Source organism: Allorhizobium pseudoryzae, assembly GCF_011046245.1.
Classification (GTDB): domain Bacteria; phylum Pseudomonadota; class Alphaproteobacteria; order Rhizobiales; family Rhizobiaceae; genus Neorhizobium; species Neorhizobium pseudoryzae.
Window position 1 is genome coordinate 922152 of record NZ_CP049244.1, and the last position, 57111, is coordinate 979262.

Annotated in this window: 54 protein-coding genes (2 of these 54 running past the window's edge); 27 read left to right on the forward strand and 27 right to left on the reverse strand. The window is 62.4% G+C overall.

Annotated features, from left to right (window positions below; genetic code table 11):
* Nucleotides 1–325 carry the start of a LysR substrate-binding domain-containing protein gene (locus G6N78_RS23130; protein ID WP_165224480.1) on the reverse strand. It extends 560 nt beyond the left edge of the window, so only the first 325 of its 885 coding nucleotides appear in the window; its start codon is at nucleotides 323–325; its stop codon lies beyond the left edge, outside the window.
* A 202-nt stretch (nucleotides 326–527) separates the two neighbouring features.
* Between G6N78_RS23130 and G6N78_RS23135 the strand changes: the two genes are divergently transcribed.
* From G6N78_RS23135 to G6N78_RS23175, 9 genes are all read left to right on the forward strand, one after another.
* The gene (locus tag G6N78_RS23135; protein ID WP_165224482.1) at nucleotides 528–1238 is read left to right on the forward strand and encodes an isochorismatase family protein; all 711 of its coding nucleotides are present in this window, start codon (nucleotides 528–530) and stop codon (nucleotides 1236–1238) included.
* 104 nt (nucleotides 1239–1342) lie between these two features.
* Nucleotides 1343–2881, forward strand: a complete 1539-nt coding sequence (locus G6N78_RS23140) for an ABC transporter substrate-binding protein (protein ID WP_165224484.1) — start codon at nucleotides 1343–1345, stop codon at nucleotides 2879–2881.
* Nucleotides 2882–2898: 17 nt separating this feature from the next.
* Nucleotides 2899–3846 carry an ABC transporter permease gene (locus G6N78_RS23145; protein WP_165224486.1) on the forward strand — a complete coding sequence of 316 codons (948 nt, stop codon included), beginning with the start codon at nucleotides 2899–2901 and terminating at the stop codon, nucleotides 3844–3846.
* 15 nt (nucleotides 3847–3861) lie between these two features.
* Entirely contained in the window at nucleotides 3862–4749 is an 888-nt protein-coding gene (locus G6N78_RS23150; RefSeq protein WP_165224488.1) for an ABC transporter permease, read from the forward strand.
* Nucleotides 4750–4779: 30 nt separating this feature from the next.
* The gene (locus G6N78_RS23155; protein WP_165224490.1) at nucleotides 4780–6759 is read left to right on the forward strand and encodes an ABC transporter ATP-binding protein; all 1980 of its coding nucleotides are present in this window, start codon (nucleotides 4780–4782) and stop codon (nucleotides 6757–6759) included.
* Entirely contained in the window at nucleotides 6749–7999 is a 1251-nt protein-coding gene (locus G6N78_RS23160) for an MFS transporter (protein WP_165224493.1), read from the forward strand. The genes G6N78_RS23155 and G6N78_RS23160 overlap by 11 nt, the downstream gene beginning before the upstream one ends.
* 1 nt (nucleotide 8000) lies before the next feature.
* Nucleotides 8001–8762, forward strand: a complete 762-nt coding sequence (locus G6N78_RS23165) for a cysteine hydrolase family protein (protein WP_165224496.1) — start codon at nucleotides 8001–8003, stop codon at nucleotides 8760–8762.
* Between the two features lie 66 nt (nucleotides 8763–8828).
* On the forward strand, nucleotides 8829–9551 hold the full coding sequence (locus G6N78_RS23170; RefSeq protein ID WP_165224499.1) for an isochorismatase family protein: 723 nt from the start codon (nucleotides 8829–8831) through the stop codon (nucleotides 9549–9551).
* 56 nt (nucleotides 9552–9607) lie between these two features.
* Entirely contained in the window at nucleotides 9608–10870 is a 1263-nt protein-coding gene (locus G6N78_RS23175) for an MFS transporter (RefSeq protein WP_165224502.1), read from the forward strand.
* 27 nt (nucleotides 10871–10897) lie between these two features.
* Here the strand turns inward: G6N78_RS23175 and G6N78_RS23180 are convergent, their stop codons facing one another.
* A complete protein-coding gene (locus tag G6N78_RS23180; RefSeq protein WP_370691538.1) occupies nucleotides 10898–12727 on the reverse strand; it encodes an ABC transporter ATP-binding protein in 1830 nt (609 codons plus the stop codon).
* 49 nt (nucleotides 12728–12776) lie between these two features.
* Complete coding sequence (locus G6N78_RS23185) at nucleotides 12777–13973, reverse strand: aminotransferase class V-fold PLP-dependent enzyme (RefSeq protein ID WP_165224508.1); 1197 nt, start codon at nucleotides 13971–13973, stop codon at nucleotides 12777–12779.
* A 96-nt stretch (nucleotides 13974–14069) separates the two neighbouring features.
* On the opposite strand from G6N78_RS23185, the gene G6N78_RS23190 reads away from it, so the two are divergent.
* Complete coding sequence (locus G6N78_RS23190) at nucleotides 14070–14900, forward strand: IclR family transcriptional regulator (RefSeq protein ID WP_165224511.1); 831 nt, start codon at nucleotides 14070–14072, stop codon at nucleotides 14898–14900.
* An 8-nt stretch (nucleotides 14901–14908) separates the two neighbouring features.
* On the opposite strand, the gene G6N78_RS23195 is transcribed toward G6N78_RS23190, so the two are convergent.
* The 5 genes from G6N78_RS23195 to G6N78_RS23215 all read right to left on the reverse strand — a co-directional run bounded on the left by G6N78_RS23195 (nucleotide 14909) and on the right by G6N78_RS23215 (nucleotide 20064).
* Nucleotides 14909–15391 (reverse strand): RidA family protein, encoded by a 483-nt coding sequence (locus tag G6N78_RS23195; protein ID WP_165225435.1) that lies wholly within the window; start codon nucleotides 15389–15391, stop codon nucleotides 14909–14911.
* A 43-nt stretch (nucleotides 15392–15434) separates the two neighbouring features.
* Nucleotides 15435–16643, reverse strand: a complete 1209-nt coding sequence (locus G6N78_RS23200; RefSeq protein ID WP_165224514.1) for an amidohydrolase/deacetylase family metallohydrolase — start codon at nucleotides 16641–16643, stop codon at nucleotides 15435–15437.
* Between the two features lies 1 nt (nucleotide 16644).
* Nucleotides 16645–17520 carry an ABC transporter permease gene (locus G6N78_RS23205; RefSeq protein WP_165224518.1) on the reverse strand — a complete coding sequence of 292 codons (876 nt, stop codon included), beginning with the start codon at nucleotides 17518–17520 and terminating at the stop codon, nucleotides 16645–16647.
* Entirely contained in the window at nucleotides 17520–18461 is a 942-nt protein-coding gene (locus G6N78_RS23210) for an ABC transporter permease (RefSeq protein ID WP_165224521.1), read from the reverse strand. Before G6N78_RS23210 ends, G6N78_RS23205 begins: the two co-directional genes overlap by 1 nt.
* 76 nt (nucleotides 18462–18537) lie before the next feature.
* Nucleotides 18538–20064, reverse strand: a complete 1527-nt coding sequence (locus tag G6N78_RS23215) for an ABC transporter substrate-binding protein (protein ID WP_165225438.1) — start codon at nucleotides 20062–20064, stop codon at nucleotides 18538–18540.
* A gap of 249 nt (nucleotides 20065–20313) precedes the next feature.
* Between G6N78_RS23215 and G6N78_RS23220 the strand changes: the two genes are divergently transcribed.
* From G6N78_RS23220 to G6N78_RS23245, 6 genes are all read left to right on the forward strand, one after another.
* A complete protein-coding gene (locus G6N78_RS23220) occupies nucleotides 20314–21072 on the forward strand; it encodes a FadR/GntR family transcriptional regulator (protein WP_165224524.1) in 759 nt (252 codons plus the stop codon).
* Nucleotides 21073–21131: 59 nt separating this feature from the next.
* A complete protein-coding gene (locus G6N78_RS23225; protein ID WP_165225441.1) occupies nucleotides 21132–21464 on the forward strand; it encodes a cupin domain-containing protein in 333 nt (110 codons plus the stop codon).
* 140 nt (nucleotides 21465–21604) lie between these two features.
* A complete protein-coding gene (locus G6N78_RS23230) occupies nucleotides 21605–22627 on the forward strand; it encodes an ABC transporter permease (protein ID WP_165224526.1) in 1023 nt (340 codons plus the stop codon).
* Nucleotides 22627–23511, forward strand: a complete 885-nt coding sequence (locus G6N78_RS23235) for an ABC transporter permease (RefSeq protein WP_165224529.1) — start codon at nucleotides 22627–22629, stop codon at nucleotides 23509–23511. Before G6N78_RS23230 ends, G6N78_RS23235 begins: the two co-directional genes overlap by 1 nt.
* Nucleotides 23512–23515: 4 nt before the next feature.
* Nucleotides 23516–24355 carry an ABC transporter ATP-binding protein gene (locus tag G6N78_RS23240; protein ID WP_165224531.1) on the forward strand — a complete coding sequence of 280 codons (840 nt, stop codon included), beginning with the start codon at nucleotides 23516–23518 and terminating at the stop codon, nucleotides 24353–24355.
* A complete protein-coding gene (locus tag G6N78_RS23245; RefSeq protein ID WP_165224534.1) occupies nucleotides 24355–25116 on the forward strand; it encodes an ABC transporter ATP-binding protein in 762 nt (253 codons plus the stop codon). Before G6N78_RS23240 ends, G6N78_RS23245 begins: the two co-directional genes overlap by 1 nt.
* Nucleotides 25117–25140: 24 nt before the next feature.
* Here the strand turns inward: G6N78_RS23245 and G6N78_RS23250 are convergent, their stop codons facing one another.
* The 4 genes from G6N78_RS23250 to G6N78_RS23265 all read right to left on the reverse strand — a co-directional run bounded on the left by G6N78_RS23250 (nucleotide 25141) and on the right by G6N78_RS23265 (nucleotide 29292).
* The gene (locus tag G6N78_RS23250; RefSeq protein ID WP_165224536.1) at nucleotides 25141–25671 is read right to left on the reverse strand and encodes a carboxymuconolactone decarboxylase family protein; all 531 of its coding nucleotides are present in this window, start codon (nucleotides 25669–25671) and stop codon (nucleotides 25141–25143) included.
* Nucleotides 25672–25828: 157 nt separating this feature from the next.
* The gene (locus tag G6N78_RS23255) at nucleotides 25829–27427 is read right to left on the reverse strand and encodes an ABC transporter substrate-binding protein (RefSeq protein ID WP_165224539.1); all 1599 of its coding nucleotides are present in this window, start codon (nucleotides 27425–27427) and stop codon (nucleotides 25829–25831) included.
* Nucleotides 27428–27507: 80 nt separating this feature from the next.
* Nucleotides 27508–28137, reverse strand: a complete 630-nt coding sequence (locus tag G6N78_RS23260) for an SGNH/GDSL hydrolase family protein (RefSeq protein WP_165224541.1) — start codon at nucleotides 28135–28137, stop codon at nucleotides 27508–27510.
* A 6-nt stretch (nucleotides 28138–28143) separates the two neighbouring features.
* Entirely contained in the window at nucleotides 28144–29292 is a 1149-nt protein-coding gene (locus G6N78_RS23265) for a mandelate racemase family protein (RefSeq protein WP_165224545.1), read from the reverse strand.
* Nucleotides 29293–29641: 349 nt separating this feature from the next.
* On the opposite strand from G6N78_RS23265, the gene G6N78_RS23270 reads away from it, so the two are divergent.
* Complete coding sequence (locus tag G6N78_RS23270; RefSeq protein ID WP_165224547.1) at nucleotides 29642–30364, forward strand: GntR family transcriptional regulator; 723 nt, start codon at nucleotides 29642–29644, stop codon at nucleotides 30362–30364.
* Between the two features lie 18 nt (nucleotides 30365–30382).
* On the opposite strand, the gene G6N78_RS23275 is transcribed toward G6N78_RS23270, so the two are convergent.
* A complete protein-coding gene (locus G6N78_RS23275) occupies nucleotides 30383–31729 on the reverse strand; it encodes an amidohydrolase family protein (protein WP_234906024.1) in 1347 nt (448 codons plus the stop codon).
* A gap of 185 nt (nucleotides 31730–31914) precedes the next feature.
* Between G6N78_RS23275 and G6N78_RS23280 the strand changes: the two genes are divergently transcribed.
* The 9 genes from G6N78_RS23280 (at nucleotide 31915) to hydA (ending at nucleotide 40957) form a co-directional block, all read left to right on the forward strand.
* A complete protein-coding gene (locus G6N78_RS23280) occupies nucleotides 31915–32961 on the forward strand; it encodes an extracellular solute-binding protein (protein WP_165224549.1) in 1047 nt (348 codons plus the stop codon).
* Nucleotides 32962–33023: 62 nt separating this feature from the next.
* Nucleotides 33024–34103 carry an ABC transporter ATP-binding protein gene (locus tag G6N78_RS23285; protein ID WP_165224551.1) on the forward strand — a complete coding sequence of 360 codons (1080 nt, stop codon included), beginning with the start codon at nucleotides 33024–33026 and terminating at the stop codon, nucleotides 34101–34103.
* Nucleotides 34100–34969 (forward strand): ABC transporter permease, encoded by an 870-nt coding sequence (locus G6N78_RS23290; protein ID WP_165224553.1) that lies wholly within the window; start codon nucleotides 34100–34102, stop codon nucleotides 34967–34969. The genes G6N78_RS23285 and G6N78_RS23290 overlap by 4 nt, the downstream gene beginning before the upstream one ends.
* Nucleotides 34966–35763 (forward strand): ABC transporter permease, encoded by a 798-nt coding sequence (locus G6N78_RS23295; protein WP_165224555.1) that lies wholly within the window; start codon nucleotides 34966–34968, stop codon nucleotides 35761–35763. Before G6N78_RS23290 ends, G6N78_RS23295 begins: the two co-directional genes overlap by 4 nt.
* A complete protein-coding gene (locus G6N78_RS23300; protein WP_165224557.1) occupies nucleotides 35763–36695 on the forward strand; it encodes a polysaccharide deacetylase family protein in 933 nt (310 codons plus the stop codon). Before G6N78_RS23295 ends, G6N78_RS23300 begins: the two co-directional genes overlap by 1 nt.
* Nucleotides 36682–38034 carry an amidase gene (locus G6N78_RS23305; protein WP_165224559.1) on the forward strand — a complete coding sequence of 451 codons (1353 nt, stop codon included), beginning with the start codon at nucleotides 36682–36684 and terminating at the stop codon, nucleotides 38032–38034. The genes G6N78_RS23300 and G6N78_RS23305 overlap by 14 nt, the downstream gene beginning before the upstream one ends.
* 16 nt (nucleotides 38035–38050) lie before the next feature.
* Nucleotides 38051–38842, forward strand: coding sequence for an aspartate/glutamate racemase family protein (locus G6N78_RS23310; protein WP_165224561.1), 792 nt, complete (start codon nucleotides 38051–38053; stop codon nucleotides 38840–38842).
* A gap of 19 nt (nucleotides 38843–38861) precedes the next feature.
* Nucleotides 38862–39548, forward strand: a complete 687-nt coding sequence (locus G6N78_RS23315; RefSeq protein ID WP_165224563.1) for an aspartate/glutamate racemase family protein — start codon at nucleotides 38862–38864, stop codon at nucleotides 39546–39548.
* The gene (gene hydA, locus G6N78_RS23320; RefSeq protein WP_165224566.1) at nucleotides 39545–40957 is read left to right on the forward strand and encodes a dihydropyrimidinase; all 1413 of its coding nucleotides are present in this window, start codon (nucleotides 39545–39547) and stop codon (nucleotides 40955–40957) included. The genes G6N78_RS23315 and hydA overlap by 4 nt, the downstream gene beginning before the upstream one ends.
* A 137-nt stretch (nucleotides 40958–41094) precedes the next feature.
* On the opposite strand, the gene G6N78_RS23325 is transcribed toward hydA, so the two are convergent.
* The 6 genes from G6N78_RS23325 to dctP are packed head-to-tail and all read right to left on the reverse strand — an operon-like array spanning nucleotide 41095 to nucleotide 46673.
* Nucleotides 41095–41820 carry a ribonuclease activity regulator RraA gene (locus G6N78_RS23325; protein WP_165224569.1) on the reverse strand — a complete coding sequence of 242 codons (726 nt, stop codon included), beginning with the start codon at nucleotides 41818–41820 and terminating at the stop codon, nucleotides 41095–41097.
* Between the two features lie 19 nt (nucleotides 41821–41839).
* Nucleotides 41840–43576 carry an L-arabinonate dehydratase gene (gene araD / locus G6N78_RS23330; RefSeq protein ID WP_165224571.1) on the reverse strand — a complete coding sequence of 579 codons (1737 nt, stop codon included), beginning with the start codon at nucleotides 43574–43576 and terminating at the stop codon, nucleotides 41840–41842.
* A 3-nt stretch (nucleotides 43577–43579) separates the two neighbouring features.
* The gene (locus G6N78_RS23335; protein ID WP_165224575.1) at nucleotides 43580–43753 is read right to left on the reverse strand and encodes a hypothetical protein; all 174 of its coding nucleotides are present in this window, start codon (nucleotides 43751–43753) and stop codon (nucleotides 43580–43582) included.
* A gap of 11 nt (nucleotides 43754–43764) precedes the next feature.
* Nucleotides 43765–45081 (reverse strand): TRAP transporter large permease, encoded by a 1317-nt coding sequence (locus G6N78_RS23340; protein ID WP_165224578.1) that lies wholly within the window; start codon nucleotides 45079–45081, stop codon nucleotides 43765–43767.
* Nucleotides 45071–45592, reverse strand: coding sequence for a TRAP transporter small permease subunit (locus tag G6N78_RS23345; protein ID WP_165224581.1), 522 nt, complete (start codon nucleotides 45590–45592; stop codon nucleotides 45071–45073). Before G6N78_RS23345 ends, G6N78_RS23340 begins: the two co-directional genes overlap by 11 nt.
* 58 nt (nucleotides 45593–45650) lie before the next feature.
* A complete protein-coding gene (gene dctP, locus G6N78_RS23350; protein ID WP_234906025.1) occupies nucleotides 45651–46673 on the reverse strand; it encodes a TRAP transporter substrate-binding protein DctP in 1023 nt (340 codons plus the stop codon).
* Nucleotides 46674–46790: 117 nt separating this feature from the next.
* On the opposite strand from dctP, the gene G6N78_RS23355 reads away from it, so the two are divergent.
* Nucleotides 46791–47504, forward strand: a complete 714-nt coding sequence (locus tag G6N78_RS23355; protein ID WP_165224587.1) for a GntR family transcriptional regulator — start codon at nucleotides 46791–46793, stop codon at nucleotides 47502–47504.
* A gap of 113 nt (nucleotides 47505–47617) precedes the next feature.
* Here the strand turns inward: G6N78_RS23355 and yghX are convergent, their stop codons facing one another.
* The 8 genes from yghX to G6N78_RS23395 all read right to left on the reverse strand — a co-directional run.
* Nucleotides 47618–48505 (reverse strand): YghX family hydrolase, encoded by an 888-nt coding sequence (yghX, locus tag G6N78_RS23360; RefSeq protein WP_165225448.1) that lies wholly within the window; start codon nucleotides 48503–48505, stop codon nucleotides 47618–47620.
* Nucleotides 48506–48661: 156 nt separating this feature from the next.
* Complete coding sequence (locus tag G6N78_RS23365) at nucleotides 48662–49840, reverse strand: hybrid sensor histidine kinase/response regulator (RefSeq protein ID WP_165224590.1); 1179 nt, start codon at nucleotides 49838–49840, stop codon at nucleotides 48662–48664.
* The gene (locus G6N78_RS23370) at nucleotides 49837–50409 is read right to left on the reverse strand and encodes a chemotaxis protein CheB (protein WP_165224593.1); all 573 of its coding nucleotides are present in this window, start codon (nucleotides 50407–50409) and stop codon (nucleotides 49837–49839) included. Before G6N78_RS23370 ends, G6N78_RS23365 begins: the two co-directional genes overlap by 4 nt.
* Nucleotides 50406–51239, reverse strand: coding sequence for a CheR family methyltransferase (locus tag G6N78_RS23375; protein ID WP_165224596.1), 834 nt, complete (start codon nucleotides 51237–51239; stop codon nucleotides 50406–50408). The genes G6N78_RS23370 and G6N78_RS23375 overlap by 4 nt, the downstream gene beginning before the upstream one ends.
* Nucleotides 51236–54670, reverse strand: coding sequence for a response regulator (locus G6N78_RS23380; RefSeq protein ID WP_165224599.1), 3435 nt, complete (start codon nucleotides 54668–54670; stop codon nucleotides 51236–51238). Before G6N78_RS23380 ends, G6N78_RS23375 begins: the two co-directional genes overlap by 4 nt.
* Nucleotides 54671–54965: 295 nt before the next feature.
* Nucleotides 54966–55607, reverse strand: a complete 642-nt coding sequence (locus G6N78_RS23385) for a ThuA domain-containing protein (protein WP_165224602.1) — start codon at nucleotides 55605–55607, stop codon at nucleotides 54966–54968.
* A gap of 26 nt (nucleotides 55608–55633) precedes the next feature.
* The gene (locus G6N78_RS23390) at nucleotides 55634–56734 is read right to left on the reverse strand and encodes a Gfo/Idh/MocA family protein (RefSeq protein WP_165224604.1); all 1101 of its coding nucleotides are present in this window, start codon (nucleotides 56732–56734) and stop codon (nucleotides 55634–55636) included.
* Nucleotides 56735–56772: 38 nt separating this feature from the next.
* Nucleotides 56773–57111, reverse strand: partial view of an ROK family transcriptional regulator gene (locus G6N78_RS23395; RefSeq protein ID WP_165224606.1) — the final stretch only. The gene runs 873 nt beyond the window's last position; 339 of the gene's 1212 nt are visible here — the last part of the coding sequence; the start codon falls outside the window, past its right edge; its stop codon occupies nucleotides 56773–56775.

Sequence of the window (57111 nt, forward strand, 5' to 3'; positions counted from 1 at the left end):
GCATCAGCCAGTTGAGCGCGAAAGACCGCGACAGCCGAAGCACCACGGAATTGCGGCCGGTCATGGCGCGCAGCGCCGTATGGCCCTCCTCCAGCGCGGCAATCGGCCCGCGCACCAGTTCCAGATAGACCCGGCCGAAATCCGTTAGCGTCACCTGCCGGCCCACCCGCTGGAAGAGCGGCGTGCCCACCAACTGCTCCAACTGGCGGATCTGCTGGCTGACGGCCGACTGCGTCACGTTCAAATTCTCGGCCGCCTGCGAAAAGCTGCCCAGGCGGGCCGCCTCGGAGAAGGAGCGCAAAAGATGAAGCTGGGGCAGATGCATGATCCATTAGTAAGCCTAATGCAAACCACTGTGAATAGTCGTTTGACCATCCGATGCTAAAATTATTAGCATAATAGTTAAGTGATGCAAATTTAGGCAAAAAGCTGTGCGTTGCAGCATTTTGGAGCAGCCTTCCCGGCAAAGTGCTCTCACCCACGCATTACGACTGTGCCTCGATGACAACCAAAAAAGGAGTTGGATCATGGAATACGGATGGGAGCCCTATCTTTCGGAGCGCGACAAGAAGCATTCGGAGCTTTGGGGAAAGAAGGAACTGAACGGCTTCGGCGAGAAACCGGCGCTGCTTCTGATTGACATCTATTATTCTGTCCTCGGCCTGAAGCGCGAGGACATCTTCGAATCCATGAAGACCTGGCGCGGATCGACCGGTCTCGAAGGCTGGGAAGCCGTCGACAAGACCGCCGAGCTTCTGGCGGTGGCACGGGCATCCGGCATTCCCGTCATTCACGTCAAGGGCCTGCATTCGGGTGTGAATTCCTGGGGCCGACGCAACCGCCCGAAGCCGACCATGCCGCAGGAGATGATCGAGAAGGGTCAGCAGATCGTCGATGAAGTGAAGCCGATTGCCGGAGAACTGGTAATCGAGAAGGCAGCACCCTCGGCCTTCCAGGGCACGCCGCTCGCGTTTCAGCTGCAAAGCCTCGGCATCGATACGCTGATCGTCTGCGGTGAAACCACGTCGGGCTGCGTCCGGGCCTCCGTCGTCGATGGCGCGACCGCCCGCTTCCGCATGGGCGTCGTCAAGGAATGCGTCTTCGACCGCACCGAAGCCTCCCACTACATCAACCTCTACGACATGCATCACAAGTATGCCGATGTGGTCAACCTCGACATGGCGAAACAGTATCTCGCCGGCTTCGCCGACAAGACGCCGATGCTGAAGGCCAGCTGATACTTGCGCCCCGTGCCTGCGCGTTGTGGCGCGCAGGCCGTCCCACTTCACCGTTCGTCGCGGCCTTTTCTCGACCCACTGCCGCGCGCTGCAGGGAGACTGAGATGACATTCGTGATTCCTTCCAAGCTGTTTGGCGTCCTTCTGAGCGGCGCCGTCGCGTGGACGACGCTGGCCTGCGCCCCGGCGCTTCATGCGGCAGAAGACAAGACCCTGGTGGTGCGTTTCTATGATGACCCAGCAGGCTTCGATCCGGCCAATATCTTCCGCATCGAGAACGAGAACATCGCCTTCAACATCTTCAGCGGCCTGACGACCTACGACAGCAAGACCGGAAAGATCATCCCGGATCTGGCCGAATCCTGGGAAACCAAGGACAACCTCACCTGGACCTTCCGCCTGCGCAAGGGCGTTCAGTGGCAGAAGGGATATGGCGAATTCACCGCGGCCGACGTGATCTACAGCTACAAGCGCGTTCTCGATCCTCAGACAGCATCGCCTTACGCTTCGGAACTGGCCGGCATCGACACGATGGAGGCACCCGACCCCTATACCCTGATCATCCGCCTCAAAGCGCCCAATGGCGGCTTCCTGCACACCGTGGCGAATTACCATCAGGGCCAGATCGTCAAGAAGGAGGCCGTCGAAGCGGCCGGGAACCAGGTGCGCTGGAAGCCGGTGGGCACCGGCCCCTATGCCCTCGAGTCGATCGACGTCAATTCGCGGATCGTGCTGAAGCGGCACGAGGGCTACTACAAGGGCCCGGCACCGATCGCCACGCTCGACTTCCATATCATCAAGGATGATGCCACCGCCGCGATTGCGCTGCGCAATGGCGAGATCGACGTGCTGATGCGCCAGAGCAAGGAGGAGCAGCTTCAGATCCTGAAGGAGGCCGGGTTCAAGATGAACCACGTCGACAACTATGCCTCCTCGCTGAAGGTGATGAACCTTTCCGATCCGATCCTGAAGGACGTGCGGGTGCGCCAGGCGATTGCCCATGCAATCGATTATGCGGCGATCACCGAGGCGATCGCGCCCTCGCTGCAGGGCACTGCAACCTCGCTGCTGATGCCGTGGATGGATGTCTATTCCAAGGATGCACCGACTTATGGCTACGATCCGGAAAAGGCCAAGAAGCTTCTGGCAGAGGCCGGCTATCCCGATGGGTTCGTCCTGAAAACGCTCGGCACCTCCGCACAAGGCGTAACCGAGCAACAGCAGTTCGAGATCGACTACCTCAGCCAGGTGGGGATCAAGATGGAGCTTGAACTCGTCGATACGCCGACCTTCAACCAGCGGCGCAACAAGGGGGACTTCATGACGGCGAGCCGCCTTCTGCCGGCCATCAACCCCGACATGATCCTGTTCAGCTACCTGCACCCCTCCAATATTGCGCCGAAGGGCCTCAACGGTGCGCGCTACGACAATCCGGAACTGACGGCGACGATCGAAGCCGCCCGTGCCGAAGCCGAGCCGGAGCGGCGCATGGAACTCTATGCGAAGGCGCAGAAGATCGCGATGACCGATCTGCCCTATCTGCCGGCGACGTCCAGCAATGTCTTCTGGCCCAGCAAGACCGAGGTCAATGGCGTCACCATCAACTACCTCGCCCAAGTGAATTTCTGGGAAGTCACCAAGTAACGGAAGGACTGCCGGCCATGCTGACCTACAGTTTCAAGCGCGTCGTTCAACTCCTGGTCACTGTTCTCGGTGTCGTGACGCTCGTCTTCTTCACCATGCGTCTCATTCCGGGTGACCCGATCTCCGCCATGGCCGGCGACAATCTCTCCGGTGCGGCACTCGACCGGATGCGCAGTCAGATGGGTCTGAACGATCCGCTTCTGGTCCAGTACCTCGCCTATCTCGCGCGGCTTGCGGTGCTCGATTTCGGCAACACGGTCACCACCAAGCTGCCGATCATCGACCTGATCGTCGGTGCGCTGCCGATTACGGTTTCAATTGCGGTCGGAACCATCATTCTGACCGTCGCGATCGCCATTCCACTTGGAACGCTGGCGGCCTACATGGCGCACAAGGGTAACCGCGTGCTGGACAATGTCATCACAGGGGTCGCGATGGTGCTCGACCTGATGCCGCCCTTCTGGACCTCGCTGGTCTGTCTTCTCATCTTCTCGCTGACGCTGGGCTGGTTTCCCGCCAGCGGAACGGTGACCATCGATGATCCCGTCACGCTTCTGCGCCGGGTGGCGTTGCCGGTGCTGGTCCTGTCGATGGCCCAGGTCGCGACGCTCGCCCGCATCACCCGGACCGCGGTGCTGGAAGTGCTGAACGAGGATTATGTGCGCACCGCCCGCTCCATGGGCTGGTCGGAACTGCGTGTGCTCTTCCGCCATGCCCTGAAGAATTCGGCATTGCCGATCGTAACCGTGATCGGGCTCAGCTTCGGCAATCTGCTGAACGGCACCGTGATCGTCGAGTTCATTTTCACCCTGCCGGGCATCGGCAACCTGCTGGTCGGCGGCATGAACAGCCGCGACTACCAGATGGTCCAGACCCTCATCGTCTTCTACGCCATGATCTTCGTCGTCATCAATTTTGCGACGGACCTGATCTACCGCGTCTTTGACCCCCGCGTGCAGTTCTGATCGGAGACGAAAACCATGGCCCATATCTCGATTTCCCTTCCCGCGTTGCGCTCGTTCCGGTTGGAGTTCTGGCACATGCCAGGCCTGATGCGGCTCTTGACCAACCGGCGCATTCAATTGGCCCTGCTGATCCTTATCCCGATCCTGCTGCTGACGGTGCTTCGACCGCTGCTGCCGATCCCGGGGCCGCTGGAGACCAATCTGCGGGCGATGACCAAGCCGCCGTCGTTCGAGCATCTGTTCGGCACCGACCGCATGGGGCGCGACCTTCTCAGCCGGACACTCGCCGGGGTGCAGATCTCGATGTTCGTCGGCTTTGCGGTGGCGCTGCTGTCGCTCTCGGTCGGCCTCGTGATGGGAACGCTTGCGGGCTTTTTCGGTGGCGTCATCGACCGGCTGATGATGACGATCACCGATATCTTCCTGGCCTTTCCCTCGCTGCTCCTGGCGATCGGATTGGTCTCGGTGATGGGAACAGGAATGCTGCCCGTCGTCCTGGCCATATCGCTATCGGACGTGCCGCGGTTCATCCGCCTGCAGCGTTCGCTGGTGCTAGGGCTGCGCTCGCGGGCCTATATCGATGCCGCCCGCACCGTCCAGGCCTCGCAAATGTGGTTGATGACCCGGCACATCATCCCGAACACGCTCGCGCCGCTTCTGGTCGCAGCCTCGATTGCGGCGGCGAACGCCATTCTCGTGGAGGCGGGGTTGAGCTTCCTGGGTCTGGGCATCATGCCGCCCGCCCCCTCGCTCGGCAACCTGATCCGTGATGGCCAGACCTATCTCGAACAGGCCTGGTGGATTTCGACGCTGCCGGGCGCGGTCATCCTACTGATCGCCATCAGCCTGCATTTCCTGTCGGACGGTATCCGCCAGGTCCTCGATCCGCGGTCGCGCAAGTAACCAGTGCCATAGCACACGGGAGAAATCTCCATGAACGAAATGCGTCCTTTCCGCAATTCGCTGCTCGACGTGCGCGATCTGCACACGCACTTCCTCACCGATGCCGGCACCGTCAGGGCTGTCAACGGGGTGTCCTTCCAGATCGGGCAGGGCGAACGCGTGGCGATCGTCGGAGAATCGGGCTCCGGCAAGAGCGCCATGGCCATGTCGCTGCTGCGTCTGCTTGCCTATCCCGGCAAGGTCGTCTCCGGTGAAATCAGGCTCGATGGCCGCGATCTGAACAGCCTGACCGAACATCAGTTGAACGAGATCCGCGGCAAAGACATTGGGACAATTTTCCAGGACCCGATGTCGTCGCTTGACCCCGTGATGCGGATTTCGAAGCAGATGATCCCGCCGATCATGCGGCACCTTAGCGTGTCTCACGACGAGGCGAGGGCGCAGGCGATCAACTGGCTGGACAGGGTGGGCATTCCAGATGCCGGGCGCCGGATCGACGCCTATCCCTTCGAAATGTCCGGCGGCATGCGCCAGCGCGTCATGATTGCCATGGCGCTGTCCTGCCGGCCGCGGCTGATCATTGCCGACGAACCGACGACCGCACTCGACGTGACGATCCAGGCGCAGATCGTCGAACTGCTGAAGGAACTCACTGCCGAAACCGGCGCCGCCATGGTCTTCATTACCCACGATCTCGGCCTCGTGGCGCGGTTCGCCCACAAGGTGGGTGTGATGTATGCCGGCAAGCTGGTGGAATTCGGCGGCGTGCGGGAAATCTTTGCCCGGCCGCGGCATCCCTATACGCAGAGCCTTCTCGATACGATCCCGCCGGTCCATCAGCAGGAGCGCCGCCGGCTCGTGCAGATCCCCGGATTCCCGCCCGACATGAAACAGGTGGTGCAGGGCTGTGCCTTCAAGGAACGCTGTGCCGGTGCACACCGTCGTTGTTTCGAAACCGCCCCGGAGCTCGAAATGCGGGAGCCCGGCCATTCCGCCGCCTGCTGGCTGCCTGAGGGGCTGGGGAACGACCGGTTCGTGGAGCAGGACCTGATCCCCACCCTCGAGCCGTCGCAGGATCCGGCGGAGTCCCGCGTCGTGGTGGAGATCAACAACCTCCACAAGCACTTTTCTTCCCGCAGTTCCCTGCCCTGGCGCAAGCCGCCGGTGGTGCGTGCGGTCAACGGTGTCTCGTTGCGCATCAACAAGGGCGAGACGCTCGGCATCGTCGGTGAATCCGGTTGCGGCAAGAGTACGGTGGCGCGCCTCTTGCTGGGTCTCGACCCGGCGACCTCCGGCGACATCTTCATCGAAGGCATGGCGCAGATGGTGTTCCAGGACCCGGCCTCCTCCTTCAATCCGAAGATGACGCTGTTAAACATCATTCAGGAACCCTTGGTGGTGACGGGATGGGGCACCAAGGCGGAACGGTTGGAGCGCGTGCGGGAACTGCTGTCGCAGGTAGGGCTTGATGAGAGCTACCTGCACCGCTATCCAAGCCAGCTGTCCGGCGGCCAGCGCCAGCGCGTTGCCATCGCACGGGCGCTGGCGCTCAAACCTTCGGTGGTGGTCGCCGACGAGCCGACATCCGCCCTCGACGTCTCGGTACGTGCCCAGATCATCAACCTGCTGGTGGATCTCAAGCAGAAGCTGCGCGTGAGCTTCGTCTTCATCTCCCACGACCTGCTGACGGTGAGCTACATCTCCGACAAGATCGCCGTGATGTATCTGGGCGAGGTGGTGGAGTACGGGCTGGCGGACGAAGTCTTCCGAAATCCCGCGCATCCCTACACGCAGGCCCTGATCGCGGCCGTCCCCATCCCCGATCCGGAGGCCGAGGCGTCCCGCATGCAGAAACCGCTCTCGGGCGAACTGCCAAGCCCGCTCAACCTGCCCGCCGGCTGTTCCTTTGCCTCCCGCTGTCCGAAAGCAACCGATTACTGCCGCACCCACAAGATGGTGCTGAAGCCCTTTTCCAAAACTCGAGAAACGGCGTGCCATTATGCAATCTGACACATTTCGGCGCTTCGGCATCTTCGGTGGCGGGTTTTTCTTTGCCATCACGGGCATGGCCGCGCCGTTCTTCACGCTTTACGCATCTGAAATGGGAGCCTCCACCCTCGCCATCGGCTTCATCGTCACCTCGCGGGCCCTGCTGCCCATCATCATTGCCATGCCGACTGGCCAACTGATCGACAGCGTCGGGTCCGTGAAGATGCTGCTGATCGGGTCGGTGTTGTTGCTGATCTCGCTCCTGAACACGGTGTTTGCGACGAGCGTTCCCATGCTGGCCGTCTCGCAATTGTTCATGGGCGCCTGCATCATCATCATGGCGACGGCTCTTCAGGTTATGGTCTCGACTGGCAACAGGGAGACCCGCAACAAGGCGATCACCACCTATTCCATGTGGATGTCCGGCGGCAGCATGGTCGGACCGCTGATCGGCGGGCTGATCACCTATCTCTTCGATCATCCGGCGGACGGATACCGGTTCACCTTTGTGGTGGCGGCCGCGGCGACCGCCATCTTCATGCTGCTGCTCATCTGGCTCAGCCGCATCTATCCGCATCCGGTTCCGGCCCCCGGCGAGATCCGTTCAATCCTGTCTTTCCGTGGCGTCACCGCCAGTTACCGGCAGGGGATCGATCTTACCGTGCACAGACCGGTGCAGTTCGGTCTCGTCGGCACTTTCGTCATCATGTACATTCAGGCGCTCTACAGTGGCTTCCTGCCGGTCTATCTGGATCAGTTCGGCTACTCGGCCTTTCATATCGCGGCGATCCTTTCCTGGCAGGGCATGGCCGGCATGCTCAGCCGCTTCGTCATCAAGGCCCTGATGCGCCGCTTCTCGCTGGAGCGCATCCTCAGTGCCGCCGGTCTGCTTGCTGCGATCTGCGTGGTGCTGACCCCGCTTGCCGCTCCCAATGCCATCCTCACCTATCTGCTGATGTTCACGCTCGGCGCTTCGGCCGGCGTCAACCTGCCCGTCAGCATGATGATCATGGTGGATGCTGTCGGCGAAAATCAGCACGGCAAGCTGATGGGGCTGCGTCTCCTGGTCAACCGCTTCTCCCAGACCATCAGCCCCGCGCTCTTCGGCGTGCTTGGCAGCTTCGTTGGATTAACCGCCGCCTTCCTCGCGGGCGGTGCGGTGCTGGTTGCGACCATGTTCGGCTTTTCGGCCTATGCCAGCCACATGGTGCGCGCCAGCGCTGCGAATACAGCGAGTAACCCCAGCCAAAAGGACGACTGACATGACGGAACGCATATGGGACAAGTATCTCACCGAGCGCGACAAGGCGGTATTCGCAGCCTCCGGCTTCGGCGCCATGGCCGACTGGGGCAAAAGACCGGCCCTGATCATCATCGACGTGAACTATGCCTTCTGCGACGAGGAACCGAAGCCCATTCTGGAAAGCATCAAGAAATGGCGCACGTCTTGCGGCGAGGACGCCTGGGAAGCCATTCCGGTTCTTCAGAAACTGATCGGCGTGTGCCGCGCCAAGGGAATCCCGGTAATCTACACCACCGGCATCCGGCGCGCTGACAACTGGGACTCCGGTTCCTGGAGCTGGAAATCCAGCCGCCGCGGGGAAACCCCGGTGGCGGAGGTGAGCAATCGCGACGGAAACGACATCGTCGATGAGATCGCGCCCGGACCCAGCGATATCGTGGTGCGCAAGCAGAAGCCCTCCGGTTTCGCCGGCACGCCGCTGCAATCCTATCTGCAACTTCTGGGCTGTGACAGCCTGCTCGTCACCGGAACCACCACATCCGGCTGCGTGCGCGCCACCGTTCTCGACGCGTTTTCGCAGAATTTCCGGCTGACCGTCGTCGAGGATGGCTGCTTCGACCGAAGCCAGGCGAGCCACGCTATCAACCTGTGCGACATGCACGCGAAATACGCCAATGTGCGCCCGAGTGGCGAGGTCCTGGATTACCTTGCCACTCTGGACGACGGCATGTTCGAACTGCCGTCCGGCAACGGCATGGCAACCAGAATGGCTGCCGAATGACATCTGGCCTCGTCCGCCCGGCCGGGCGAGGCTCTCCCTCATTCACACCTCACAAGGAACACGCGGATGACCCCCGATCGCTTCGAGGACCACGCCTGGGCGGATATAGTTCCCGCCGACCTGATAGAACTTTATGCCCCTTATCAGCGCGAAACCTTCGTCGGACCACGTCCGGCACTCGTCCTGATCGATCTCTACAACCTCGCCTACCGGGGAGGTGCGGTGCCGCCCGCGAGCCTGTTGGACCAGTATCCGAGCAGCTGCGGCATCTATGCGCATCAAGCGATCGAGCCAACGAAACGGTTAATCGCGGCAGCGCGTGCGGCGGGCGTGCCGATCTTCTACTGTACCTCCGACCACCGTCCCATGGCCTCTCCGAAGGGCGTTGGGGCCACGCGGCGCAAAAAGCCTGCCGCCGCCGAGCGCTTGCCGGACGACTTTGAGATCTGGCAGGATTTCGCGCCCCAGGATGGCGATATCATCATCCGCAAGCAACGCGCCAGCATCTTTCAGGGAACACCGCTGGTCTCGCACCTGAATCTCTTAGGCGTACAGAGCCTCATCGTCTGCGGCGAAAGCACCAGCGGCTGCGTCCGGGCAAGCTGCGTCGATGGCTATTCGAACGGGCTGCATGTGAGCCTGGTCGAGGAATGCACCTATGACCGGCATGAACTGGTCCACAAGATGAACCTATTCGACCTGCACCACAAATATGCCGACGTGATGCATGTAGAAGAGGTGGTCGCGCACCTGACATCGCTTGAACCGACCCGGATGGCCGCCGAATAAGGTGCTGCGGACATGCGTACCACGCGAAGATCGATGTCCATTGCGAGCCCATCCCCATGACCTCACCTGATACGACGACGGACGTCGAATCGACGCCGTCTCCAGCCGTGCGCAACGGAACGTTCTCAGCGCTCGGCTACCGCAATTACCGCCTGTTCTGGTACGGCAACTCGATCTCCTTCGTCGGCGATTGGCTGGACCAGATTGCGCTCAACTGGCTGGTGATCTCGACCACCAACGACCCGGTGATGCTCGGCCTCGTCAATCTGTGCCGAGGGCTGCCGATCATGCTGTTTGCAATGTTCGGCGGCGTCGTGGCCGACCGGATCGACCGGCGGACGATGCTCATCTGGACGCAGGCGCTCGCCATGTGCGTCGCCATCGGCCTTGCCTGCGTCGTGGCCTTTTTCAATGCCTCGATCTGGCTCATCCTGGTGCTCGCGGTGTGCCGTGGCATGATCGTGTCGTTCAACCTGCCGGCCCGCCATTCGCTGGTCTATCAGCTGGTACCGCATGCTGCGATGGCAAGTGCGGTCTCGCTGAATTCCATCACGCTCAACCTCGCCAAGATCATCGGACCGCTCGCTTCGGCGGCACTGATCGCGAGCTTCGGCATCACGACCTGCTTCATCGCCAACGCACTCAGCTTCACGGTGGTGATGGCGATGTTGCTGATGCTCGATCTGCCGCCGCAGAAGGTGACGCGCAAGCAGGAAAGCTTCCTGGCGAGCCTTGCCGGCGGGTTTGCCTATATGGGCCGTGAACCTATCCTTCTGATGCTGGTTCTCGTGGCCCTGGTTCCGACCTTCTTCTGCCAGCCCTATATCCAGTTCCTTGCGGTTTTTGCCGCGCAGGTCTTTCATACTGGCGCCAGCGGCCTCGGCCTGATGACGGCACTCGCGGCGGCCGGATCGATCTGCGGCGGCCTGCTGGCAAGCCGCCTGCAACGGGATGCACGGCGCGGCTCGACCATGCTGATCTTCATGGCCGGCTTCGGCGCCTCGCTGATCCTGTTCTCGATGGCGCCGACGATGTATGTGGCGATCCCGGTGCTGTTTGCGGCGGGCGCGATGCACATTGCCTACAATTCGTCGAACAACACCATTCTGCAGCTGACGGTGGATGATGCCTATCGGGGCCGGGTCCTGTCATCGCTCTTCATGACGCGGGGTCTGATGCCGCTGGGCACGGCCACCATGGCGCTTTTGTCGACTGTGACAGGGCCGCGGCTTGCCATGGCGCTGATGGCCTTCGTCGTCGTGGCCTTTGCGGCTGTGCTGTGGGCGAGGATGCCGAAACTGCGCCAATTGCGGGTGTGAAGGATACCCCATTTGCGAAAGTGAGTGCTAACACATCACCAGATGGCCATCTGCAACGGTACGGTAGCTTCGCGTCGGCAGAACTGCCTCGATCGGGCGGATCGGGCTCATCAGCTCGTCGACAGCCATGTTGCGCCTCTGTCGGCGTCGCGATGGGTCGGGCACGGGAACGGCGGAGAGCAGCTTTTTCGTATAGTCGTGCTGCGGATTGCTGAAGACGGCAGCGCGCGGGCCGATCTCGACAATCTCGCCGAGATACATGACGGCCACCCGGTGACTGGCCCGCTCGACGACCGACATGTCGTGGCTGACGAACAGGAAGGCGAGATCGAGTTCTGCCTGCAGGTCCAGCATCAGGTTGATCACCTGCGCCTTGATCGATACATCCAGCGCCGAGACACTTTCATCGGCAACGATGACGCGGGGGCGAAGGGCAAGCGCGCGGGCAATGCAGATGCGCTGCCTCTGGCCGCCGGAAAACTCATGCGGAAAGCGTTTCGCCATGTCGGCGCTCAGCCCCACCTTGATCAGGAGATCGGCCACCACCTCCCGTGCATCCCGGGCGGATCCCATGCGGTGTTCCAGATAGGGTTCGGCAATCGCCTGGCCGATGGTCATGCGCGGGTTGAGCGCGGCGAACGGGTCCTGGAAGATCATCTGCACCGATTTGCGCATCTGGCGGATGTCGCGCTGCCCGAGTGTCAGCATGTCGCGGCCATCGACCATCACCGAGCCTGAATCGGGTTCGATCAGCCGCATGATGGCGCGGCCCGTGGTGGATTTGCCGCAACCGGATTCGCCGACCAGCGACAGGGTTTCGCCGGCCATCAGATCAAAGGAGACATTTTCCACGGCGTGCACGCGTCCGACCAGGCGGCCAAGCGCACCGGCATGAATATCAAAGCGTTTCGTCAGCCCCTTCACTTCAAGGACCGGACGTGTCGTATCGACGGTGTCCGAGACCTCCACAGCCTCGCCCGCCACGCCTGTCCCTGGATCGACAACGGGAAAGCGCAAAGGTCGGACGTGTCCCTGCATGGAGCCCAGCACCGGAACAGCGGCAAGCAGGGCACGCGTGTAAGGATGCTGGCCGCGATGGAAGATGTCAGCGGTCGCGCCGGTTTCCACCTGCTCGCCGCGATACATCACGACCGTGCGATCGGCGATCTCGGCCACCACTCCCATGTCATGGGTGATGAAGAGAACCGACATGCCGTCCTCCTCCTGCAGCTCCTTGATCAGGTCGAGTATCTGGCCCTGGATGGTGACGTCGAGCGCCGTCGTCGGCTCGTCGGCGATCAGCAGTTTCGGGCGCGAGGCAAGCGCCATGGCGATCATCACACGCTGGCGCATGCCGCCGGAGAACCGGTGCGGATATTCATCGAAGCGCGAGGCGGCGGAGGGAATGCGGACTTTTTCCAGAAGCCGGATGGTCTCTGCCCGCGCCTCGCTGAACGACATGCTGCCATGGCATAGCAGCGCCTCCGAAATCTGGTCGCCAATGGTGAAGAGCGGATTGAGCGATGTCATCGGCTCTTGGAAAATCATGGCGATTTCATTGCCGCGCACCTTCCGCATCTCCCGCTCCGGCAATGTCAGCAGGTCGCGACCGGCAAGCCGCACCCGGCCTTCGATACGGCTCATCGAAGGGTCGAGAAGTCGCATCACCGACAGGGAGGTGACGCTTTTGCCAGAACCGCTTTCGCCGACGATCGCAACCGTTTCGCCCGCGGCCACCTCGAAGGATACGGTCTTGACGACCGGACGCCAGGCGCCGTCCGTCATGAAGGACGTGGTCAGATCGTCCACCTTCAGGATGGGCATCTGTTCGCTTGCGGCCATTGTCGTGTCTTGCATCATCTCTCGTCCCCTGACGTCCTCGTCCGACTGGTGCGCGCGGTCCGCCTCAGTCCGGCCAGCGCAGCATGCCGTCAAAGCGGTGACGGCTGAGGTCCTCGATGGGTGTCGCGATGATGTCGTTCGAGGCCCTGGCCTTGTCCAGTTCCGCGGAAAGGCGCTCGGCCACCACCAATTCCTCGCCCGGATGCAGGTTGCAGGGGTCGAGGTAGAAGTAGTTGTGTTCCGCCTCGTGGTCGCGCACGATGATGGGAGGGCTGCCGGCGCGAAGTGCGGCTGCCAGATCCCAGGCCGTGATATGGGCCTCATGTGGATTGATGATCACCCGCAGGCGATCGAGCGGATTGTCGGTCGGGTCGGGTTCGATCAGCGCGGTTACACCGGGGCGGCCCATCAGTGTCTCGCTCCAGAGGGCGAGATAACCGGTTTCGCGCGCCCGCACGGCGTCGTGATCCCGCGTCTCCCAGGCTTCGAGCGCCGCCATCACGCCATAAATGCTTTCCTTGCCCACCTTCATGCCGCGGCCGATGCCCATGTTCTGCAGGAAGGCATTGCGCACCAGGTCCTTGCGGCCGGCAACGATGCCGGTTGTCGGGCCACCGAGAAACTTGTGGCCTGAATAAAGCGCCACGTCCGCACCGGCCGCCAGGAATTTCCGCAGGTCATATTCCGAGGCGGCATCGACGATCACCGGAATGCCTTGAGCATGGGCAATCTCGACGAATTCGGTGAGATGCAAAAGCCCGTAATCGACGACATGGTGGGAGACGACGTAGACGGCGGCCGCGGTGCGTTCGTTGATGGCGTTTTCCATGTGGTACCGGTGGGTCGAGGTGGCCTGGCCGATTATCACCACCTTGCCGCCTGCAAGCCGGATGGACTGATCGACGGGCGCGCCGTAGCTCACCACATGGCCCATCTGTACCAGGACCTCGTTCTTCTCCGGCGCGACATCGGGAAGACGCTCGATGGCAAGCAGGTCCGGTCCGGTAATGGCGCCGGCGACGGCAAGGCTGATGCCCGCAGAGCATGACGCCGTCACGAAGCCTGCCTCGCCCCCCGTCAATCGGGCGATGACCGCGCTTGCCTTGCGCTGCAGATCATTGACCTCAACGAAATGCGGCAGGATCTCCGCCATGGCTGCCACGGCCTCGGGAACCACGATGGAGGCGCCAAGGCTCGTCATCGTGCCGGATACGTTGATGACCGGCCGCAGGCCGAGCCGTGTGCGAAGATCGTTGGACATGGTCAAATTCTCCTGATCTGGCGGCATGCGGGTCGCTATCGACAGCTATGCCATAATAATATAATAGCTTCTCGAAATCCTCCGAGGAGCATCGTCGTGTCATCCCAAGCGTCCAGCCCTGTTTCTGTCTCCGATGCGGCTTTGCAGGAGGAGGGGGAAAAGACCACCCGCCGCAGCCGTGTCAGCGGTATCGACCGGGCGCTGCAGGTCATCGACCATCTTTATGAGACGGGCGCGCCGTCGGGCGCCTATGCCATCGCCAAGGCGATCGGCGCGCCGCTCTCGACGGTCTACGTGATCATCGAAGATCTGGTCGAAAAGCAGATGTTGACCCGCAGTGCCGACAACGCGATCTGGTTGGGCCCGAGGCTTTACCATTATGGCCTTGCCTATGCCCGGTCGCTGGATTTCATGAGTGTCGCGACCCATGAAATGCATGACCTGTGCCGGCAGGTTGGCGAGACCGTACAATTGTGCGGGCGCGACGGTGACCATATGCTGGTCTTGGCGATGGCCGATGGTCCGAGCCATTTCCAGTTCGCGTCCCGGGTTGGAACCCGCGTCCCGTTGAACTGGACGGCGTCCGGGCGACTGCTTGCCGGCCATCTTCCGCCGGAGGAGCGTCGCGAACTTTTTCGCCGCTGCGCCCGCATTTCGCCCACCGGTCGGGCGGAGGTGGATGCCGTCACGCTGTGCGACGCGGCCGGCAAGGCATTCGAACAGCGCCTTTCCGTCCAAGTTGCCGAATCCGATTACGCCGTCGCCTGCATCGCGGCCCCCATCGTCAACGACGCGGGCAGTTGCGTTGCCACCATCTCGATCGTGCTGCCCGAGCAGAAGGTGAAGGGCGAGGACAATCTCTACGCCGAGAGCGTCAAAGCTTCGGCGGCCAAGATCGAAAAGATGATGGGCTGGCGTAACCACTGACACGGCCTTCAATCCCTCAGCGCCACGATGGCCTCGATTTCCACGGTGATATTGCCGGGGAGCGAACCAAAACCGACCGCCGAGCGGGCATGCCGACCAGCGGCCCCGAACACATCGAGAAACAGGTCGGAGCAACCGTTGATGACTTTGGGGTGATCGAGGAAATCCGGCACGGCATTGACCATGCCGAGGAGTTTGACCACCTGCTTGACGCGGGAAAGATCCCCCAGCGCATCCTGCATCACGGCAATGAGGTTGATACCGACGAGGCGGGCATGGCGATAGGCTTCCTCGACGCTCACATCGCCACCAACCTTGCCGGCGTGCAGGTGACCGTTTTCGTCCAGCGGTCCCTGGCCGGAGAGGTAGAGCATTTTGCCTTCAACGACATGCGTGACGAAATTCGCAATCGGCGGCGGCGGCGGCGGCAGGCTGATGCCGAGCGAGGCGAGCCGGTCATAGGCCGTCTGCTGCGGATCAGGATCGGACATACGGGGATGGGTCAAAACAACTCCTTGATGCGAAATCGCGCGTTTACCGCCACGAATAACCATGGCTGTGGCGGACCAGCTTGCGGGCGCGCGGTATGTAGCGTGAGGCGGCGATGGCTTCGGCACCGATAACCGCGTAGCGCGGTTCGAACAGCCGCGTGAGGCGAGACACGTCGCCATTGCTGTCGGTGGCTTCGAGGTCGGCATCGACGAGATCGAAAATGGTGAAATCGGCACGGGCGCCGACGCTCAGACGGTCCTCCATCGACAGCTTGATGGCCGAAGCGGGCGCGAGCGTCACGGCCTCCACCACCTTCTCGAACGGCATGCCGACGCTGAGCAGCTTCGACATGGTGGTGGCCAGATCCCAGACCGGGAAGTTCATCGAGTGGCCATGCAGATCCGTCGAAATCGAAAACGGCAGGAGGCCGCGCGCGATCGCCGCTTCCGCCACCTTGAAGGAGAAGGAGGCGCCGCCATGGCCGATATCGAGGCGGATGCCTTCGGATGCGCAGCGTTCCGCCAGGTTGAACAGGTCCTCGTCCTCCATGATCGAGGAGCCCGCCTTGCCGTTGAAGCAGTGCGTGACGATGTCACCGGGGCCGAGGATTTCCAGCACCTCGTCGTAAAGGGCCGGCGGCTCGCCGACATGCACCATCATCGGGATCTTGAGGATCTTGGCGATCTTCTTGCCGAGCTTGACCGGTGTCACGCCCCACGAACCGGTGATCACGTGGCTGGCTCTCACCTTCAGGCCGACGATATGTTCGCTGTTGTCGGCATAGCATTCCAGGATGCGGTCGAGGTCGATATCCTTGATGTCGCGCAGTTCCGGTACACGGTTGCAGGCGACAAGCCCGATCGAGCCGAGGTTGAGGAAAGCCTTGATGCGTTCGCGCGAGGGTTCGATGATGTATTCGCGAAAGCCGTGGAAATTGGCTTCTCCCGCCGATCCTGCATCGACAAGCGTGGTGACGCCGCGTTCCGCCCCGCATTCGGAGGGGCGAATGGAAATGTCGGTTCCGCCGTGCCAGATGTGGACATGCAGATCGATCCAGCCCGGAGAGATGTAGGCGCCGGCGCCATCGATCACGGTGGCATCGGGCGGCTGAGGCAGGTCTTCTCCGATGGCGGCAATACGGCCATCGGAACCGATGAGGATGGCGGTTGTCTTTGCCGCGGCAGGGGTGGCAAACGCCATCGGCCTGATGTTCTTGAGGAGGAGAGGCTTGAGCACTGTGCTGTCGGCCATGTCAGAGGTCCTTTCGAAGTCGGGGGTCGAGCATGTCGCGCAGTCCGTCGCCCACCATCTGCAGGGAAAGAACCGAGACAACGATGGCGAAACCCGGAAAATATGTCATCCAGTCCGCCTGGCCGACATATTGCCGGCCGGCGGCGATCATGGTGCCCCAGGTGGGAATTTCAGGGCTCACGCCGAGCCCCAGGAAGGAAAGCCCGGCCTCTGCCAGCATGGCGCTGGCAAAGAGAAAGGTGCCCTGCACCAGGATGGGTGAGGCAAGATTGCGCAGAACATGGCGCATCATGATGTGCCAGGTGGAAATGCCAAGCGCCCGCGCCGCCTCGACATACGGTAGCTCGCGGATGACCAGCGTGGACGCCCGGACGATGCGTGCCAGCCTCGGCGCGTAGACGACCGAAAGCGCCACGATGACCGTGGCAAGCGACGGGCCAAGCGCCGCAACCAGCGCAATGGCGAGCAGAATGTCCGGAAAGGCCATCATGGCATCGATCAGCCGGGCGATCGGCGTGTCCAGCCTCTTGAAAAAGCCGGCAAGCAGGCCGAGCGTCACGCCGATGACCGCCGACAGGCAGACGACGGAAGCGCCGACGAACAGCGACAGCCGTCCCGCATAGATGGTGCGCGAGAAGATATCGCGACCGAACTCGTCGGTTCCGAACCAGTAGAGCGTGCCCGGTGGCTTCAACCGATTGGCGATCGACAGTTTGGAGGGCGAGTACGGCGCAATCCAGGGGGCGAGAACCGCCAGGAGAACGAAGATCGTCAGGACGATCAGTCCCACGGCAACGGTCTTGCGTTTCAGGAAACGGCGCAGGAACAAGGCTCTTGGAGCGGTCGGCTGGCCGGGCGTTGTGGGGATGTCGGCCATCAGTAGCGCACCCTTGGGTCAATGAGCAGGTAGAGCATGTCGATCAGGAAGTTGATCAGGACGTAGAGGCCGGCAATCACCAGCAGTGCGCCCTGGATCACCGGGTAATCCCGTCTCAGCACGGCCGAAACCACGAGACTGCCGACGCCGGGCAGGCCGAAGACCGTCTCCGTCACCACGGCACCGGCAATCAGAACGGCGGCCGTCAGGCCGAGCACGGTCAGGATCGGGATGAGAGCGTTCTTCAAGGCATGCTTCAGCACGACACGCCGTTCGATCAGCCCCTTGGCGCGTGCGGTGCGAATATAGTCGTCACTGAACACGTCCAGCATGGAGGCACGGGTAAACCGCAGGATCAGCGCCGAGGAGACGAGACCGAGCGCCACGGCGGGCAGCGTCAGGTGATACATCCGGTCCAGAAAGCTCGCATCCGGCCCGCCATAGCCCGAGACCGGAAACAGCCCCAGCCGGACGGAAAAGATCTGCATCAGGATGAGGCCGAGCCAGAAGCTCGGGATGCTGGCGGCCAGCATCGCAATCGTCGTGGACGCCTGATCGATGAAGGAGCCGCGGCGATAGGCGGCATAGATGCCGATCGGCAGCGCAATGACAGAGGCGATGAACAGCGAAAAGACCGTGAGGAAAAAGGTCGGCTCCGCGCGCTCGACCAGTGCCTGGCCGACCGGGATGTTAAGGAAGATCGATTGCCCAAGATCTCCCTTCAGCAACTGCCCGACATAATAGACGTATTGGACCGGGATCGACTGATCGAGGCCGAGGCGGGCGCGCAGCTCGACGATATCCTGAGGCGTCGCATCCGGACCCAGCATGACGGCGGCGGGATCGCCGGGCGTCACGCGCACGATGATGAACACGATCGTCACCACCAGGAACATGACGACGACCATGCCGGCCAGGCGTTTGAGAATATAGCTGATCATTCCGTTCGGTTCCGGACCTCGTCTCGGCAGAAGTGGCTGGGATGCCGGCACTCATGCCGGCATCCCAGGGCTCAGGTCACGGCTTGATGGACGTATTCCAGAAATACGGCCACGGGGCCGGCTGGACGCCTTCCAGCTTGTTGGAGACGGCGGCGACGGCGTTGAAATTGCCGATCTTCAGGAGCGGCAGTTCGTCATACATGGTCTTCTGCACCGTCTGCCACAGCGCGACCCGCTTGTCCGGATCGGCTTCCGAGGTGAAGGCGTCGACCGCTGCCTTGCGCGCGGGCGTATCCCACCAGCCGGGAGACGTGGTCGAAAGCGCCCCCATCAGCGCGGGCTCGGGCAGGAACGGGCTGTGGGAGATGAAGATGTCCCATAGCTTCGGATCGGCACGGCGCTGTGTCAGCGTTGCCCAGTCCACCACCTGCAGATCGACCGTGAATCCGGCGAGTTTCAGATACTCCGCGGCCACCTGCGCCATCTTGTAGTGGAATTCGTATTGACGGCTCGTGAGGATCCGCAGCGGCTTGCCATCGTAACCGGCAGCCTTCAGGTCCTTCGCCGCGCCTTCCGGATCGCCGAGATTGTAGTTGCCCTCAGTGCCGATCTCCGTGTGCCAGACGTAGGACTTCGGATAGAAGGCACCATCGGCCTCGTAGAACTCCTTGCCGCCGAAGGCCGCCGCCAGCATGTCCTCGGTGTTCAGTGCCTTTTCCACGGCCTTGCGCACGGCAAGATTGGAGGACAGGCCTTCCTTGGTGTTGAAGACGAAGACGGGGAAACCGAAAGGCTTCAGCATGATCGGCTTTGAGGCGCTGGACGATTTGACCCGCTCGTAAGCCTCGACCGGGATCGAATCCACGTAGGCATACTGGCCGGAGATTGCCGCTTCCACGCGGGTGTTCGGATCGGGAACCGGAACGAAGCGGATTTCGTCGAGATACTGATGGCGCGCCCCGCCATAACCGTCTTCTTCGCCGGAGCCGGACTTGTAGCCGTCAAAGCGCACCAACTGGATATACTGGTCCGGCTTGCGCTCCTTCAGCATATAGGGCCCGGTGCCGATCACTGCCGTCATGGTGTCGGCTTGGTCTTCCGCCGGCAGGATGACGGCGGCCGAATTGTTGAAGGCGAGCAGCGACAGAAGCGGCGCGTAGGGCTGCTTCAGCGTGATCGTCACCGTTTGCGGATCGGTGGCGGTGACCTTGTCGATGAAGGAAGCGGCCTGTTTGCCGCGCGAGGCGATCTTCATCCAGCGGCCGAGCGAGGCGACGACATCGTCGGCATTCATTTCGGAGCCGTCGTGGAAGGTGACGCCGCTGCGCAGCTTGATCGTATAGCTCTTTCCGTCGGCGCTGACATCAGGAAGACTGTCGGCCAGCAGAGGCGTCACCTTCCAGCTTTTGTCGAAGGTATAGAGCGTTTCGAAAATGTGCTGCGTCACGATGCCGACGAGGTCGGCGGTGGAAGCCATCGGGTCCAGCGTCGGCGGCTCGCCGATTGTGGCAACGTTGATTACGCCGCCGCGCTCGGCGGCAAAGAGAACGGACGGTGCCGCGATCAGAACGGTCGCAGCGAGGAAGGCGAGTTTCAGGCGCATCATGAAGTCTCCCGATTTGGATGTTCCATAGTTATGAATTATAGTTCTTAACTGTAGAGTACCGCTTGCATGACGCCTGTCAATCCTCTGCCGTTGATGCCGATCGAAATTTGCAGAAGAAGCAGCGACGCCTGACTGCCGGTGGAGGCTTCTCGACGAGGCCCGTGTCTGCCAAGCGTCACAACCTCTTGGCAGCCCGCTGCGAACTGGATAGACTTACCAGACAACTATCAGACTGGCGGAGATGGAATGGCAAGCGACGCCCAAGCAGAGGTCCAGCAAGGGCAGTCGCTGGCATCGAAGATCAGCGCGGCCCTCCGGCATGATCTCGTCTCGGGTGTGTTTCGCCCCGGGGATCGGCTGCCCAGCGAAAGCACGCTGACCCGGGAATATTCCGTCAGCCGCACCGTCGTGCGCGAAGCCATTGCCATCCTGCGCGCCGATGGACTGGTGGAGGCGCGCAAGGGGGCGGGCGTGTTTGCGCTCGAAATGCCCCGCGAGGCGGAGCGCCCGTTCAACGACCTTGCGACGCAGCGCATCTCCTCCGTCATCGAACTTCTGGAACTTCGAACGGTGTTCGAGGTCGAATCGGCCGCACTTGCGGCGCTCCGCCGCTCGGCAGCCCAGATCGAGGAGATCTACGAGGCACACCGGATCGTCGGGCAGTGCCTGAAGGACGGGGCGCCGACGCGGGATGCCGATTTCAATCTGCATCTTGCCATTGCCGAGGCCACGCAGAACCGCCGGTTTCCGGAGTTTCTGCAATTGATCCGGACCGGCATCATTCCTCGCGGCGATCTGCAGGGGGAGGCGCCGGGTGCGCGTCCAAAGGATTACAATCTGCATCTGCAGGAGGAGCACGGCCTGATCGTCGATGCGATCATCGAAGGCGATGCAGACGCTGCCCGCCTCCACATGAAGGCGCATCTGCGCGGCAGCCTGGAGCGATACAAGGCGCTGTTGCGGACCCAGCGGGCGGAGCGGACGCAGGAACCCGCACGAGCTTGACCCTTGTCAGATAGATTCCGCCGCATGTATGATGCCGCCATCATTCATGCCAGGAGACTCTGATGTCATTGCCCGTTTTCCCCGCCGCCCATCCCGATCCAGGTGTCACGCGCCGCGTGCTTGCCCATAGTCCGGAGCTGATGGTGGTGTCGTTTCGCTTCGAGGCCGGCGCCGAGGGAAAGCTCCATAGCCATCCGCATGTGCAATCCACCTTCGTCGCCAGCGGTCGTTTTGAGTTTTTCCGCGACGGGATCGCCTATGAGCTGAAGCCGGGCGACAGCCTGGTGATCCCGGGCGGCGTCGAACACGGCTGCCGCTGCCTGGACGCGGGCGAACTGATCGACAATTTCACGCCCAGCCGCGATGATTTCCTGGTGCCGGCGGCGACCTGAGCGGGGACACGAGGCCACGTTGGGGGGCCGCTTTGCAGAGGGCAGGCTTGACACTTTCCCGTTCCTGTGACAGGTTTCATCTAGTTGTCTGACAGGACGGGAGCCTGTCCCGCCTTGCTGCGGTCGCCTCTGGAGGAACCATGCCATTGCCTCGTCTGCGTCTTGCTGGTGCCGCCGGCCAGTTCGGCAGCATCGCCGTCACCCTTCTCGGCCTGTTGATGCTGACATTCTTTATCGGTCGGCTGATGCCGGCCGATCCGGTCCGTGCCATCGTCGGCGAAGATGCGACGCGCGAAACCTATGAGCAGGTCTATCAATCGCTGGGGCTCGACCGACCGCTTTACGAGCAGTTCGTCTACTATCTCGGTGACGTGCTGACGGGCGATTTCGGCACCTCGATCCGCACCGGCCAGCCGGTCATCCAGGACATCCTGCATGTCATGCCGGCCACCATCGAGCTTGCGACCTTCGCGATCCTCATCGGGGCGACGCTTGGCGTGGCGATGGGGGTGGTGGCGGCGGTCAACAAGGATCGCTGGCCCGACCATGTAGTCCGCGTCTTCAGCCTGTTCGGCCATTCCATGCCGATTTTCTGGACCGGCATGATCGCGCTCATCGTCTTCTACGCGCATCTGGGCTTGGTGGGCGGCAGCGGACGCATGGACCAGTTCTATATCGGCCTTGTCGAGGACCGCACAGGCTTTCTGCTGATCGACAGCCTGATGGCCGGTGAGATGGACGTGTTCTGGTCGGCCCTCAATCACCTGATCCTGCCGGCAGCGCTGCTCGGCTATTCCTCCTCCGCCTATATCACCCGCATGACCCGCAGCTTCATGCTGGATCAGTTGGGACAGGAATACGTCACCACCGCCCGCGTGAAGGGCCTCTCTCAGCGACAAACCATCTGGCTGCACGCCTTCGGCAATATCCGGGTGCAGTTGGTGACGATCATCGCGCTTGCCTACGGCTCTCTGCTCGAAGGCGCCGTGCTCATTGAGACGGTCTTTGCCTGGCCCGGTTTCGGCCAGTACCTGACGAGCAACCTGATCATCGGCGACATGAACGCCGTGATGACCTGCGTGCTGATCGTCGGCGTCATCTTCATCGGGCTCAACCTCTTGTCCGACATTCTCTACCGCATCTTTGACCCCAGGACACGCTGATGACCGCCGATACGTCCACACGCAGCATGCCCGGTTGGCTGATCGCACCGAAGAACATCCTCGTCTTTTTGCTGCGCAGCCCCACCTCCGCCTTCGGGCTTGCCGTGCTTGCTCTCCTGATCCTCACGGCGGTCTTCGCGCCGCTGATTGCAACGCATGACCCTTATGTGCAGGCGCTCGGCAATGTGCTGAAGCCGCCGGGCGAGGGGCATCTGTTCGGCACGGATGAGCTCGGTCGCGACATCTTCAGCCGGCTGGTCTACGGCGCGCGCATTACGCTCACCATCATCTTTCTGGTGTCGATCGTCGTCGGGCCGATCGGTCTGATCATCGGCACCTCGGCCGGTTACCTGGGCGGCAAGGTCGACACCGTGATGATGCGCATCACCGATATCTTCCTGTCCTTTCCGAGCCTCATCCTGTCGCTCGCCTTCGTCGCGGCGTTGGGGCCGAGCCTCAACAACGCGATCATCGCGATTGCACTCACCTCCTGGCCGCCGATCGCGCGCCTAGCGAGGGCCGAGGCGATGACCTTCCGCAACGCCGATTACATCGCGGCGGCGCGTCTGCAGGGCGCCTCTGCCACCCGCATCATCGTTAAGTCGATCATGCCCATGTGCCTGCCCTCCGTGCTGATCCGCCTGACGCTCAACATGGCGACAGTCATCCTGACCGCCGCCGGCCTCGGTTTTCTCGGCCTGGGCGCTCAGCCACCGATGCCGGAATGGGGTGCGATGATTGCCACCGGGCGCCGTTACATGCTCGACAGCTGGTGGCTGGTCACCTTTCCGGGGATCTCGATCCTCTCCGTCAGCCTGGCCTTCAACCTGCTGGGCGACGGCCTGCGCGATGCGCTCGATCCCAAACAGATGAACCGGAGGTAGGCTGATGGAAGAAAAGACCATCCTGGACGTCCGCAACCTGCGCATCCGGTACGGCCGCTCACCCGTCGAGGCCGTTCGCGGTGTGTCGTTTAAGCTTGGGCGGGAGCGGCTCGGGATCGTCGGCGAATCCGGCTCCGGCAAATCCACCGTGGGGCGGGCGCTGCTACGCCTGTTGCCGGGCGCGACGATCACGGCGGACATGCTGCGCTTCGAAGACACGGACCTCCTCTCCTTGAGCGAAAAAGAGATGCTGAAGGTCCGCGGCCGGCGCATGTCGATGATCCTGCAGGATCCGAAGTTCTCGCTCAACCCGATCCGCCGCGTCGGTGATCAGGTGGCGGAAACCTATCTGCGCCATTTCCAGTGCAGCCGCCGCGAGGCGCATGCCAAGGCGGTCGCCATGCTGGAGGCGGTGAAGATCCGTGATCCGGAGCGGGTGTTTCGGCAATATCCGCACGAAATTTCCGGCGGCATGGGCCAGCGCGTGATGATCGCTATGATGCTGCTCGCCGATCCGGACCTTGTGATTGCCGACGAGCCGACCTCGGCGCTGGATGTGACCGTGCGCCTGCAGGTTCTCAACATTCTGGACGGCCTCGTGCGCGACCGCGGCATCGGCCTGATCATGATCAGCCATGACTTGAACCTCGTGCGCAATTTCTGTGATCGGGTGCTGATCATGTATGCCGGAAAGGTGGTCGAGAGCCTGAAGGCCAGTGACCTGGATCAGGCGCAGCATCCTTATACACAAGGGCTTCTGGCGGCCCAGCCGCGCATTGGCGGCAACCGTGAGCCGCTTGCCGTGCTGGACCGCAAACCCGAATGGCTGGAGGAGAGCGCCTGATGTCCGTTTCTGTCGATGTGCGCGATCTTACGATCAGCTTTGGCAACGGCCCCACGGCCGTCAACGTGCTGCCCGGTGTCTCGTTCAATGTGAAGCGTGGGGAGTGCTTCGGGCTGGTGGGCGAATCCGGCTCCGGCAAATCCACCGTGCTGCGTTGCGTGTCGATGCTGACCGATTTCTGGAAGGGCGATGTGCTGATCGACGGACGCTCGGTGCGCGAGTTGCCGCTGATTGAACGGTGCCGGACACTGCAGATGGTGTTCCAGGACCCTTATGGGTCACTTCATCCACGCCAGTCCGTCCGCACGGTTCTGAACGAACCGCTGGTCATCCACAAGCTGGACGACCGGGAGGAGCGGATGCGCCGGGCGATCACCGATGTCGGTCTGCCGGTCTCCTTCCTCGATCGTTTTCCGCATCAGCTTTCGGGTGGGCAGCGCCAGCGTGTCGCCATCGCCCGCGCCCTCATCCTGGAACCTTCGTTGCTGCTGCTCGATGAGCCGACCTCTGCACTCGACGTCTCGGTCCAGGCGGAAATCCTCAACCTGCTGCAGCGGCTGCGGGCCGAACGCGGCTTCACCTATATCATGGTGACCCATGATCTGGCGGTGGTCGATCACATGTGCGACCGGTTTGCGGTGATGCTGCGCGGCGAAGTCACCGAGATCCTGCCGCATGAGGCAATTGCCGCGAATGCAGCGACCCATCCTTACGCCCGCGAACTGATCGGCGCCTCGCTGGACTATGAGGGCGTGCGCTGAGCCGCATCCCCGACTGCTGGCGGCTCAGGCGCCGGTCGCGGCGAAGGGTTCGAGTTCCTGGTCGAAGGGAACCTCGACGACGTTGTTGAAGACCGCCGTCGCCAGCATGATTCCTCCCAAGGCCACGAGATCGACCAGCAACTTGGCCTCGTAGCGTGCCTTCAGCTCTGCCCAGATCTTGGGCGGGATAGCGCGGGAATTGCGCACGATCGCCCGGCCGAACCGATCGAGCAGATCATCCACGTCGCGCAACACCAGCGCATCCGGATCGGCGCCCGAGAGCGTGATGGCGCGGCGGAAGAAGGTGACCGCGATCTTCGAGCCGGCCTCTTCCGAAATCGCGCGGCAGAACACGTGGATCGAACGATCATCGACCTGCGGCAAAAGCTCTGCCCGCAGCGTGAACCATTCCGCATAGATGCGATGGGCCTGCGGCGAATGGAGAAGCGTGCGCTTCATGTTGGTCATCCGCCCGCGCAGGCGCAGCTCCTCATCGTGTGCATCGCGAATGACCTGCGGCGCGCTGTCGTAATCGATCATCGGAATGTGCGGCATTGCAAAGTCCTGCCCGTTGCATCGGCGCAGAGACTACCGGCTCCGGCGTTTGCCGCAAGGCAACCGGTGGGGCGGAAGGGGCGGTATCAACACGAAAAGGGGCGCGTGTTGCCACGCACCCCTCTCGTGAACCGCCGCGGAGGAGGATACCGGCGGTCTATCGGCTTTTCGTCACACCCTCGAAGCGCGACAGCCAGGGACTAACGATCATGCCCTTTACGTCACTGCGGAACGCGGCCGTATCGATCACTTCCGAGAAGGGCTGGATCGGCATGACGAGCTCGTCCATGTAGGTCTGGAGCTCTTCGTAGAGTTTGGTCTGCTTGGCGGGATCGCGCTCCACCAGTGCGGCCTCGATCATCGTGTTCAGCTTCTCGTCGTAGAAGCTCGTGCGCCAGCTCTGGTAGTTGGTGAGCTTCGCCTCATCCGAATTGTTGGGATTATAGGCCATGGAGCGCAGGTTGTTGTCCGGATGCGGCTGCTGTCCGCCGCCGCCGCGGCCAACCAGAAGCTCGAACTTGCGCTCGCGCATCGCGCCGTAGATCTGGTCACCCGAACCGCTGATCAGGTTCGCCTTGATTCCGGCCTGGGCGAGCGTGTTCTGGATCGCGGTTGCCGCCTTGAGAAACGGATCTTCCGAGAGCACGCGCAGGGTCGTCTCAAACCCGTTCGGATAACCCGCTTCCGCGAGCAGCGCCTTCGCCTTTGGAATGTCGAGCGTGTAACCCTGATCCGGCAGCGATCCCATGACGCCGGTGCTGAGCGAGCGCTGATGCAGCTTGCCGTAGAAGGGCATCACCGCCTCGTCCAGCCCCTTGTAGTCGATGAGGTAGCGCAGCGCCTCGCGCACCTTCTTGTTGGCAAAGCGCTCGTCCTTCATCGACACGGCCAGATAATAGAAACCCGAACCGGGTACGGATTCGATAGAAACTGCCTTGTCTGCCTCCAGCGCCTTCAGATCCGGCGCCTGCAGCGAATAGGCGACGTCGATATCGCCCTTCTCGATCATCAGGCGCTGGGACTGGGATTCCGGCAGGTGCCTCATCAGCACGCGGCGCATGGCGGGCTTTTCGCCCCAATAGCCGTCGTTGCGGGTGAGGATGATGAACTCGTTGGATTTCCACTGCGTCAGGGTGAAGGGACCCGATCCGGCGGAATTGGTGGTGAGCCAGGCACCGCCCAGATCGCCATCCTTTTCATTTTGCAGGGCCGTCTTGCTGTCGATGATCGAGCCCGGGCCGTTTTGGGCCAGAATCATCAGCAGCAGGTTCGGATCGTCGGCGCCCGGCAGGTTGAGGACGAAGGTGTGTACATCCTCGGCAACGAAAAGCTTATCGGCGGCGTCCAGCTTGAAGCCGCGTGTCTTGAGGAACGAGGACTGGGCAAGGTTGCGCACCAGCAGGCGCTTCAGGCTCCAGGCCACATCCTGCGCCGTGACCGAATTGCCGGAGGCAAACTTCGCATCCTTGCGCAGATGGAAGCGGATCGACTTGCGGTCCTCGGAAATTTCCCATTTTTCCGCCAGCCGGGGCTTCAGGCTGCGGTCCTCGGGCGAGAGGATCACCAGGGTATCGTAGACATTGTTCAGAACCTGCACCGTTTCCCGGCCGGTAATGGCCGCGGGATCAAGGGTCAGGATATTGCTCATGGTGGTGGCGACCACCAGCTGGTCCTTCGGCGTTTCGGCCAGGACGACCTGCGGCGAGACACCCGCCAGGAGCGCGGCAAAGGCTGCGGATATGAGAAACGTCTTCATGCTTCCTCCCTTTGGCCCCATTCCAGCATGGGGACCTGTGACGTGATGATCCGGGCTCCTTCTCCTCGAGGAGGACCGGATCAGGCAAAAATAGTTCGCACCGGTGCGGCCAGCGCCTGTCCGATGGCCTGCGTCGCCTCTGCACTCAAGTGGACGCCATCGATCGGCGAGGCCTTTGCGACACGACCGGCATCGAAGAAGGCGTGGCCGAGTTCCGTGGCGAGCGCCTGATAGAGGGGCGCAAGCCGTTCGGACTCAGCAATCCTGCGACCGGCTGCCGGCGTACCGGACGGACCGGCCACGCAAGGGGGCGGGGCGACGATCAAAAGACGCGGGACGGCAGTCTTCGGCTTGTAGGGAAAGGTCTCGACGATCTGCACCAGCCGCCGCATGCCGGAGACGGCGGGTTCCGCCTGTCCGCCAAAGACCGGCTTCAGGTCATTGGTGCCGAGCATGATGATAACGAGATCGAGCGGCATATGGCTGGCGAGGGCGACCTGAAGCGCCTTGGCGCCGTTCCTGCAACTCGGACCGGTGTGGTCATCGTAGCAGGTGGTGCGCCCGCCAAGCCCTTCGCTGATCACACGGGCCTCGCCGCCAAGCTCCCGTTCCAGAACGTCCGGCCATCGATATGCGATCGGATGCCTGAGTCCCGTGGTGGGATCGGCACCCCAGGTGAGACTGTCGCCAAAGGCCAGGATCGTCTTCATGGCGGCTCATCCGATCCGGTTGTTTTCGATGAAATCGAAATCGATGTCCTCGCCGAGACCCGGCCGGTCCGGCACATGCACGTAGCCATCGGCATCCATCGGGTCGGAGAGCGACTTCAGGTAATCATGGCCGTCATCGTATTCGAGGAAGGGATGCAACAGACCGCGCTCGTACCAGCGGCAGTTCTTGGAGGCGGCCACGACATGCAGGTTCATGGCCGTATTGCCGTGCACCTCGCACTCCATGCCGAAGCACTCTGCCATGCGCATGGTCTTCAGCGCCGGCGTGATGCCGCCGACATCGTTGACGCCGGTGCGCAGGATGTCGCAGGCGCCGGCCTTCACCCATTCGGCGCGGTGCCAGTGTTTGCCGGCCGCACTTTCCGGCCCGACGACCGGAATATCGAGATTGTCGGTCAGCCACTTGTAGGAGGACATCGACTGCTCATCCATCGGCTCCTCGATCCAGTCGAAGCCGAGTTTTTCCAGACCACGGCCAAGTTCCAGCGCATCGGTGCGCGAGTACCAGTGGAAGGCATCGATCATCAACCGGATATCGGGGCCGACGGCTTCACGAACCGCGGCGCAGGCCTTCAGGTCCATCTTCACGTCAGGCGCCCAGCTGACCGGCGGCATCCAGGTGTGCAGCTTGATGCCCTTGTAGCCGCGCCTGACCAGTGTTTCGGCAAAACGGCCGTAATCCCCCGGCGTCGCAAGGCCGCCCTCCAGCTCGTCGCCGCACATCACCGAGCCATAGGCCAGCACCTTGTCGCGATAGGCGCCGATCAACTTGTGAACAGGTGTGTTCAGCGTGCGCCCGGCGAGGTCCCACAGGGCGCAATCGACCACCGCCAGCGTACGGTCCGTCAGCTGCGCCGCCGAACCGCGCTGCCAGTGGGCAAGATCCTGCCACAGCCGCTCGCGATCGCGATGATCCTGACCGATCAGCACCTTCTTGACGAATTTGTCGATGACGTGCGGGCGAACGATTTCCGGGGCGGTAAACGAATGGCCTTCGTTGCCATCCTCCGTGCGAATGGTCAGCAGCGCCTGCTCGACCTGATGCGGCGGGCCAGGATGCGCATGGCCGGCGCTGTCAGAGTGGCGGCGCGTGGTGGTGCGGAACCGTCGCACGGAGACATCGGTGATGATCATCGGGTTTCCTGTTTACCTAACCTGTCGACAGATCGAAATCATGTCTGATAGGTTTAAGCATTAATCGAGATAACTGTCAAATCTGTAATACAGGTTGCCTGCGTGCCTTTTGGATTGTCCGCCGGCGCGGTGGACGTGACGGTGCTGGATGGCGCTGTGCCTTACCAGCTGTTGATGAGGGGCGTCTCTCGCTGGAGACACTCAGGTGTGTCGCCAACGTCAGCTTCGCAGAGGACCGCTTTGCCCGTCGAAGGCTCGTCGGCCAACGGCGGGTGCGGCTGGCGATTCCTGTCTGTGCAGGGCCTACATTCTGTTATAAAGCGGCAGGCCAAACGGGTTGAATTGCCTCATGGAACCATCTGCGCCGAAGCCTGCGAAGCGGGGCCGACCGCCGAAAGTTCGTCTTTCGAAACGTGAGCCGCTGGCACACCAGGCGGCGGCGCATCTGCGTGATCTCATCATCCGCGGTGAAATGGTGCCGGGCAGCCGCATTCCCGAACGCGAACTCAGCGAACGCATCAAGGTATCGCGCACGCCCCTGCGGGAGGCGTTGAAGCTGCTCGAACGCGATGGCCTGATCGAGATCCTTCAAAACCGGGGAGCAAGGGTCATCTCCTTCACGGTCGAGGAGGCGCGCGAACTCTTCGAAGTCATTGCCGGTATGGAAAGTCTCGCGGCGCAACTGGCCGCCCAGCGCATCACGGATGATGAGCTTGCGCAGCTTGAACGCCTGCATGCGCAGATGTTGGAGCATTACCGCAATCGGGACAAGGATCCCTATTTCGACGTCAACAGCCGGATCCACGATCTGGTGGTGGATCTCTCCGGCAACGGCATTCTGCGCAGCACGCATGCCGATCTGATGCTTCGGGCGCGCCGTGGGCGTTACATGGCCATCATGAAACCCGCCCGCTGGAGCCAATCCGTTGCCGAGCACGAAGGCCTCATGGAGGCGCTGCGGGCGCGCGATCCGGAGGCCGCCCGACGGGTATGGCAGTTGCACCTCAATCATACGGGCGAAACAGTGTGCGCCGTGCTGCAGGAACAGGCTGTCGAAACGACCGCTGGCTGACAATGTTGCTGGATGTGCTCAGGCAGCCCGCGCTCGTTGCCAGATCCGGTCTGCCACGGACTGCGCGGTCGCGATGATTTCGTCTTCATCTGCCCAGGTCGCCCGGCCGTCGTCGATGAGCACCTGGCCATCACAGATCACGGTCCGTACATTCGCGCCGGAGCCGAGATGTGCGATGACCCCGAAGCCGTCAACGACCGGATAAAGGTTCGGCGCACGGGAATCGAGCAATGTGAGGTCCGCCCTGAAGCCGGGTTCGATGCGCCCCACCGCCTGCCCGAGGCCGAGCGCCTGGGCACCGCCTGTCGTTGCCCAATCAAACGCGGTGGCCGCATCGAAGACGAAGGTCTCTTTTGCGCGCAGCCGTGCAGAGGCAAGCGCCATGCGCATGGCTTCGAACATGTCTCCGGATTTGGTATCGGTGCAGAGCGTGATGTGAGCGCCGGCTTCCCTGAGATCGGCAATCGGGGCGGCGGCCCCGAAGGAGGCATTGCCGATCGGCGCATGCGCGACCTGGATGCCGGCCTTGCCGAGCTTTCGAATTTCGTCCTCTTCCAGGAAGATGCAGTGGGCGGCAACAAGGCGCTCGTTGAGCACCCCGACATCCTCCAGGAAATCAGAGGAGCGCATGCCCTCGCGGTCCTGCATGTGGGCAATTTCCATGCGCGACTGTGCCAGATGCGTATGCACCTGGCGGCCATCTTTGGCGGACATGTCCGAGATCTGCCGGAAGAGCGCACGTGAGACGGTATCCGGCGCATGCGGGCCGTAGAAGCAGCGGATCAGTCCGTTGTTGGCGCCGTCCCAGTCGGAAATCAGCGTCAGGTTGTCCGCAAGTGTTTCCTCGCCGAGCGCCGGATCGTGCTGGAAGCGTCCTTCGGCCAGGGCCGCCGTATCCACGTCCATCACGCGCCCGCCGATGAAGGCGCGGATGCCCGCTTCCTGGGCGGCCTTCGCCAAGGCCAATGGCTTGCGGTAATAATCAACGATGGAGGTGCAGCCGAAGCGGATCATCTCCAGGAGACCCAGCCGTGACAGCGCCAACGTCTCCTCGTCGGACAGCCAGTGTCCCTGCGGGACGCCTTTCGTATAGGCCGGCGCAAAGCCGATATCTTCGACCATGCCGCGGACGATCATCAGGGGCGAGTGGTTGTGGGTGTTGACGAGACCGGGCATCAGCAGACCGCCCCGCCCGTCGATCCTCCTGTCGGTCGGGCTCTCGCCCAGATGATGGCGGGGTGCGACGCGCATGATTGCGCCGTCACGCACAGCGACCGCCATGTCGCGGGCCACGGGCTGCCCGGGCGTGACGACGGTGACGTTGTCGAGAATGAGGTCGAACCGTTCCGGTGCTGCGGCAGACATGAGCTTCTCCAAAAGATCTGCAGTAATTATAGGCAAACGCAAACGCAATAGGCGTCACATCGCCAGTGTTTATATAATTATATATCTTCAAGACCTTGTAAATATTATTTTTTTAAAAATGGCATGCCATTTGCAATGCATGTTTGCGTAATTCGATCATCCCGAAAAAACCGAGAGAGAACGCCATGACCAAGAACGGACCGACCGACCTTACCCGTCGCAGCCTCCTCAAGACCGGCGCAGCAACGGCCACACTTCTGGCCACCCCTTCCATCCTGCGTGCGCAGACGAAGGAACTCGTCGTGGGCGGCGCCGCAAGTCATACCAAATGGGTTGAACAGATCGTCGCCCCCGCTTTCGAGAAGAAGTATGGAGCACGCATCATCTTCGAAGGGACCAAGTCCCTGGTGAACCTCGAAAAGATGCAGTCGAACAAGGCCAAGCCCTATCTGTCCGTTGTGCAGATGGATGATCCGGTCATGATCATGGCCGTGAACGAGGGTCTTCTGACGCCGATCACCGCAGCTCTTGCGCCGAATATTGCAAAACTTCGCGCCGGTGCCGTGCATATGGATGGCATGTGGGCGAACTACGTGCAGCCATGGGCTGGGATTGCCTACAACACCAAGCTCCCCGGGGTCGACAGCTGGAGCAAGCTGTGGGATCCGCAGTTCAAGAGCAAGGTCGTCATTCCCTCGCTGCAGAACACGGAAGGCATGTGGACCCTGTTCATGGCCGCCCACCTGGCCACCGGCAAGCCGCTTGCCGAGGCGCAATATGAGATCGATGCCGCCTTTGCCAAGCTTGCGGAGCTGAAACCCAATCTGCTGAGCGTCTATTCGGTACTGACCCAGTCCTTCAACCTTCTGGAGCAGAACGAAATCTCCATGCTGGCCGGGCAGTTCTCCTCCTACGCGCTGCCGCGCAAGATCGAAGGCGCGTCCATTGATCTTGCGGCTCCGAAGGAAGGCATTTTTGCCATGCCGTCGGGTATCTGCCTCGTCAAGGACGGGCCGAACCCGGAACTGGCAGCGGCCTATGTCAATGAGATGCTGGGGGCGGAAATGCAGACCGTTCTCGCCAAGTCCACCTATTCCCTGCCGGCCAATACCGAGGTGAAGGGGCTCGACGTCGTGCCGGAAGGTGTACCGGTCTTCAGTCCTGACTGGGCCTTCGTCTCGAAGAACCGTGCCAGCTGGATCGAGAAGTTCGACCGGCTCATGGCGATCTGACATCCGACGCATGTCCGGGGGACGGGACCACGATACCCGTCCTCCGCAAGGGGAACTAGGAAATGTATCTGGACGTCAAAGCCATCACCAAGAGCTACCGTGACAATACGGTTCTGGATTCGCTCGATTTTTCGGTCGGGAAGGGCGAGTTGGTCTCGTTGCTCGGCCCATCCGGATGCGGCAAGACCACACTGCTCAGGATGATCGCCGGGCTGGTCTCGGCCGACAGTGGAGCGATCCGGCTTGCAGAGCGCGAGGTGACGGCGCTGCCGGCCCACAAGCGCAACGTTTCGGTGGTGTTTCAGAACTACGCGCTTTTCCCGCATCTGAATGTCCGCGAAAACGTCGGCTTTGGCCTCGCGGCCCGGGGTATGGCGAAGGCAGACCAGAAGGTTCCGGTCGAGGAAGCCCTCGCGCTGGTGCGCATGGAGCACTATGCCGATCGGCCGATTTCGGCCCTGTCAGGCGGCCAGCAGCAGCGTGTCGCCGTGGCGCGTGCGCTCGTTGTCGCGCCAGACCTTCTCCTGCTGGATGAGCCCTTTTCGGCGCTCGACCGCAAGCTGCGGGAAACCATGCAGGTGGAACTGAAGGCACTTCTTCGTTCGCGTGGCATCACCGCCGTCTTCGTCACTCACGACCAGGAGGAAGCACTGGCGGTATCGGACCGGATCGCGGTCATGAATGCCGGCCGGATCGAGCAGTATGGCGGCCCGATGGAGCTCTACTCGAAGCCGGCGACGAGCTTCGTCCTCGATTTTGTCGGCATGTCGATGCGCATGGCCGGCATGGTGAAGGCGGTCGAAGGACCGCTCCTGCAGATTGCCACTGCCTATGGTGATATCACTGCGCCGGGCAATTTCATCGCAGGCTCGAAGGTGACCGTGGGCATCCGCCCGGAACTGGTGTCGCCCGGCCTGCCGGACAGCGCGTCGGACAGGACAAACCGGCTCACGGTGCCGCTCAGCGATGTGATGTGTCTTGGTGCAAAGACGCTGATCTACGGCACGGCCTCCGGCGACGACCGTCTCATCTGCGAAGAGCAGGGGGCCAGTGCCGCAAGCCTTCCCCCGATCGGCTCCCCCGTTACCTTCAACTGGGCGGTCAACGACACACTGGTCTATCCGGCGGAGGCCGTTCCATGAGCGAGCCGATCACCACACAGGCGCGGACGAGGGGGCGCGTCAAGGATCCCTTCCTGCTGCTCGCCGTTCCGTCGCTTCTCCTGCTCGGGGTTCTGTTTGCTCTGCCGATCCTCTTCCTTCTCCTGAAGAGTTTCCGCGGAACCGATGGGGGAGTTTCGATTGCCGGCTATATCGCCTTCTTCTCCGACCCTTACATGCTGACGGCGCTTCGTCGCACCATCGTGATTGCGCTGGAGACGACGTTGCTGACCCTGGTGCTCGGCTATCCGACAGCCTTCGCGCTGGCGCGGGCACGCGGGCTTGTCCAGACCTGCATTCTCATTGCCATGATCCTACCGCTGTCGGTCGGCGTCATCGTCAAGGCCTTTGCCTGGTCGATTGTCTTTCGCAGCGATGGCGTGATCAACAAGACCTTGCTCGGGCTTGGCATCATCGATGCCCCGCTGCGTCTGCTGTTTACCGAGACTGCGCTGGTGATCGGGGCGGCCAATATCTTCCTGCCGTTCATGGTGCTGCCCGTCTATGCCGTGATCCGGCAGATCAATCCCAATCTCGGGGCGGCGGCTGCGACGCTGGGGGCTGGGCCCTTCTTCCGCTTTTTCCGGGTCACGCTGCCGTTGACGTTGCCGGGCGTTGTGGCCGGCGCTGCATTCGTCTTTTCCATGGCCGTGTCGATGTATGTCATTCCCAATCTCATCGTCGGCGAGCGCAGCCAGATGCTGTCCATGCTGATCGCCCGATCCTTTCTCTATCTGCGCGATGAACAGATGGGCTCCACCATGTCGGCGGTTCTTCTGGTCATCGCAGCCATGATCGTCGTCCTTTCGTCTCTGATCCTCAAGCGGCTGTCCGGGAGGCAGGCATGACACTGACTGATCGCATCGCGATACTGCTGAGCTGGCTGATCGCGCTTCTCGCCTGCATCTACCTGCTGACGCCGCTCATCATCACGGTGATCGTCTCGTTCACCTCCTCCACCGTCTACACCCTGCCGCCGCCGGACTGGTCGCTTCGCTGGTATCAGAGCATGGCCCGCAAACCGGATCTGCTCTCGGCGCTCTGGCTTTCGGTGAACCTCGCCCTGATTTCCACGGTTATTGCGTTGGTGGTCGGCACGCTCGCCTCGCTTGCCATCGTACGCGGTCGTTTTCCCGGTCGTGAGGCGCTGGCGACATTTTCTGTCTCGCCGCTGATGATGCCGGGTCTGGTGGTGGGCGTGGCGCTGTTGCAGTTCTTTCGGGAGTTCGGCCTCACGGATGCCTATTGGAGCCTGCTTTTGGCGCATATCGTCATTACGCTGCCTTACGTCGTTCGCACACTCGTTGCGGCCCTGGAGAAATTTGATTTCTCGCTGATCGATGCGGCTCAGACGCTGGGCTTGCCGTATCCTAAGGCGGTCCTGAAGGTGCTGGTGCCGGGCCTTGCTCCCGCCTTCTTGACGTCCGGCATGTTCGCGTTCCTGGCCTCGATGGACAATTATCCGATCTCCATCTTCCTCACCGACGCCTGGAACAAGACGCTGCCGATCAAGATGCTGCAATATCTCGAGGAAACGCCGGATCCGACGATAGCTGCCATCTCCACCGGCCTGATCGCCTTGGCACTCGTCGCACTGATCGTCGGTTCGCGCACCGTCGGCCTCAACCGGATGATCCATTAATGACCGACAGACGCAATTTCATCGGTTATCGCGACGGTTATCCGGATATCGTCTGGCCGAATGGCGGGCGGCTTGCCGTTTCCTTCGTCGTCAATGTCGAAGAGGGTGCAGAGCTTTCGATTGCCGACGCAGACGAGCGCAACGAAAGCGTCTACGAGGCACGCGAAGAGGTGATCGGCATTCCCGATCCCTGCATGGAAAGCCATTACGGATACGGCCCGCGTGTCGGCTATCGCCGGATCATCGACGCGCTCGCGCAGCACGATGTGCCGGCCACCTTCTCCTGCTGCGGCCGTGCCGCAGCCCGTTCCCCCTGGCTGGTGCGCGATGTCGTCTCGCGTGGGCACGAGGCCAGCTGCCATGGCTGGCGCTGGGAGCGTCTCGCCGGCATGAGCGAGGTGGAGCAGAGGGAGAATATCGCCCGCACCTATGAGGCCGTGCGCGACGCAGCCGGCGTGGCCCCGCTCGGCTGGCACACCCGGTCCGCCTCGACACCGGACACCCGCCGCCTTCTCGTGGAGCACGGCGGGTTTCTCTACGATTCCGATGCCTATGACGACGACACGCCCTATCTCGTCAGCCTCGCCGGCACATCGCATGTGGTGCTGCCCTATGCCTTCGATACCAACGACATGCGCTTCCAGCCGGGCGGCGGCTTCGTGCAGCCGGAGGATTTCACCCGCTACTGCCTCTCCGCCTTCGAGCGGCTTTGGCAGGAGGGTGCCCGGATCCCGCGAATGCTCAGCATCGGTCTTCACCTGAGGATCATCGGCAGGCCCGCCCGTATCGGCGCGCTGGAGACACTGATCGACGCCATGGCGGCGCGTGGCGACGTGTGGTTCGCGACGCGGGCGCAGATCGCCAGCCACTGGCGTCGGGAATGCGGGTTGCCCGATTTTCTCCCGCGCGGAGGTGCCAATGGCCGAGCTTGATACCCACACATGGGGCGCGCGCGAGATCGCACAGGCTGTCAGCGCCGGCAGGATGACTGCGGTCGAGAGCATACGCCGTCATCTCGAAATCATCGCGGCGCTTAATCCGGCGCTGAATGCGCTGGTGGCCGTTGACGCAGAACGTTCGCTTCGTGAAGCCGAACGCGTCGATGCGCGGGTGGCTGCGGGAAACGTCTTGCCGCTTGCCGGTGTGCCGCTGATCGTCAAGGACAATATCTGGGCCGAAGGCTGGCCGATCACGCAGGGCTCCCGGCTGTTTTCCGATTTCATCGCGCCTTGCGATGCAAAGGCCGTTGCGCTCGCCCGTGCTGCAGGCGCGGTTGTCGTCGGCATCGGCGCCTGTTCGGAGCTTGCCTGCAAGGGGGTGACGAACACGCCGCTGCACGGCATCACGCATCATCCGCTTGATCGCGCGTTGACGCCCGGTGGCTCATCCGGAGGCAATGCCGCGGCGCTCGCCGTCGGCATGGCGCCCGTCGCGCTTGGCACGGATGCCGGCGGCTCAAGCCGACGTCCGCCGGCCCATTGCGGCGTGGTGGGTTTCAAGCCGGGGCAGGATGTGGTGCCCTATGGTCCGGGTTTTGCCGAACCGTTCTGGGGTGTGTCCGTCATCGCACCCATGGGCCGGACGGTGGATGACTGCGCGTTGCTCTTTTCCGTCCTGACGGGCGTGCAGGCGGACACGCCGCGCCCGCTTCGCCTCGCATACAACCCGACCTTCGGCATTCGCTCCGCCATCGACGATGATGTTGCTTTGGCTATCGAAACGGCGGTCGACACGTTGAGGTCGGCGGGCTGGGCCCTCGATCCTGTCGATGTCGTCTGGCCGGAGGGCGTGAGCGAGGAGGTCCTGATGCCGCTGCAGCATGCGGGCCTCGCGATGCTCTACGGCGACCGGTGGACACAGCACCCGGAGATGTTCGACCCGGATATTGGCGCGCAGATCAAGCGCGGCCTTGCACTGACCGGGACCGACGTCGTGCGGGCGCTCGACCAGTCCTACCGGTTACGCAGCGCGCTCGACCCGCTGTTTGAGGATTTCGATCTCGTGATCGGGCTCACCACGCCCTGCACGGCCTGGCCGCATGATCGGCTTGGACCGGAGACCATCGGCGGCGTGCCCGCCGCGCCGCGCGACCATGCGGCGCTGACGCCACGGTTCAATCACGCGCAACTGCCGGCGCTGTCGCTGCCGTGCGGAACCGCACGAAACGGCCTTCCCGTCGGCATGCAGATCGTCGGGCAACGCGGTTCGGATGCGACCGTGCTGGCTGCGGCGCGTCAAGCCGAAACCATTCTTTCACATCCGGCCACCTGACCGGAAGGAGACACACTTGAAAATATTGCTGATCAACCCGAACACCTCGGTGGAAATGACCGACCGCATGGTCGCGACGGCCCAGTCCGTGCTGGCGCCGGATGCCGAAATCGTCGCGTACACGGCAACGCGCGGCTTTCCCTATATCGCCAGCCGTGCCGAAGCGATGATCGCCGGCGGTATTACCCTCGAAATGCTGGCCGAACATCACCATGGCTGCGATGCCGCGGTGATCGCCGCCTTCGGAGACCCCAGCCTGATTGCCGCACGCGAACTCTTCGAGATCCCGATCACAGCCATGGCGGAAGCGGCCATGCTCACCTCCTGCATGCTGGGCGAGCGTTTTGCCATGCTGACCTTTTCGCGCACGCTGGTCGCCTGGTACGAGGACGCGGTCGGCGTCACCGGCCTCACCCACCGCTGCGCCGCGATCCGGGTGCCGGATGTCAGCTTCCAGTCCGTCTCGACGGTGCAATACGAACTGGAAAACGAGATCGTGGCATTGGCGGAAACCACCGTGAAGGAAAACGGTGCCGATGTGCTCATTCTGGCCGGCGCACCGCTGACCGGTCTTGCCCAACGCATCGCGCATCGCGTGTCGGTTCCGCTCGTCGATCCTCTTGCGGCGGCCGTCAGCCAGGCTCAGACGCTGGCGCGGATGAAGCCCAGGGCAGCGAGCGCCGGTCGTTTCGCCCGGCCGGGTCCCAAATCCGCTGAAGGCCTGTTTCCACCGCTGGCCGCCTGGATCGAGCACAAGCCGGCGCTCGCTCAGGGCCTTGGCGGTGTCTCTGCGAAACTCATGTCCTGACGTGGCAGAAAACAGCGAGATGAAAAGTCGCATCCTTCTCTTCAATCCCAACACCAGTACAGCGGTGACGGCCGATATGGTCTCCCTTGCAAGGGAGAGTGCCGGCGCATGGGCCGATATCGAGGGTCACACGGCCGAATTCGGTGCACCCATCATCCTCAATTCGTTTGACCTGGAGACGGCCGGTCGCGCGGTGGAGGCCTTTGCCGAGCGGATGGCCGAAACGGGATGGCCGGGGCAGGGCGTTGTCATCGGTGCCTTCGGGGATCCCGGACTGGCCTCCCTGCGGCTGCGTGCGCCGGTGCCCGCTGTCGGCTTCGGCGAATCCGCCATTGCCGCCGCCGGCGTGGGCGGGCGCGCCTTTTCCATCGTCACGACGACCCCGCAGCTCGAAGCATCAATCCGGCAGCAGGTCGAACACTGCGGCGCCAGCGACAGCCTGCGATCGATCCGGCTGACGCCGGGCGTGCCGGAAGAGGTGATGGGAAGCCCCGACCGTCTGGACCGGGAACTCGCCCAGCTGATTGACACGGTGATGGCCGAAGATGGATCGCAGGCCATTCTGGTCGCGGGTGGACCGCTCTCAGCCTCCGCAAGGCGTTTGGGCGCGCGATTTGCGCTTCCCATCATTGATCCCGTGACGGCGTCGTTAGCTCGGCTGGGCGAGATGTTGCACCGGGTGCAAAAAAGAGGACATGTGGGATGACAGCGTTTGATACCATCATCAAGGGCGGGACGATCGTCACCGCCGCCGATCGTTACAGGGCCGATATCGGCATCAGCAACGGGCGGATCACGGCGATTGCCGCCGAACTCAGCGGTGCCGGAACGGTCATCGATGCGAGTGGCCTGCTGGTGCTGCCGGGCGGGATCGACAGCCATGTGCATCTCTCACAACCCTCGTCCGATTCCTCGGTCATGGCAGATGACTTCCAAAGCGGAACGCGCGCCGCGGCTGCCGGTGGCACGACCACTGTGCTTCCCTTCGCGTTGCAGAAGAAGGGGCATTCCCTGCGGGAGGCCGTTGCCGCCTATCATGCCGAAGCCGACGGCAAATGCCATGTCGATGTGAGTTTTCACCTCATCATCTCCGATCCGACGCCTCAGGTTCTGGGGCAGGAGTTGCCGGCCCTGATCGAGGCCGGATACCGCTCGTTTAAGGTGTTCATGACCTACGACGATCTGGTGCTGAACGATCGGCAGTTGCTGGAGGTCTTCGCCGTCGCCGGCCTTCATGGCGCGACCGTCATGGTGCATGCCGAAGGGTATGATGCCATCCGCTTCCTGTCGGAGAAGCTGGAACGGGAGGGGCATGTCGCGCCCTATTATCATGCGATCTCACGACCGGAGATCGTTGAACGGGAGGCAACGCACAGGGCCATCAGCCACGCGGAGATCACCGGCATTCCGATCGTCATCGTGCATGTGTCGGGCCGCGAGGCTCTGGAGCAGATCCGATGGGCGCGTGCGCGGGGTCTGAAGGTCACGGCCGAAACCTGCCCGCAATACATTACCCTCACGGCAGAAGACCTGCACGATCTCAACATGGATTTCGACGGCGCGAAATATGTCTGTTCGCCGCCGCCTCGCGATGCGGCCAGCCAGGCCGCCATCTGGCAGGGACTGACCGATGGCACGCTGGAGCTCTTCTCGTCCGACCACTGCCCGTTCTTCTTCCAGGATGCGCAGGGCCGCGGCAAGGATACGCCGAAGGCGCGGACATCCTTCCGCTGGGTTCCGAATGGCATTCCGGGCGTCGAGACACGCCTGCCGATCCTGTTTTCCGAAGGCGTCAGCAAGGGCCGCATCAGCCTCGAAACCTTCGTCGCGTTGACGGCGACCAATCACGCGAAGACCTACGGCCTCTATCCCCGCAAGGGCACGATTGCCATCGGCAGCGACGCGGATCTGGTTCTGTGGGATGCGACACGCCAGGAAACCATCCGGCAGGCAAACCTGCATCATGGAAGCGATTATACGCCGTGGGAGGGTTTCGAGGTGACCGGCTGGCCGGTGGTGACGATCCTGCGGGGTGAGGTGGTCATGAAAGACGGCCAGATCCTCAACCGCCCCGGCGCCGGCGCGTATATCAGTCGGTCCCGTTCCATCGACTGATCTCGCAGAGGGGTATTGCGGAGTGCCCGAGGCTCCGCTGGATCACGGTCCAGGGCGGCAACCTCGATGATCCCGTAGGACTGAAAGCCATGCCCGGCACGACGCCGGGCCGGGCATTTTCGTTCGGTCCGACCGTATCAACGACCGTTCTTCTGTCGCCATTCGGCGTAGTCTGCCTGCACCTGGTCGGAGGTCGGCGGATAAAGGCCGATGATCGCGGCACCGGCATTGACCTTTTCCAGAACGAAATCCTCAAAGCTCTCCATGCCGGCGCACTCCTGTGCGATCTCGTCGGCGAGGGCCGCCGGAATGACGATCACGCCGTCGCCGTCCCCCAGCATCACGTCGCCGGGGAATACGGCGACGTCGCCGCAGGCGATCGGCACGTTGATGTCCAAGGCTTCGTGCAGCGTCAGGTTCGTCGGCGCGGACGGGCGCTGGTGATAGGCCGGCACGTCCAGTTTGCCGATCCCCTCCGCATCGCGGAACCCGCCATCCGACACGACACCGGCACAGCCGCGCTTGGCAAGCCGGGTCACCAGGATCGATCCGGCCGACGCCGCCCGCGCATCCTTGCGGCTATCCATCACGAGCACGAAGCCCGGTGGGCAGGTTTCCACGGCAACACGCTGCGGGTGATCGGGATTGCGGAAGACGGTGATCGGATTGCGGTCCTCGCGCGCCGGGATGTAGCGCAAGGTGAAGGCCTGGCCGACCATGTTGCGCCCCTTCCAGGCGACGGGCTGCACATTCTGGATGAACTGGTTGCGAAGGCCGCGCTTGTAGAGAGCGGTCGCAACCGAAGCGGTCGAGACACGCAACAGCGCGTCGCGGGTTGTGTCGGAAAGAACGTAGTCCGTCATGTGATGCCTCTCTCGGGTGTCAGTAGATGACCGGTTCATCGACCGGACGGCCGAATTCGGTCTTGAGGAAATCGAAGTCGCAGCCCTTGTCGGCCTGTTCGATGTGCTTGGTGAACATGTAGCCGTAGCCCCGCTCGTACCGCGGCTCCGGCGCGACCCATTCGGCCTTGCGGCGGCTGAGTTCCGCCTCGTCCACCAGCATGTTCAGGCTGCGCGCCGGGATGTCGAGTTCGACGGTGTCCCCCGTTTTCAGCAGGGCCAGCGGTCCGCCGACATAGGCTTCCGGTGCGGCATGCAGCACGCAGGCGCCGAAGGAGGTTCCCGACATGCGCGCATCGGAGATCCGCACCATGTCGCGAAGCCCGAGCTTCAGGAGAGCCTTCGGCATCGGGATCATGCCCCATTCCGGCATGCCCGGTCCTCCCTGCGGACCTGCATTGCGCAACACGAGCACGGTGTCCGGCGTCAGCGGATAATCGGGATCGTCGATGATCGCCTTCAGCTCCGGATAGCTGTCTGCCACCAGTGCCGGGCCGCGATGGCGGTGGAACTTCGGATCACAGGCCGCGGGTTTGATCACCGCGCCGTCCGGGCACAGATTGCCCTTCAGAACGGCCAGCGACCCCTCGTGATAGACGGGGTTGCTCAAGGGACGGATGACGTCCTCGTTCCAGATCTTCACCTCATCCAGCCCCTCCGTCAGCGGCTTGCCGGCCACGGTGATGGCGGAGCTGTCGAGCTGATCGCCCAGTTGCTTCATCAGCGCCCGCAGCCCGCCGGCGTAATAGAAGTCCTCCATCAGGTAGCTGGTCCCGGAGGGACGGATATTAGCGATGACCGGTGTCGTGCGGCCGATGCGGTCGAGATCATCCAGCTGCAGCGGAACGCCGGCCCGGCGTGCCATGGCGATCAGGTGGATGATTGCATTGGTCGAACAGCCGGTGGCCATGGCGACCGTGACGGCATTGTTGACCGCCGCCGGCGTTATGATCTCACGCGGCGTCAGGTCCTCCCATACCATATCGACGATGCGGCGGCCGCACTGGGTGGACATGCGCTGGTGATTGGCGTCAGCCGCCGGAATGGAGGAGGCGCCGGGCAGTGTCAGGCCCATCGCTTCGGCAATCGCGGTCATGGTCGAGGCCGTGCCCATGGTCATGCAGTGGCCGTAGGAGCGGGCGATGCCGCCCTCGATGCCCTGCCACTCCTGCTTGGAGATTGTGCCGGCGCGCCGCTCATCCCAGTATTTGAAGCCGTCGGTGCCGGAGCCGAGGTATTTCCCGGCATAATTGCCCCTCAGCATCGGGCCGGCCGGCAGGTAGATGAAGGGAAGGCCCATGCTGACCGCGCCCATCACGAGGCCCGGCGTGGTCTTGTCGCAGCCGCCCATCAGCACGGCGCCGTCCACCGGATGCGACCGCAGCAGTTCTTCCGTCTCCATGGCCAGCATGTTGCGGTAGAGCATGGTGGTGGGCTTGACGAAATTCTCCGACAGCGACAGGGCCGGCAGTTCCATGGGAAAGCCGCCGGCCTGCAGCACGCCGCGCTTCACCCATTCGACGCGGTCCTTGAAATGCATGTGGCAGGGCTGAGCGTCCGACCAGGTGTTGAGGATGGCGATGATCGGCCGGCCCTCCCAATCCGCGGGATCATATCCCATCTGCATGGTGCGTGAACGGTGGCCGAAGGAACGCTGGTCATCCGGCACCATCCAGCGTGCGGATCGCAGCGAAGCATAGGTTCGACGAGGCTTCATGATCTATCCCGTAAATGTAAAGGTGAACCAGACCAGCACAACGGTGGCCAGTACAAAGACGATCTCCGGCAGATTGCCGAAATCCGGTTCACCGGCATGATTGAGGGCGAATTCCGCCGGGCTGATGTCTTCATCGCCCTTCAGAAGATCGTGGTTGATGTCCTTTTCCTTGGTCATCGGTCATCTCCTCAGTTCAGCAGGGACGGAATGAACAGCGCGATCTGCGGAAACAGCAGGACCAGCATCAGGCCCACGGACTGGAGCGCGATGAATGGCAGAACCGCGCTGAAGATGTCCTGCAGGGTCACCTCTTTCGGCGCGACCGATTTCAGGAAGAAGCAGGCAGGACCAAAGGGGGGCGAGAGGTAATAGATCTGGATGTTCATCGCGAACAGAACGCCGAACCAGATGGGATCGAAGCCCAGATCAATCACCACGGGCGCGAAGATCGGCACCGTAATGAACAGAATGGCGATCCACTCCAGAAAGGTGCCAAGCACCATGACGATCATCATCATCACGACGATGACGGCGAGCGGCGGAACGTCGAGCGCAGTCAGAAGCCCGCGAAGAAATTCCCCGCCGCCGATACGGTTGTAGATGCCGATCAGAGCCACCGCCCCCAGCACCAGCCAGATGATCGAGCCGACGGTCAGCACCGTCTGGCGCATGGCGTCGCGCATCTTGATCCAGGTCAGTTCCTGCCGCACCATGGCAACGATGACGGCACCCACGGCGCCGATGGCCGCGGCTTCGGTCACGGTCGCCACGCCGGAATAGATCACGCCAAGCACGGCGCCGATCAGGATGCCGGGCAGGATGACACCCTTGAGGAACGGCAGGCGCTTGACGAAGGGAAGTCCGGTCTCGGGGATGTCGTAGACGGGTGCAAGCGCCGGATTGAGCCGAACGCGGACCAGGATGTACGTGATGTAGAGCGAGGCGAGCAACAAGCCCGGCCCGATGGATGCGGCAAACAGGCCGGTAATCGAAACCTGTGCGGCGAGACCGTAGACGATGAGGACGACCGACGGCGGAATGAGCGTGGCCAGCGCGCCGGCGGCGCAGATGATGCCGATCGCCAGTTTCTTGTCATAGCCGAGGCGCAGCATCTGCGGCAGCGCAATCAGGCCAAGCATGACGATTTCACCGCCCATGATGCCCGACATGGCGGCAAGAACCACCGCGACGATGCAGGTCTGGACGCCCACGGAGCCCCGGAAGCGTCCTCCCATGATGGCCATCGACTCAAACAGCGAGTGGGCTATGCCCGATCGTTCGAGGATATTGGCCATGAAGACGAAGAAGGGAACGGAGATCAGTTCATACTTGTGCAGCACTTCCGTCACATTGGCGGAAACGATGAAGAAGCCGGCCCTTTCGCCGAAATAGAGGATGGCTGTGCCGAGCGAGACAAGCAGCGTGGTGATGCCGAGCGGAATGCCGATGGCCATCAGGCCCAGCAGCGCCGCCACGATCAGGAGGGTGATGTATTCAATGCCCACCGGCGGTCTCCTTCTCGGTCCCCTGGAACCAGCGGATGATGTTGGCGGCAAGCTGCAGCAGGTAGAGCACGCAGCCGACCAGAAGCAGAACCTTGAGATAGCTTGGCTGCATGGAGTTCATGGCGGTGCCGGAATATTCAGGCCGTGCAAGCACCTTCAGGGCAGGCCCCCAGACCGCACGGGCAAGCACGGCGATGGCTATGGCCGAGGCCAGAAGCTGAACGAGCCGGAAGATGTGCCAGACCCTCTCTCCCACGAGGATTTCGAGCATGGTGATGGAGATGTGGCGCTGCCGTTCGGTGACGTAGCCGACCGCCAGAACCCAGGCCGTCGCACACAGCGTCATCGACAGTTCCGTCGACCATGTGGTCGGGCTGTCGAAACCGTAGCGCATCACCACTTCCAGCGCGGAGGCGATAATGCATGCGAAGAACAGCACGGAACAGCCGTGCCCGACAAAAACGCTGACGCGGTCCATCATCACCGCATAGCGTGCAAACAGGTCCCTCATGACCCCCTCCGGCAAGATGTGGAGCGGCCCGGCCGAGGGTCGGCCGGGCCCGCAGGTCTTACTTCTTGATCAGGCCGATCGTCGTCATGTAGTCGAGGTTGGCATCGAGCGCCTCGCGTGCCAACGCGCTCTTCGAGGCGAACTTGACCCATTCGGCGCGGGCAACCTCGCGCAGTTGGTCGCGATCCTCCTGCGCCCAGTTGATCACCTCGATCTTGCCGCCGGCGGCATCTGCCTTGGCCTTTTCCTGATCCTGCTCATCGACTACCTTGGTCAGATCTTCCATGGCAGCGTACCACCAGGTGCGAAGGGCCTTCTGGTCGTCTGCTGACAGCGCATCCCACTTTTCCTTGTTCATGGTGAACTGCATGAGCGGCATGGAGTGAATGCCGGGATAAAGCGGGTAGGGCGCAACGTCGTGCAGGCCTGTTGCGACATTGTTGACGTAGGCCGAGGCATCGGCGGCATCAACGATGCCCTTTTCCAGGGCGCCATAGACTTCCGAGAAAGGGATCGAGACAGGGCTGGCGCCCGCGGCCGCAAAGACGGCGGAGGCAAGACCTTCCGGTGCCCGGATCTTCTTGCCCTTCAGGTCCTCGAAGGTGCGGATCGGTGTGCGCGCCGGAAGCGATTCGCGGCTGTAGGGGCCACAGGCGATGAGGTGGACTTCGCCACCTGACACGCTGTCGAGGATCTTCTGCTGCATGGCCTCGCCTTTGCCGTCGCGGCAGAAGCCCAGCATCTGTGCCGGCGTGTCGTATCCGGAGATGAGATCGGCCATGATCGCAAAGGCAGGCTCGATGCCTGAGAAATAGTTGACCGAGGTGAAATCGCCGTCCAGCACGCCGGCCGACACCGCCTCGATGGTTTCCTTTGCGGGAACAACGGATGCATTCGGTGTCAGCGTGATTTCGACCCGTCCGCCGGTCTGAGCCTTGATCTTCGGAAGCCAGTTCTGCGTCAGATACTGCATGGAGAAGTCGCCGGCGTTGAACGACGACTGGATGGAATAGTTTTCGGCCTTCGCGACCGATGAAATGGCGAGCGCAGCGCAGCTCGCGATGAGAAATTTCTTGAACACGACCGATGTCCTCCCTTGGTGCTCGGAGACCTCCATCTCCTAGTTCTAGTGCACTAAAATATTAGTTCACGCCTGTCAATGGCTGCGCTAAGATAGCCTCGAATAAGGAGTAATCGCATGGTTCAAAATGCCGGGGCCGGAGCCGCGGGCGTCCAGACACAGGGAGGTGCATTGCGGCGGACCTCGACATCCCACGAACTCTACAAGCGGCTGCGCGACCGGATCGTGTCGCTGGAGTTCCTGCCCGGTGCCCCGTTATCTCGGACGGAGCTGGCCGCCAGTTACGGTGTCAGTCAGACGCCGGTGAGGGATGCGCTGCAGATGCTGGAGAAGGAGGGCCTTGTCGTCGTCTTCCCGCAATCGCGCACGGAGGTGACCCGCATCGATCTGGCGCAGGCGCGGGAAACGCAGTTCCTCCGCATGTCACTCGAGCTGGAGGTTGTCCGCACGCTCTGCATCCGCAATGCCACGCCCGCGGTCGAGCGCGCGGCGCGTCTTGTCCAGTTGCAGCACACGGCACTCACCGTTGACGCAGACCTCGAACGGTTTGCGGCGCTCGACCGGCAGTTTCACTACCAGATGTTCGAGGATGCCGGGGTGCTGGATCTTTGGGAACTGGTTCAGTCCCGGTCCGGCCATATCGACCGCCTGCGCAAACTCAACCTGATGGACCCCGGCAAGGCTGCGACAATTCTCGTTGCGCACCAGGAGATCGTTACGCAGATGCGGCAGTTTGATGTGGCCGCGACCCAGGAGGCCGTCCGCCGCCACCTTTCGGGCACCTTGGCGCAGGTCGAGGAAATCAAGCGGGCGCACGCAGGCTATTTCTAGCCGGTCACTCCGTTTCGGGCGGGGGCCTGCCAGCACGTTTCGGAGGCACCCCCGCCCATACGCTGTCTGAAAGGCAGGGGTGTGATCGGCTGGTCGAAAACAGCCGGCGTCGTTCAGCCAAGATGGCGCTTGAACCAGTCGATCGTCCTGTCCCAGGCGAGCTTGGCGGCGGCTTCGTCGTAGCGGGGCGTCGAGTCGTTGTGGAAACCGTGGTTGACGCCCGGATAGATGTAGGCCTCATAGGTCTTGTTGTTGGCCTTCAAGGCCGCCTCATAGGCCGGCCAGCCTTCGTTGATCCGCGTATCGAGCTCCGCATAATGAATGAGAAGCGGCGCCTTGATCCGCGCGACGTCTTCCGTCCGCGGCTGGCGACCGTAGAACGGCACGGCGGCGCCGAGTTCGGGATAGGCAACGGCTGCGGCATTGGCCACGCCGCCGCCATAGCAGAAGCCGGTAATGCCGACCTTGCCGGTCGATTGCGCGTGGTTCATCAGGAATTCGACCGCGGCAAAGAAGTCGTTCATCAGTTTCTGCGGATCGACGGTGGCCTGCAGCTCACGACCCTTTTCGTCGTTGCCGGGATAACCGCCCACGGATGTGAGGCCGTCCGGGGCGAGCGCAATGAAGCCGGCCTTGGCCACCCGGCGGGCGACATCCTCGATATACGGGTTGAGGCCGCGGTTTTCGTGAACCACAACCACGGCCGGTGCCTTGCCTTCCAGCCTGGCCGGTTTGACGAGGTAGCCGCGCACCTCGCCGTGCCCCTTTTCGGAGGGATAGGTGATGTACTCCGGAAGGATGTCCGGATCGGTGAACTCCACCTGCTGGGCCAGCGCATAATCGGGCGACAGGGATGCGACGAGCGCCGCTGCCGTCACGCCGCCGACGGCAAATTTCGCCGCGCGGTCGAGAAACTCCCGCTTGGTGATCCTGCCATGGGCATAAAAATCGTAAAGTTCGAGAAGTTCCTGCGGAAAGTCCTTCGCCGTCAGCCGTTCCATCTGCGTGTCTCCCGTTGGCTCGCTGCTGTATTTCACCACAGTCTTCGCCTCGACGCCTACGGTGGATCGTTGAACGGGGCCCGATCCCGGTCACGATTGTGTCAGCAGGTTCGAGGGCTCCGGTCCCGCCAGTAACGAGCATCCTGCCATACGCTTTCAGACGGGCAGGCGGGTGCGGCTTTCCTGGTTGAGATACTGCAGTTCCGCCGCGCTGTTCGGCACGGTCAGCGTGAACCGGCTGCCCTGGCCGGGGCCGTCGCTTGCCGCCGACACCGTGCCGCCATGCAGTTCCACCAATTGCTTGACGAGCGCCAGACCAATGCCCAGCCCGCCATGCGCATGTTCGAGATGGTCATCGACCTGCTCGAACAGCCGGAAGATGGAGGCTGTCGATTCCGGCGTCAGGCCGAGCCCGTTATCCTGCACGGTGATCGAGACTTCGTTTCCCCGCTCCTGCATGGAAATCTCGATCTCGCCGCCATCTGGCGTGTACTTGGCCGCATTCGTGAGAATATTGGCAATGCACTGGGTGATCCGCACCTGATCGGCAAACACATCCACGGGATGGGCGGGAATATGGGCCGTCAGCCTGTGCCCCTTTGCCTCGATGGCCGGCTGCGCCATCTCCAGCGCCGCGAGAACGGCGGTCTTCAGATCGAAGGCGCTCCTGCGCAGCTCGATCTTGCCCTTGGTGATGCGGGAAATGTCCAGAAGGTCATCGATGAGGCGCACCAGATGCGCCATCTGGCCTTCCATCAGGCCGCTGATCTTCTCGGCCTGCGGGCCGTCCGGTTTGCGCAACAGAAGCTTCAGCCCACCATGCAGGGCCGCCAGCGGATTGCGCAGTTCATGCGCCAGAACCGCCAGGAACTCGTCCTTGCGCTTGTCCGCCAGTCGCAGCGCTTCGGCCTGTTCGTGCAGCGTGTCCCGCTGCTCGGCAATCTTCTGGCGCTGCCGGTAAAGCTCGAAGAAGACCTCCGTCTTGCTGCGCAGGATATCCGGTTCGATCGGCTTCTGGATAAAATCGACGGCGCCGGCCTCATATCCCTGAAAACGCCGTTCCGGGCTGTGGCTGCCGGCAGTGACGAAGATGATCGGAATGCGCCGGGTCCGCTCGTTGCCGCGCATCAGTTCCGCCAGTTCGAAACCGTTGAGGCCCGGCATCTGCACGTCGATCAATGCCAGCGCCACATCGTGGTGCAGCAGAAGTTCCAGCGCCTCGTCACCGGACCGCGCCTTCAGCAGATGAAGGTCCTCGCGCCGCAGAAGGGCTTCCAGCGACAGGAGGTTTTCGGGCAGGTCGTCGACGAGCAGAAATTTGACAGGGCCACTCATGCGGCAATCCCCTGCAGGTAAGATGCAATGATATCCACCGGAAGAACGAGCGCCTGCGGGCAGGCAGCAAGCGCGGCCTGCGGCATGGCCCCGGCATAGGCGCCGTCGGGGTCCTGGACGATGACCGTGCCACCGGCGGCGGCGACGGCCTTCAACCCCTGGGCACCGTCATGATTAGCGCCGGTCAGAATGATGCCGATCAAGGACTTCCCCCAGACCTCGGCAGCGCTTTCGAAGGCCACGTCGATCGACGGTCGGGAAAACAGGACCTGATCCTCGTCGGAAAGCGCTATCGTTTTCGTATCCTCAATCAAAAGGTGATAATCCGGCGGCGCGAAATAGATGACGCCTGCCTCGATCGGCTCCTTGTCCTCGGCCTCCACCGCGCGCAACCGGCATTTCGCGTCGAAAATCGACGCCAGAACGCTGCGTTTGTCGGGCGGGACATGGACAATGACCAATATGGGGCGAGGGAAGTCAGAAGCAAGCTTTGGTAGTATCACGGACAGCGCTTCTAGTGCGCCGGCCGATGCTCCGATGATGACTGCCCCGCCAGCTGTCTCCATCATGTCCCAGCCCTCTGGTAGATCTTCTCCTCCCGGACAAAATCCCGAAACGCATCGGCATGGGCCGAAAACCGCAGAGTCTCCTTGGCGCCGAGACCGAGAAAGCCGTTGCGCGGCAAGGCATCCTTGAACAGCCCGATCGCCCGGTCCTGGAGATCCCGGTCGAAATAGATCATGACATTGCGGCAGGAGACGAACTGCATTTCGCCGAACACCTGATCTGTCACCAGGCTGTGGTCGGAAAAAACCACCTGCCGGCGCAGGCTCTTGTCAAAAACGCAGCGATTGTAGCCGCTGTGATAATAGTCGGACAACGACGTCTTGCCGCCGGCGCGCCGGTGGTTTTCGGTAAACAGCCGCACCCGCTCCAGATCGTAGATGCCGGATTCGGCCTGGGCAAGCGCTTCCGGGTTGATGTCGGTCGCGTAGAAGATCGTCCGTTCCTCCAGACCTTCCTCGCGGAACAGGATGACGAAGGAATACAACTCCTCGCCGCTGCTGCAGCCGGCAATCCAGACCTTCAGCGAAGGATAGGTGCGCAGGTGCGGGATGACCTTGTCGCGGATCGCCTGGAAATAGCTCGGGTCGCGGAACATCTCGCTGACCTGCACGGTGAGGTAACGCAGGAGGACAGGCAGCAGATCCGGATCATGCAGCGCGCTTTCCTGCAAGGCGGAAATCGTCTGGAAGCCGAGTTGCTCTCGCGCCTGACGCAGCCGCCGGCGGATCGAGGCCATGGCATAATTGCGGAAATCATAATGATACCGGTGGTAGAGCGCATCGAGCAGCAGGCGGATCTCGATGTCCTCGACCTTTTCGAACGTCTCGGTCATTGCGGCATCCAAACGCGAACGAGCGACAGGAGTTTCTCCACGTCGAGCGGCTTGGCCATATAATCATTGGCGCCGGCTTCGATGCAGCGCTGCTGGTCGTCCGGCATGGCCTTGGCGGTCAGCGTGATCACCGGCAGCCGCTTCCAGTTCGGATTGTTGCGAATGTGCCGCGTGGCCGTCAGACCGTCCATCACCGGCATCATCACATCCATCAGCACGAGGTCGATCCGGCCGTCCGGCGTCGATTGGGATTGCTCCAGCTTCTGCAGCGCTTCTTCGCCGTTACGGGCAATCTCAACGAGGGCGCCGCGCGGTTCGAGGATATTCGTCAGCGCGTAGACATTGCGCACGTCATCCTCCACCACCAGGATGCGGCGGCCCTCCAGCAGTGCATCACGGTTGCGTGCCTTGCGGATCATCTTCTGCTGCTCGTCCGGCAGTTCGGAGACGACCTGGTGGAGGAAAAGCGTGACCTCGTCCAGCAGCCTCTCCGGCGACTTCGCGCCCTTGATGATGATCGATTTGGAATAGCGGCGCAGCTTCTGCTCTTCTTCGCTGGAAAGGACCCGGCCCGTGTAAACGATCACCGGCGGGAAGGAATGCAGCCCGTCCTGGCTGATCGTCTCGAGAAGGTTGTAACCGGAGGCATCCGGCAGAGACAGGTCCAGCACCATGCAGTCGAAGGTCTGCTCCTTCAGGAGTTCCAGACATTCCGCTGCCGTTCCTGCTCCGACGGTTTCCACATCATGCGAGCCGATCAGCTTGGCGACGGCCTCGCGCTGAACCTCGTTGTCTTCGACAATCAGGACGCGCCGCACGTTCTGCGAGATCTTCGCGTCGAGCGATTTCAGCACCTCGACCAACTGGTCCCGTTGAACGGGCTTCAGTGCATAACCGATGGCGCCGAGCGACAGGGCCCGCTCGGAATAATCATCCGCGGAGACGATGTGGATCGGGATATGGCGCGTGCGGACATCGCGTTTCAGGCGGTCGAGCACGGAGAGGCCGGATTGGTCCGGCAGGCCCACATCCAGCACAATGGCGCTCGGCATGAACTGCCGCGCCAGCTCCAGCGCCTCCTGGGCGGTGCCGGCGACCAGCGCATGGAACTTCATCTCGCGGGCGAGATCGCGCAGGATAAGGGCAAAACTCTGGTCGTCCTCGATGATCAGCAGCTTGCGGGCATTGTCCGGAACCTGCTTGCGGTCGTCCTCGACAATCTGCACCAACTCGCGGCGGGCGGGCTTGGCCGAAGGCTTCGGCTCGGCCGGCGTCTCGGCGGCAAGCTCGATGTCCGGCGCCCGCACCCGCACCAGCGAGGCGTTGAAGATCTGCGGCACGATGATGGTAAAGGTGCTGCCGGCGCCCGGCTCGCTCTTCAGATGGATCGTGCCGCCCAGCAGGCGAACGAGCTCACGCGAAATGGAGAGGCCAAGCCCCGTGCCGCCGAACCGGCGGCTGATGGTGCTGTCGGCCTGGTGGAAGGCTTCGAAAATTCGCCGCTGCTGATCCTCGGCGATCCCAATTCCGGTATCCGTTACGGAAATGGCGATCTGATTGTCGCTCAACGGCTGGACCGAGAGCGTGACACTGCCTTTTTCGGTAAACTTGATCGCATTGGCGATCAGGTTCTTCAGCACCTGTTCCAGCCGCTGTGCGTCGGTTTCAAGGACGGGAACGACGTCGTCGGCGACGCTGACCTTGAATTCCAGCCCCTTGGTGCTGGCCAGCGGATCAAAGAGCTGGCGCAGCGTGTTGACCGTCCGTTCGATCGACACGGGCTCGGGCCGGATTTCCACGTGACCCGCCTCGATCTTCGACAGGTCGAGAATATCGTTGATCAGGTTGAGCAGGTCGTTGCCGGACGACTGGATCGTCTGGGCATATTTCACCTGCTCGGGCGTCAGGTTTTCGTCGGTATTGTCGGCGAGCAGCTTGGCCAGGATCAGCGACGAGTTGAGTGGCGTGCGAAGCTCGTGCGACATGTTGGCGAGGAAGTCCGACTTGTAGCGGCTGGCCTGTTCCAGTTCCTGCGCCTTCAGGTTCATGGAGACATTCGCTTTTTCCAGGTCGTCGCGCTGGCGCTCCAGTTCCTGTGCCTGCTCTTCCAGCTGCGAATTGGTCTGCTCCAGCTCCACCTGCTGTTGTTCAAGGCGCGCCTGCGATTCCTTCAGCGCCCGGCCCTGCTCCTCCAGTTCCTCGTTGGAGACGCGCAGTTCCTCGCCCTGGACCTGCAGTTCCTCGGCCTGGCGCTGCGTCTCGTGCAGAAGTTTCTGCAGCTCGGTGCGGAATTCCGCGGAGCGGATGGCGGTCGCGATCGTGCCGGAGGACTGTTCGAGAAGCGCCAGGATGTGGTCGCCGACGGGATTGAGGAAGCCGAGCTCGTACACGGCCTTGATCTCGCCGTCGATGAGGGCCGGCGACAGGGCGAGGAACCGCGGCTTCTGCTGGCCGAGCGTTGAGCCGAAGGCGATGTAGCCATCCGGCACCTCGCCAACCGCGATCGGCCGGTGGTCCGCCACCACATGGCCGAACAGGCCATCGTGTCTCTGGATCCTGTCGGGCAGCGCGGTGCCGGGCGGAACGCCGAAGGTCGCGGACAGCCGATAACGATCCTCATCCTCGACATAGATCGCGCCGGCAACGGCACCGACATAGTCGGCAAGGAAGCGCAGGATGTTTTCGCCCACCTCGTTGGTCGTCTGGTCGCCGATCACGGCATTGCCAAGCCCCACCTGAGCCTGCTGCATCCACTGGTCGCGGCGTCTCGCAATCGTCGCCTGGCGCATCAGCGCGCCGACGGTCAGGGTCAGAATGATGCCGAGCGCGCCGGATAACAGGCTGGTGGCGAAGGCCACCGTATAGGCATTGTTCATGCCGGCGACGCGCACTGCGCGTTCTTCCGTTTCCGCGGCCCGGATATCCGAGATCAGCGAGCGGATGGCATCCATGTCGGCCTTGCCGCGGTCCGAATTCACCCGCGTCAAGGCGGCCTGGGCACCCTGGGCACGGAAGACGTCGATCGTTTCCTGCAGTTCCGTGAACTTGGAGGCGATGTAGCTCTTCAGTTCGCCAAAGCGCTGCTGCTGCGATCCATTCTCGCCGATCAGTTGCTCAACCGAGGATAGGCGGCTCTGCAACTGGGCGCCCGCCCGATGATAGGGCTCGAGATACCGCTCATTGCCCGTCAGCAGATAGCCGCGCTGCCCCGTTTCCGCATCCTGTACATCGGACAGCAAAAGATCGATGCCGACAATGACACGGTGCGTCTGGATGACCTTGTCGTTGCTGTCGCGCAGCAACTGCGTGGTGTAGACCGCGACCGTGGTGCTCAGGATGAAGAACAGCAGGGCCACGGCGAGGCTGACGACAACAAAGGGTTCTAGGCCCAGTGTGCCCTTGTTGTTAACGGCAGCGCCTTTTCTATGCATCGGCTTGTCAGCACTTTCGAGAATGTCAGCCTTGTGCTGGTTCGTTGACGGGCTCTGCGTCTGGCAGGGGAGCATCCGTACGAGCAGGACGTAAGCTTGGATAAAGACGGGGATCGGATCGACGTCCCATAGCTAGGGTTCGCCGGTGCAGAGTCAACGGATGCGTGAACTGCATTATCAACTTTTCCGCGGCATTGCGTGTCCCGGGTGTCGAGACGGGATGTCCGCACAAAAAAGCGCGGGCGTGCAAAGGGCACGCCCGCGCTTGCAAGGGACCTGCAAGAGCAATGGATGATCAGCGCGCCGCCCAGTTGGCGCCGCGGCGGAAGATCTCGCGCATCTGCGGGACCTCGAATTCCTTCGCCACATGGCCGAGCGACGAATAGAAGACGCGGCCCTTACCATAATGCCGCTTCCAGACGACCGGCATCACCACGCCGTCGATCCAATACGCATGCTCTCTCGTGAACGTTGTCGTTGCCAGAACCTCGTTGGAGGGATCGACATGCATGTAATACTGTTCGGAGTGATAGGGGAAATCGCTGATCCCCTCCATCAGCGGATCATCCGGACGGGTGATGTTGACCGTGTAGTCGATGATGTTGCCGGGATGGGCGACCCATTGTCCGCCCACGATGAACTGGTACTCCACGCATTCCCGGAACGCATCGCCCGCACCGCCGTGATAGCCGGCGAAGCCGACGCCGCTTTCGATTGCGGCGGCAAGGTTCTTGGCTTCTTCCTTCTCGATCTTGGACATGGTCATGATCGGCACGATCAGCGACAGATCGTGGATCGACGGATCGGCAAACGCCTCCGTGCTGCGTTCGACATAGACCTTGAATCCATCCTCCTGCAGCAGATCGCGGATGATCTCGGCACATTGTTCCGGCTCGTGGCCGCTCCAGCCACCCCAGACGATAAGAGCCTCGCGCATGGTTACTCCTCCTGATCCTTGAACTGTTATCGGGCCAACCGGCCGTCGATGAGCGAGACCGACAGGGGCGCCGGTCGTTCGGTCTTGGTCCTGATGTCGATGGTCGTGCCGCTGTCGGCAGCGCGCTGGAAGGCCTCCATGACCTCCAGCACATGCAGCGCCAGATCACCATTGGCACGGTGCGGGCGGTTGCTTCTCAAGCCATGCGCCATGTCGGCCACGCCGATCGACCGGTAATTGCCGTCCGCATAGGGGCGGGTCGTCTCCTGCGGCTCGAGGCTGCCGCCCTTCTTCAGGTAGTCGATCTGCCCGCCGAAATGGTTCGGATCCGGCACGATCAGCGTGCCGTCCGTGCCGTAGATCTCGAGCGGCACATGTTTGTGACCGGCCACGTCGAAGCTCATGCCGATCTGCACGACCGCGCCGCAATCAAACGCCATCACGCCCGCCACATGGGTCGCGACGTGAACAGGGATGGTCTGGCCATTACGCGGCTGGCTGGTGATCAGCCGCTCCTTGCGCGGCGAAATGGCAAAGCCGGCGACCCGCGAGACGGGACCGAGCAGATTGACGAGGTCGGTAATATAGTAAGGCCCCATGTCGAGCATCGGCCCGCCACCAACCTCGTAATAGAAGTCGGGATTGGGGTGCCAACGCTCGTGGCCTGGGCACATGAAGGTGGCCGTGCCGCCGACCGGCGTTCCAAGGACACCGGCATCGATCATCTCGCGGGCCGTCTGGTGCGAGCCGCCGAGGAACGTGTCCGGTGCTGCTCCGATCCGAAGCCCCTTGGCCCTTGCTGCCTCCGCAAGTTTCTGCCCCTCGGCAAAGTTGATGCCGAGCGGTTTTTCCGAATAGGTGTGCTTGCCGGCATTGAGCGCCTGCATCGCCACCGCCACATGCGCCTTCGGCACCGTCAGGTTGACGATGATCTCGATCGCCGGGTCCTGCATCAGGTCCTCGACCGAGCGGGCCTGCAGGCCGAATTCGGCCGCCCGCTGTTCGGCCAGTGCCGTATTCAGGTCGGACAGGCCGCGAATGTCGAGAATGGGAAACGCGGCCATGGCCTTGAGGTAGGCGGACGAAATATTGCCGCAACCAATGATGCCGATACCAACCTTGTCCATGGATCCTCCCAGAATTCCAGATGCTGTGATTGTTTTCGCTAAAGCTGAGGGGCAGGCGCCGGGCCTGTCGTGCCCCAGGGCGATTCGTAGAGTTCGCAGAGCGCGACGACGGCCGCCCCTTGCGCCCACATCTCGTCGGGCGAGCCGTCGAAGACCAGTTCGGCGATCTCGCGGATCGATGAGGGAATGGCCTGGCGGTAGGAATCCGCCAGCGTTTCGAGAAATACGTCGCCGAGAAGCAATGTCGCACCGACGATGACGACACGTGGCGGGCCGAAGAGCGTGACGATATTGGCGACGGCAATGCCGATCGCTTCGCCGGCCCGTGTGGCGGCGACCGTCAGCACATTGTCCTCGGCAGCCACCAGCGTCTGCGC

Bases quoted from the DNA above. Each gene is read 5' to 3' on its own strand.
- G6N78_RS23390 (WP_165224604.1), bottom strand. From the start codon at position 56,734: ATGGACAAGGTTGGTATCGGCATCATTGGTTGCGGCAATATTTCGTCC.
- G6N78_RS23305 (WP_165224559.1), top strand. From the start codon at position 36,682: ATGGCCGAGCTTGATACCCACACATGGGGCGCGCGCGAGATCGCACAG.
- G6N78_RS23150 (WP_165224488.1), top strand. From the start codon at position 3,862: ATGGCCCATATCTCGATTTCCCTTCCCGCGTTGCGCTCGTTCCGGTTG.
- yghX (WP_165225448.1), bottom strand. From the start codon at position 48,505: ATGGAACGGCTGACGGCGAAGGACTTTCCGCAGGAACTTCTCGAACTT.
- G6N78_RS23205 (WP_165224518.1), bottom strand. From the start codon at position 17,520: ATGGCCGACATCCCCACAACGCCCGGCCAGCCGACCGCTCCAAGAGCC.
- G6N78_RS23195 (WP_165225435.1), bottom strand. From the start codon at position 15,391: ATGTCCGATCCTGATCCGCAGCAGACGGCCTATGACCGGCTCGCCTCG.
- G6N78_RS23315 (WP_165224563.1), top strand. From the start codon at position 38,862: ATGAAAAGTCGCATCCTTCTCTTCAATCCCAACACCAGTACAGCGGTG.
- G6N78_RS23285 (WP_165224551.1), top strand. From the start codon at position 33,024: ATGTATCTGGACGTCAAAGCCATCACCAAGAGCTACCGTGACAATACG.
- G6N78_RS23325 (WP_165224569.1), bottom strand. From the start codon at position 41,820: ATGACGGACTACGTTCTTTCCGACACAACCCGCGACGCGCTGTTGCGT.
- G6N78_RS23265 (WP_165224545.1), bottom strand. From the start codon at position 29,292: ATGATCATCACCGATGTCTCCGTGCGACGGTTCCGCACCACCACGCGC.
- G6N78_RS23270 (WP_165224547.1), top strand. From the start codon at position 29,642: ATGGAACCATCTGCGCCGAAGCCTGCGAAGCGGGGCCGACCGCCGAAA.
- G6N78_RS23255 (WP_165224539.1), bottom strand. From the start codon at position 27,427: ATGAAGACGTTTCTCATATCCGCAGCCTTTGCCGCGCTCCTGGCGGGT.
- G6N78_RS23160 (WP_165224493.1), top strand. From the start codon at position 6,749: ATGCAATCTGACACATTTCGGCGCTTCGGCATCTTCGGTGGCGGGTTT.
- G6N78_RS23220 (WP_165224524.1), top strand. From the start codon at position 20,314: ATGGCAAGCGACGCCCAAGCAGAGGTCCAGCAAGGGCAGTCGCTGGCA.
- G6N78_RS23335 (WP_165224575.1), bottom strand. From the start codon at position 43,753: ATGACCAAGGAAAAGGACATCAACCACGATCTTCTGAAGGGCGATGAA.
- hydA (WP_165224566.1), top strand. From the start codon at position 39,545: ATGACAGCGTTTGATACCATCATCAAGGGCGGGACGATCGTCACCGCC.
- G6N78_RS23370 (WP_165224593.1), bottom strand. From the start codon at position 50,409: ATGATGGAGACAGCTGGCGGGGCAGTCATCATCGGAGCATCGGCCGGC.
- araD (WP_165224571.1), bottom strand. From the start codon at position 43,576: ATGAAGCCTCGTCGAACCTATGCTTCGCTGCGATCCGCACGCTGGATG.
- G6N78_RS23245 (WP_165224534.1), top strand. From the start codon at position 24,355: ATGTCCGTTTCTGTCGATGTGCGCGATCTTACGATCAGCTTTGGCAAC.
- G6N78_RS23355 (WP_165224587.1), top strand. From the start codon at position 46,791: ATGGTTCAAAATGCCGGGGCCGGAGCCGCGGGCGTCCAGACACAGGGA.
- G6N78_RS23240 (WP_165224531.1), top strand. From the start codon at position 23,516: ATGGAAGAAAAGACCATCCTGGACGTCCGCAACCTGCGCATCCGGTAC.
- G6N78_RS23185 (WP_165224508.1), bottom strand. From the start codon at position 13,973: ATGTCCAACGATCTTCGCACACGGCTCGGCCTGCGGCCGGTCATCAAC.
- G6N78_RS23165 (WP_165224496.1), top strand. From the start codon at position 8,001: ATGACGGAACGCATATGGGACAAGTATCTCACCGAGCGCGACAAGGCG.
- G6N78_RS23385 (WP_165224602.1), bottom strand. From the start codon at position 55,607: ATGCGCGAGGCTCTTATCGTCTGGGGTGGCTGGAGCGGCCACGAGCCG.
- G6N78_RS23295 (WP_165224555.1), top strand. From the start codon at position 34,966: ATGACACTGACTGATCGCATCGCGATACTGCTGAGCTGGCTGATCGCG.
- G6N78_RS23230 (WP_165224526.1), top strand. From the start codon at position 21,605: ATGCCATTGCCTCGTCTGCGTCTTGCTGGTGCCGCCGGCCAGTTCGGC.
- G6N78_RS23235 (WP_165224529.1), top strand. From the start codon at position 22,627: ATGACCGCCGATACGTCCACACGCAGCATGCCCGGTTGGCTGATCGCA.
- G6N78_RS23345 (WP_165224581.1), bottom strand. From the start codon at position 45,592: ATGAGGGACCTGTTTGCACGCTATGCGGTGATGATGGACCGCGTCAGC.
- G6N78_RS23275 (WP_234906024.1), bottom strand. From the start codon at position 31,729: ATGTCTGCCGCAGCACCGGAACGGTTCGACCTCATTCTCGACAACGTC.
- G6N78_RS23365 (WP_165224590.1), bottom strand. From the start codon at position 49,840: ATGAGTGGCCCTGTCAAATTTCTGCTCGTCGACGACCTGCCCGAAAAC.
- G6N78_RS23210 (WP_165224521.1), bottom strand. From the start codon at position 18,461: ATGATCAGCTATATTCTCAAACGCCTGGCCGGCATGGTCGTCGTCATG.
- G6N78_RS23200 (WP_165224514.1), bottom strand. From the start codon at position 16,643: ATGGCCGACAGCACAGTGCTCAAGCCTCTCCTCCTCAAGAACATCAGG.
- G6N78_RS23155 (WP_165224490.1), top strand. From the start codon at position 4,780: ATGAACGAAATGCGTCCTTTCCGCAATTCGCTGCTCGACGTGCGCGAT.
- G6N78_RS23135 (WP_165224482.1), top strand. From the start codon at position 528: ATGGAATACGGATGGGAGCCCTATCTTTCGGAGCGCGACAAGAAGCAT.
- G6N78_RS23380 (WP_165224599.1), bottom strand. From the start codon at position 54,670: ATGCATAGAAAAGGCGCTGCCGTTAACAACAAGGGCACACTGGGCCTA.
- G6N78_RS23375 (WP_165224596.1), bottom strand. From the start codon at position 51,239: ATGACCGAGACGTTCGAAAAGGTCGAGGACATCGAGATCCGCCTGCTG.
- G6N78_RS23280 (WP_165224549.1), top strand. From the start codon at position 31,915: ATGACCAAGAACGGACCGACCGACCTTACCCGTCGCAGCCTCCTCAAG.
- G6N78_RS23215 (WP_165225438.1), bottom strand. From the start codon at position 20,064: ATGCGCCTGAAACTCGCCTTCCTCGCTGCGACCGTTCTGATCGCGGCA.
- G6N78_RS23260 (WP_165224541.1), bottom strand. From the start codon at position 28,137: ATGAAGACGATCCTGGCCTTTGGCGACAGTCTCACCTGGGGTGCCGAT.
- G6N78_RS23170 (WP_165224499.1), top strand. From the start codon at position 8,829: ATGACCCCCGATCGCTTCGAGGACCACGCCTGGGCGGATATAGTTCCC.
- G6N78_RS23145 (WP_165224486.1), top strand. From the start codon at position 2,899: ATGCTGACCTACAGTTTCAAGCGCGTCGTTCAACTCCTGGTCACTGTT.
- G6N78_RS23290 (WP_165224553.1), top strand. From the start codon at position 34,100: ATGAGCGAGCCGATCACCACACAGGCGCGGACGAGGGGGCGCGTCAAG.
- G6N78_RS23175 (WP_165224502.1), top strand. From the start codon at position 9,608: ATGACCTCACCTGATACGACGACGGACGTCGAATCGACGCCGTCTCCA.
- G6N78_RS23140 (WP_165224484.1), top strand. From the start codon at position 1,343: ATGACATTCGTGATTCCTTCCAAGCTGTTTGGCGTCCTTCTGAGCGGC.
- G6N78_RS23250 (WP_165224536.1), bottom strand. From the start codon at position 25,671: ATGCCGCACATTCCGATGATCGATTACGACAGCGCGCCGCAGGTCATT.
- G6N78_RS23300 (WP_165224557.1), top strand. From the start codon at position 35,763: ATGACCGACAGACGCAATTTCATCGGTTATCGCGACGGTTATCCGGAT.
- G6N78_RS23180 (WP_370691538.1), bottom strand. From the start codon at position 12,727: ATGCAAGACACGACAATGGCCGCAAGCGAACAGATGCCCATCCTGAAG.